This window comes from Pseudomonas parasichuanensis (genome assembly GCF_021601385.1).
Taxonomy (GTDB): Bacteria; Pseudomonadota; Gammaproteobacteria; order Pseudomonadales; family Pseudomonadaceae; genus Aquipseudomonas; species Aquipseudomonas parasichuanensis.
In genome coordinates this window covers 1-57,118 of record NZ_BQHO01000032.1, presented here as the reverse complement: position 1 = coordinate 57,118, position 57,118 = coordinate 1, and the positions used below count along the sequence as shown (strand labels likewise).

Sequence of the window (57,118 nt, the reverse complement as noted above, 5' to 3'; positions counted from 1 at the left end):
AAACAAGGGGCGCTTCGACTTCTGGGAAGGTCAGGTAACTCACTGGCAACCGCTCCCACCACCTCCGAGCATCGAGCCATGACCGACCTGATCGAAGTGAAGGATTCCACCTACTTCCTGCAGACAGCCATCGACGTGCAGGCTGAGCGCGGCAAGCAGTACGACGCCCCGGACGGCACGCGCAGCATGGTCAAGACCGTGCAGGCCTTCAACGCCATCACCGGCCACAACCTCACAGAGGCTGAAGGCTGGCTGCTGATGCAGATCGTGAAAGACGTGCGTCAGTGGCAGAACCCCGACAAGTTCCACGAGGACACGTGGTTGTCGAGGTTGATGACCGTGAGCACCTTCCCCGCCGCCTGACCTGGCGCGAACGCCTGACCGGCAGAATTCAGTAACCCCTCCCCCCTACAACTCAAGCCCGCCGACATGCGCGGGCATAGAGAGCTATTGCCATGACGAAAGAAGATCTGGCCCGCCTGCCGGAGAAAGTGCGGGTCGCCATCGAGGCTGGGAAGTCAGCGGCAGCCGCATGCGACAACGACGGAGGCAGCGCCAACCTAGACCGCGTCGTCATTCCCGTTCCGGGCATGCGTGCCAGCCAGCTGCCCGCCCTGCCAGGCTACGTGCAAAAGAAAAGCGGCTATCACCGGCAGGGCATCCATCTCGATACACCTTGGCCAGGCATCGGTAACCGGCACAGCGCGGGCGTGCAGGCAATGCATGCATCGCTTAAGGCCCAAGGCGTCGACTGCTACGTCTATTACCAGATCGATTGATAACCAACCTGCCGCCACCGGCGGCGTGGAGACCATCCCATGGAAACTGAAAGCACCGGTGGCGTCGACAAAGTCACCGAACAACGCATGGCCGAACTACTCGGCTGCACCAAGCGCGCCCTGGAAGGCCGGCGCCTGCGCGGGTCGATCCCCGAAGGCGTCTGGATGAAGCACGGTGGTCGCATTATTTACAGCAAGAAGAGGTATGACGAATGGCTGGAAAGCCAATGGATTTTCCCCCAGGGATTGATGTGCACCACGGATCGCTCCGGTTCCGGTTCATGTGGGAAGGCTCTCGCCGAAGTGAGACCCTTCCCTACCCCGCGACACCGAAAGGCCTCAAAGCTGCATCCCAGCTTCGCGATCAAGTAGCCGGCCTCATCAAGCTCGACCTCCTCGACCACGACAAATACGCGGAGCTGTTCCCAAGCTCCGCGGCTGTGGTTGGCGGGGTGCCGACATTCGGGGAGTATGCCCAGATATGGCTGGATAGCCGGGAGATCGTCCCGGGTACCCGGAACGGCTACAAAAGCGCCTTGAACCTCTATTGGGTGCCGTACCTCGCACTGGTTCGGATTGACCTGATCACCTCAACCAGGCTGCGGCAGATATTGAGCTCCGTGGAATGGACGTCGCCATCCGTCAAGCGAAACGCCTTGGTCAAGCTATCTACAATTTTGAGCTCAGCGGTGGCAGACGGCCTTATCAGCCGCAACCCAGCTAGCTCGCTGCAGCTCCCGAAGCGCACGAAGAAGGAGATAGACCCTTTTACCCTGGATGAAGCGAACAGGATCATCGCGAAGCTGTACGAGCACCCGCACTGGCCAAGCCGGATCTACGCGGCATTCTTCGAGTTCGCGTTCTTCAGCGGCGTCAGGCTCTCAGAGGGCCTGGCGATTATGAAAGACGTGCTCGATCTGGACAAAAGGACGGTTAGGATCTGCAGGACAATCGCGCTTGGTGAGGTTGCCGAGCGGACAAAGACGGGGCAAGAGCGGATCGTCTTGCTGAACGAGAGGGCATTGCATGCGCTCGAGTACGCGATGGAGTACGCGGAGCGCCGCAAGCAGGGAAAGGGGCGGGTCACGGAGACACCTTTCGTGTTCCCGCCCACCAAAAATGCGGAATACGTGAAGCAGACGTCGGATCTGCATCACCAGTGGCGGCCCATCCTGAAGGATTTGGGGATTCGCTACCGGCCACCGTACAACTGCCGTCACACCTATGCGACAATATGCTTAATGTTCGGCCTCAACCCCGCATTTATAGCCCAACAGCTTGGGCATAGCGTGCAGATGCTTCTGTCTACTTATGCACGCTGGATCAACTCGACCTCTGACTGGCAGGAGCTGGAAAAGCTCCAGATTGGTTCCAAATTGGTCCCAGGCTGAAAAAGCATCACCCAAGTTATTGATAGGTAAGCCCTTTGATCTCCACCGCCAACATCACCATGCAATTCGGCGCCAAGCCGCTGTTCGAAAACGTCTCGGTCAAATTCAACAACGGCAACCGCTACGGCCTGATCGGCGCCAACGGCTGCGGCAAGTCGACCTTCATGAAGATCCTCGGCGGTGACCTGGATCCGTCCGCCGGCCAGGTGATGCTCGAGCCGAACACCCGCCTGGGTAAGCTGCGCCAGGACCAGTTCGCCTACGAAGAATTCACCGTGATCGACACCGTGATCATGGGCCACGAGCAGCTGTGGAAGGTCAAGGCCGAGCGTGATCGCATCTACTCGCTGGCAGAAATGACCGAAGAAGACGGCATGGCCGTCGCCGAGCTGGAAACCGAATTCGCCGAGATGGACGGCTACACCGCCGAATCCCGCGCCGGTGAGCTGCTGCTGGGCCTGGGTATCCCGCTGGAACAGCACTTCGGCCCCATGAGCGAAGTGGCACCGGGCTGGAAGCTGCGCGTGCTGCTGGCCCAGGCGCTGTTCTCGGACCCGGACGTGCTGCTGCTCGACGAACCAACCAACCACCTGGACATCAACACCATCCGCTGGCTGGAAACGATCCTCACGGCGCGTAACAGCACCATGATCATCATTTCCCACGACCGTCACTTCCTCAACAGCGTCTGCACCCACATGGCCGACCTGGACTACGGTGAGCTGCGTCTGTTCCCGGGCAACTACGACGAGTACATGACCGCCGCCACCCAGTCGCGCGAGCAGCTGCTGTCGGACAACGCCAAGAAGAAAGCCCAGATCGCCGAGCTGCAGACCTTCGTCAGCCGCTTCTCGGCCAACGCCTCGAAAGCCAAGCAGGCCACTTCGCGGGCCAAGCAGATCGACAAGATCCAGCTGGCCGAAGTCAAGCCATCGAGCCGGGTCAGCCCGTTCATCCGCTTCGAACAAACGAAGAAACTGCACCGCCAGGCAGTGATCGTCGAGAAAATGGCCAAGGCCTTCGACGACAAGGTGCTGTTCAAGGACTTCAGCTTCACCATCGAAGCCGGCGAGCGCGTGGCGATCATCGGCCCCAACGGTATCGGCAAAACCACCCTGCTGCGCACCCTGGTCGGTGAAATGGTCCCGGACAAGGGCGAAGTGAAGTGGACCGACAGCGCCGAAGTGGGCTACTACGCCCAGGACCACGCCCACGACTTCGAAGACGACGTGAGCCTGTTCGACTGGATGGGCCAGTGGACCAGCGGTGAGCAGGTGATCCGCGGCACCCTCGGCCGCATGCTGTTCTCCAACGACGAAATCCTCAAGTCGGTGAAGGTGATTTCCGGTGGTGAACAGGGCCGTATGCTGTTCGGCAAGCTGATCCTGCAAAAGCCCAACGTACTGGTGATGGACGAGCCGACCAACCACCTGGACATGGAATCGATCGAGGCGCTGAACCTGGCGCTGGAAAACTACCCGGGCACCCTGCTGTTCGTCAGCCACGACCGTGAGTTCGTGTCGTCGCTGGCTACCCGCATCATCGAGCTGACGCCCGAGGGTACCGTGGACTTCAGCGGTACCTATGACGACTACCTGCGTAGCCAGGGTGTGGTGATCTGATAAATCGCCGCTGCGCCTGAGATTTTGGGGGCGCTTTGCGCCCCGTTCCGGCCGGTCCGACGCTTCGGCAAGGCCGCTCCTGCAGGAGGCCGCGATCCTCTGTAGGAGCGGCCTTGTGCCGCGAAGGGCGCAAACAGCGCCAGACGAATAATTCGTTAGCCTGCTTTCTTTTATCCCCTACAACGGCCATGATGCCGGTACGCCCAACCGCCTGCCCGCGAACGTGCCCATGACCGTGCAACAGCCCGCCTCCAGTATCACCCTGCAAATCCTCGCCATCGTCTTCTATACCTTCATCGCCTTCCTCTGCATCGGCCTGCCGATCGCGGTGCTGCCCAGCCATGTCCACGACCAGCTGGGCTACGGCGCTGTAGTCGCCGGCCTTACCATCGGCCTGCAGTACCTCGCCACCCTGCTCAGCCGGCCCTTTGCCGGGCGAGTCGCCGATACCCTGGGCGGCAAGCGGGCGATTCGCTATGGCTTGTACGGCATCGCCGGCTGCGGCGTGCTTACCCTGCTCTCGGCCTGGACCCTCACCCTGCCCTGGCTGAGCCTGCTGCTGTTGCTCGGCGGGCGCCTGCTGCTGGGCGTCGCCCAAGGCTTGATCGGGGTGGCCACGCTGAGCTGGGGGATCGGCCAGGTGGGGCCGGAGCATACCGCGCGGGTGATCTCGTGGAACGGCATCGCCTCCTACGGCGCCATCGCCATCGGTGCGCCGGTCGGCGTGCTGCTGGTGGATGCGCAAGGGTTCTGGGTGCTGGGGCCGGCGCTGCTGGTACTGGCACTGGGCGCCTTGCTGGCGCTGCGCAAGCGCCCGGACGTAGTGGTGGTGCGCGGCGAGCGCCTGCCCTTCTGGTCGGCCTTCGGCCGTGTGGCGCCCTGCGGTCTGGGGCTGACCCTGGCGTCGATCGGCTACGGCACCCTGACCACCTTCGTCACCCTTTATTACCTGGAACGCGGCTGGACCGGTGCGGCGTTGTGCCTAAGTGCGTTCGGCCTGTGCTTCATCGTCTCGCGGCTGCTGTTCGTCAATGCGGTCAACCGTTTCGGTGGCTACAACGTGGCGATTGCCTGCATGGCTACCGAAGTGCTGGGGCTGGCCTTGTTGTGGCTGGCGCCTTCGCCGTTGTGGGCGATGGTCGGCGCAGGGCTGACCGGCTTCGGCCTGTCGCTGGTGTACCCGGCGCTGGGCGTCGAGGCGATCAGGCAGGTGCCCAGCAACAGCCGGGGTGCCGGGCTGGGTGCCTATGCGGTGTTCTTCGACCTGGCCCTGGCCATCGCCGGCCCGCTGATGGGCGCGGTAGCGATTCAGCTGGGCTATGCCTCGATCTTCGCCGTCGCGGCCCTGCTCGCCTTGTCAGGGGTTGGCCTTACGCTGCTGCTGGCCCGACGCGCCCAGCGCGGCTGATCGCTCGGCAGGCTCAGGCGCACCCAGTGCCTGGCTGAAAAAAGCCGTGGTTTCGCTGCGCAGCGAGCGGTGGATATGCCGGCGGTCGACACCGTCGGCGTCCTTGCACAATACCGGCATGCGCTGGTGTTGCTCGTCATCGCACGGCGCCATGAACACGAAATGCCCGGCCCCGGCCAGTAACCGGTAGTCCGGCGTCTGCGGCAGCTTGCGCGCCAGGGCGTCGGCATTGTGCTCCAGGGCCAGCAACTGGTCCGAGTCGCCGCTATAGATCAGCGCCGGCACATGCACCCCGACCAGGGCGTGGCGGCCGAACATCAGGCTCAGCGGCGCCATCAGCATTACCGCCCCCACCCGCTTATCGGCCCGCGGCCCCAGTTCGCTGTGGTCAGCGATCAGCACGCCATGGGTCTTGCAGGCGTCGGCGTCGTTGGGGCGTTCCTGGCAATAACGGCGCAGGCGATCGAGGTCGGGTTGCGCGCCAGACAGGATCAACGCGGTCTCGCCACCGGCCGAATAGCCGATCACCCCGACTTTGCCGTCATTCAGATAAGGGCCGACCAACGCATCGGTGCGCGCGGCGGTGATCGCGGCGCTGACCTGCAGCGGCCGCCCATAGAGGTTACTGAGCGTCCCGAGGCGGCTGCGGTCGCGGCTGTTGTCGCCGGGGTGGATCACCGCCACCACCACGAAGCCCTGGCGTGCCAGGCCGTTGGCCAGGTCGTGCAGGGCCATGGGGCTCCCGGTATTGCCATGGGAGATAACTAATAGAGGGAAGCGGCCCATCGCCACGGGTGCGTCCTGGGCCACCCGGGTCTGATAGCCCTCGATGCGCACCGGGCGCGCTTCGCCGCTGGAGGGGTAGAACACCAAAGCCTGCATGGGCTTGCTGTCCACCGGGTCGGCCAGGGTGAGCCGATGCAGGCCGGCCACCCAGGATGCCGCGTTGGCCTGGGCCAGCAGGCCGCCAAACAGGGCAATGGCCAACAGGGTGCGAAACGGAGTCATGCAGGGGCGCTCCCGTGACCGGGCGGACGTATTTTGCCAGCATAGAACCCGGCCAAGCACAGCTACATGAAAACTGAATGAAAAAAGCCGACCGGCGCTCTGGGCGACGATCGGCTTTGTATTACCTGAAGGGATCAGGCGGCAGCGAACAGCTCGCCGGCGATCTGCGCCTGGGCCGCGTCGATGGCCTTGGCGCGGTGCTCTGGGCCGTAGGCCAGGCCGTGGGCGCGGACGGTTTCGACATCGGTGATGCCGATGAAGCCCAGGAAGACGTTGAGGAAGTCTTCATGGCCAACGCCGGTTGGCTGGCCCTGGTGCAGGCCGCCGGCGGTGGACACCAGGATCACTTTCTTGTCTCCGCAGAGGCCTTCAGGGCCGGCTTCGGTGTAGCGGAAGGTCTTGCCGGCCACGGCGATGCGGTCGATCCAGGCCTTGAGCTGGGTCGGCACGCTGAAGTTGTACATCGGCGCACCGATCACCACCGCGTCGGCGGCCAGGAACTCTTCCAGGGTCTCGGCGCTGAGCTGGGCTTCATGGGCCTGGGCGGCGTCACGCAGGTCCTGCGGGGTACCGGCAGCCACCAGGGTGGCGGCGGAGAAGTGGCTGATGGCGTCGGCCGCCAGGTCGCGGTAGACCACTTCGATGCTTGGGTCGGCGGCTTTCCAGGCGTCGACCACTTCGCGGCTCAGCTGACGGGAGGCGGAATTGTCGCCCAGAATGCTCGAATCGATGTGCAACAGTTTCATGGGACTCTCCTGTGAATGAAGACCGCGGCGGTGGGCGATCACGATGGGGAGAATCCTATCGACACTTCGAATGGCTGATAAGGCAGCAAAAATGCGTTAGTTTGTCCCACTGGTAGAACAATGAGACGGTTCCATGCAAGACCTCAACGACCTCTTCTATTTCGCCCAGGTGGTCGAAGCCGGTGGTTTCGCCGCCGCCGGCCGCCAGTTGGGCATCCCCAAGTCGCGCTTGTCCCGGCGTATTGCCGAACTGGAAGAGCGCCTGGGCACCCGCCTGCTGCAGCGCACCACCCGGCAATTGAAGCTGACCGCCGTGGGCGAACGCTACCTGCACCATTGCCAGGCAATGCTGCTGGAGGCGGAGATGGCCGATGAAGTGGTGGCCAGCATGTCCAGCGAACCCCGCGGGCGGCTGCGGGTGTCTTGCCCGGTGGCCCTGGCCCATGCCTTCCTGCCCGACGTGATCAGCCGTTTTCTGGCCCAATACCCGCTGGTGCAGCTGGACATGGTGCTGCTCAACCGCCGGGTCGACTTGATTTCCGAAGGCATCGACGTGGCCCTGCGCGTGCGCGACCTGGGCGACGAAGACCCGGCCCTGGTCACCCGGCGCCTGCGCCAGGCGCAGATGCAGCTGGTGGCCGCGCCGGGTTTTGCCGACCATATCCGCGAGCCCGCCGAGCTTGCCAGGCTGCCGGTGCTGGGCGCCGCCGAGGCGGACCGGCTGGTGCACCTGCGCCTGCATGGGCCGGACGGCCGCCAGGAGGACGTAGCGCTGGAGCCGCGCCTGGCCATTGATGACTTCGTTGTGCGCAACGCCGCCGTGCGTGCCGGCCTGGGCTTCACCGCGCTGCCGAGCATGTTCTGCGAGGAAGAGCTGGCTCGGGGCGAACTGGTGCGCCTGCTGCCGGACTGGTCGCTGCCCGGCGGCTACCTGCAGGCGGTATATCCGCACCGGCGCGGCTTGCTGCCAGCGGTGCGGGCGTGGATCGATCACCTGGCGATTTCGTTTGAAGCCTGTGGAGAGCGCTATGTCTGAGAAAAGGATGACCGAGGAACAGATCGCGCAGTTCTGCCTGGCGTTGCCGGGCGCGCGTGAGGATTACAAGTGGGGCGGGATCCGGGTGTTTTCGGTGGCCGGCAACAAGATGTTCGCGGTCGCCGACCTGGGCGGCGCCGGCCTGTCGTTCAAGGTGGCCGACGACCTGTTCCTGGGCTACTGCGACCGGCCGGGGATTCGCCCGGCGCCTTATCTGGCACGGGCGAAGTGGGTCAGCATGGTCGCGCCCTACCCCATGGGCCGGGACGAGCTGTGCGATCTGCTGCGTCGCTCACACCAACTGGTGGTGCGGCGCCTGCCGAAGCGGGCTCAGGTGGGATTGTTGATCGGCTGAGGGCTGGCCTCATCGCTGCCAGGCCAGTTGCCAACTTAATGGGTTTGCACATCCACTGTAGGAGCGGCCTTGTGCCGCGAAAGGGCTGCAAAGCAGCCCCGGCAATCTTGAGTCAACCCTAAAATCTGGGGCCGCTGCGCAGCCCTTTCGCGGCAAAAGGCCGCTCCTACAGAAATCATGCAGCCCTTGCAGGCGACTCGAAACCGGCTACAGCAACTGCCCCAACCCGCGGCCACCCAGCAACAGGTGATCGAACCAGAACACCTGGTGCAGCGCGACGATGCCCCAGAACACCAGTTGGTAGGACAGCTTGCGGGTCTTGTGCCGAAACAGCTGCTGGGCCAGCAGCGCCCCAGGCCAGCCGCCGAGCAGCTCGCTGGCATGCAGCACTTTCTCCGGCGTGCGCCAGGCCTGGCTGCGCGCCTGCTGCTTGTCCTGCCAGTACAACAGCAGGCTCACCAGGCTCACCAGCGGGTACAGCGCCAACGGCAGCCACGACTCCCCACTCAGCCCCATCTGCAGGCCGCCCATTACCGGCAACAGGCACAGCCCGGCCAGCGCCAGCAGCTTCAGGCGTGGATTGCGTACGCCCTGGGCCTCACCGCGGGCAGCGGTTTGCGGGCGCGCCATCAGCCGTGCGCCGTCGACCAGTCGACCCAGCCGAACTCCCAGGTGGCCAGAATCAACAGGCCAAAGACGATGCGGTACCAGGCGAACGCGGCGTAGCTGTGGTTGGCGATGAACTTGAGCAGCGCGCGCACGGCGATCATGGCGAAGATGAACGACACCACGAAGCCCAGGGCAAACACCGGCAGGTCGCCGGGCTGGAACAGCTCACGGTACTTGTAGCCCGAATACACCGCCGCACCGACCATGGTCGGCATGGCCAGGAAGAACGAGAACTCGGTGGCCGCCTTGCGCGACAGGCCGAACAGCAGGCCGCCGATGATGGTCGAGCCGGAGCGCGAAGTGCCCGGGATCATCGCCAGGCACTGGACGAGGCCGATCTTCAGTGCGTGGTGCCAGCTCATTTCGTCGACATGGTCCACCTCGATCCGGTGCTGACGACGTTCGGCCCAGAGCATGATCACCCCGCCGACCACCAGGGCCGCAGCCACGGTGATCGGGTTGAACAGGTACTCATGGATCAGGTCGGCGAACAGCACCCCCAGCACCACCGCCGGCATGAAGGCGATCAGCAGGTTGGCGGTGAAGCGCCGCGCCGGTGCTTGCGTGGGCAACCCCAGCACCACGTCGAAGATCTTGCGCCGGAACTCCCAGACCACCGCGAGGATCGCGCCCAGCTGGATGATGATGTTGAACGCCATGGCGCGCTCACCGCCAAAACCGATCAGGTCGGCGACGATGATCTGGTGCCCGGTGCTCGAAATCGGCAAGAACTCCGTCAGGCCCTCGACAACGCCCAAGATGATTGCCTGCAAGGCACTCCAAAAATCCATCATTCCCCCGATGCAGCACCGCTCCTGGCGGGCCGCTTGTAGTGATTTGCACGTAGTAGCCGCACGCGGCGCGGCTGTTTTACAGCGACAGCAGTGGCAACGCCAGCACAAATGCCCGGCGGCCTAAAGGTTTCATCTGGCACGGCCGAAATCCTAGCAGAGGCCTTGGTTCAAGGCTTGCGTTACCTGCAACACGGATCGCCCGCAGCACGCACTTAGCCGTTGGTCGTGTGTGGCTTGGCGGCAAAGCATGCTTGGATGCCCTCGATAAAAAGAACAAGACCGGAGTAACGCATCATGAAAACCCTGAGGTCGATGTCGATCAGCCGCCGCTTGTGGCTGATCCTGGTAGTGGCAGTGGCCATGTTGCTGGTGCTGGGGCTGTTGATGCTGCGCCAGATCCACGGTGACCTTTACCAGGCCAAGGCCGAGAAAACCCGCCATGTGGTGCAGACCGCCGCAGGCGTGCTGGCTTACTACCAAGGCCAGGAGGCTGCCGGCACCCTCAGCCGCCAAGCCGCCCAGCAACAGGCGCTGCAGGTGGTGCGCGGGCTGCGCTACGACCAGAGCGACTACTTCTGGATCAACGACCTGCAACCGAAGATGATCATGCACCCGGCCAACCCCAAGCTCGATGGCCAGGATCTCTCGGCCATCCGCGACCCTGACGGTTTTGCCGTGTTCAACGAAATGGTCAAGCTGGCCCGCGCCCAGGGCGCCGGCCCGGTCGACTACCGCTGGCCCAAGCCGGGCGCCAGCGAACCGGTGGCCAAGACTTCGTATATTCAGCTGTTCGAGCCATGGGGCTGGGTGATCGGCTCGGGTGTCTATATCGACGATGTGCAAGCCGAGTTCGCCCGCCAACTGCGTGATGCGTCGCTGGTGGGGCTGGGCATCGCCCTGCTGATGGCACTGGTGGTGATGCTGATTGCCCGCAGCATCGCCCGCCCGCTACAGGAGGCAGTGCAGGCCATGGGCAACATCGCCAGCGGCGAGAGCGACCTGACCCGGCGCCTGGACACCCACGGGCGCGACGAAATCACCCACCTGGGCGAACACTTCAACCGTTTCAACGGCAAGCTGCAGGGCGTGGTCGGCCAGCTGCAGGGCGCCGCCCACGCCCTTGCCGCGTCAGCGGGGCAGGTCGGCGACAGCGCAGGTTCCGCCCAGGCGCGCAGCACCCAGCAGTCGCTGCAGATGGACCAGGTGGCCACGGCCATCAACGAAGTCAGCTACGCCGTGCACGACGTGGCCAAGCATGCCGAACAGGCCGCCAGCGAAATGCGCGACGCGCAGCAGCAGGTCGGCCATGGCCAGCAGGCGATCCATGGCAGCCTGCAGCAGATCGACCGGCTCTCGGCGACCATCGAGCAGGCGGTGCAGGTGATCCGCGAACTGGCCAGCCACAGCACCAGGATCGGCGGCGTGCTGGAAGTGATCCGCGCCATCGCCGAACAGACCAACCTGCTCGCCCTCAACGCTGCCATCGAGGCGGCCCGTGCCGGCGAACAAGGGCGTGGATTCGCCGTGGTCGCCGACGAGGTGCGCCTGCTGGCCCAGCGCACCGCCCAGTCGACTGCCGAGATCCAGACCATGATCGAGCACCTGCAGGGGCAGTCCGAGGCAGCGGTCAAGGCCATCGACACCAGCAGCGAGGCCTCGCGCCAGACCGTCGAGCAGGCCCGCGAGGCCGGCACCAGCCTGGACGCCATCAGCCATGCCCTGAACAACCTGGGCGCACTCAACGCCTCGATCGCCAGCGCCACCCTGCAGCAGTCCCATGTGGTGGAAGAGATCAACCGCAACGTCACCGAAACCGCCGGGCTATCCCAGCAGACCGCCGAGGCCGCGCGTCAGTCCAGTGATGCGGGGACTGCGTTGGCGCGGTTGAGCGATGATTTGGAACAGCTGCTGCGCCAGTTCAGGGTGTAGCAGCTGCAAGTTTTAAGCTACAAGCCGCAAGCAAAGCGGGTCTCGCATGAGACTGCACTCAATGTGCACTGCGTCGAAGCTTGTAGCTTGTAGCTGGTTGCTTGTAGCATCGCGCCCTTCCCCGCCTTCAAGGATCGCCGATGTCCGGCCTCGAACTCTTCGCCGCCGCGCTCGGCGTCATCGCCGTCTGGCTCACCGTCCGGCAAAACCCCTGGTGCTGGCCGATCGGCCTGGTCATGGTGGTGCTGTACAGCTGGATCTTCTATGAGGTGAAGCTGTACTCGGACATGCTGCTGCAACTGGTCTACGCGGTGCTGCAACTGTACGGCTGGTGGCAGTGGACGCGCCCGGAGCGGGTCGAAGCAGCGCGGCACGTGTCGAGCCTGACGCTTGCGCCCCTGCTCAAGGGCCTCGCCGTCGGCCTGCTGGCCAGCGTGCTGCTGGGGGCAGGCATGGCCAACTTCACCGATGCCGCGCAACCCTGGCTGGATGCCGCACTCACCGGCTTCAGCCTGGTGGCGCAAGTGTGGATGGCCCAGAAGCGCCTGCAATGCTGGGCGCTGTGGGTGGTACTGGACGTAATTTTCGTCGGCCTGTTCCTGTACAAAGGCCTGTACCTCACCGCCGCACTGTACGCCCTGTTCACCCTGATCGCCGTGCGTGGCTGGCTTGAGTGGCGCCGCGACCCGGCGCTGGCCGTGGCATGAAGACCCTGGTGCTATGTGGTCCGGAATCCAGCGGCAAGAGCTGGCTTGGCGGCGAGATCCAGGCGCATTTCGGTGGCGTGCTGGTGGGTGAATACGTGCGCCATTTCATCGAGCAGGAACAGCGTGACACCTGTTATGCCGACATCCCCACCATCGCCCGTGGCCAATTGCAGTGGGAGGACCAGGCGCGCCAGCAAGCACCGCACCTGCTGATCCTGGACACCCACCTGCTGAGCAATATCCTCTGGAGCCGCGCGCTGTTCGCAGATTGCCCGCCCTGGATAGAGCAGGCGCTGAACGCACGCCACTATGACCTGCACCTACTGCTCAGGCCCGAGGGCGTGGCCTGGGTGGGCGATGGCATGCGCTGCCAGCCTGAGCTTGCCCAGCGCCAACAGTTCTTCGCCGACAGCCTGCATTGGCTACAGGCACACCAGCGGCCTCATCAAGTAATCGAGGGCGACTGGGCCCAGCGCAGCGCGGCCGCCCTCGCCGCAGTGGGTCGGCTACTCGACGGCCAGATGCCAGCCTGTGCCACCGAATGTTAACGCATTGATACACCCCATCCCCGCGCAGCTCCCGCAAATGGGGGCCGCCGCCCAGAAGTGAGGGAAGTGTCTCAGCGCTGAGACACTGCCCGACAATCTCTTCACATCCCCCGTAGTACGCGGCCTGCGGCACCTGCTGACTGGCCGCTGTTTCAGTGCTGAGACAGTTATCGCGGTGCTTTTCGAGCTAGCCGATACAAGCCTCTGATTGTCAAAGGAAAACAAAAAGCGGCACAGCTTCTGCTCTCTGTCCTCGCAACGCTGAACGACCAGCGCCCGAGTGAAGGAGTAGCCATCGTGAGGAAATTCGACAGAGGCGTGTCTTGCCTGCTGCTGGTCGGCTTAACCCTGGGGGCAAGCCTGAGCCTGACGGCCCAAGCCGATAACGGCATCATCGTCATCACCCGTGACGTCCAGGTGCGCAACGCAATACGCTACCCGCTCGTTCCGGACCCCTCCCCGACCACGGTCAATGTCAACCCTTCGGCGCAGGTCCTCAGGCAGACCAACGAACTGAGCGATGGTGATTTCGCCAGCATCAGCAGCGGCGCGGGCATCTCGTCCCTGATCACCCAGCAGACCAGCAACCTGGGCGGCCACATCAGTACTCAGACGCAATTGTCCAACCAGGCTGCCGGGCGTGGCACCGGCTCGGGCACCGGCATCGCCAACATGGTCAACTCCAGCGTGCAGCGCGGCCTTGCGCCCCTGCAAGTCCTGAGCGGAGGCAAATGACATGAGGCATTCACTGCTGCTTCTCGCCACGCTCTGCAGTGCACCGGTTTTCGCCCAGTCCCCCGTGATCGACAACGCGACCATCGACAGTTCCGCCGCCCAGTACCAGGGCAACGTGTCGGTCAACCAGGCCGCTGGCGACCTGCAGCAGCAGGCCAATGCCCGCGCCATCGCCAACGGCCACTCGGCCAACGCAACCACCGATATCCGCCAGCGCCTGCGCAGCCCGGTCAACCCGGCCAGGGACAGCCAGGCCAACATCAAGGGTGATGCCTTCAGCCATGGCAACGGCGCACTGGGCGTGAACCAGAGCGCAGGCGCAAACACCCAGCAAGCCAACGCACTGCGCATCAGCATCAGTGCACAACCGCAAAGTCTCGATGACAGCGTCCTGTTGCAACAGAACGTGGCGCTGCGCAACACCTCCGATGCAACTGACTCCGCACCCGGCTATCGCCAGGTCAGCACCAGTGACCAGGCATTCACCGGTAGCCGTGGGGTGATTCAGTTGAATCAGAGCGCCGGGGTGGGAAACCGCATGGCCAACACCTTCAGCGTCCGGGTCGCGGAATGACCCAACAAGGTAAGCACAACACTTAACCTAAAAAGACGGAGAAACACCATGAAACCCTCGATGGCAATCAAGCCTCTGGTTTTCGCAATTGCTGCGGTCATGGCTGTTGCTGCACAAGCGGATCAGAACGACCGGCGTGGCCATGGCCACAACAATCACCACACACCACCGGCAAAAGCGGTCTACACCAGCGCCACCGCCAAAGCTACCGATACGCAAAGAAGCACCGGCAACAAGATCCGCAACGAAGGCACTGTCAACAATGCCGAGATGAGCAGCTCCGCCGCTGGCGCCAGCGGCAACGTCGGCGTCAACGTGGCAGCCGGTAACGGCAACCAACAGGACAACGCAGCGGCCATTGCCAACACCGCATCCGACAATGCTGCCATCGACAACAGCTTCGTCTTCGGCTCCTCGACTGCAACCGCCAGCGTTAAACAGTACAGCAACAACAACACCGTCAATAACTGGTCGACCCAGAGCTCCGCAGTCATGAGTGGCTCGGCTGACGGCAGCAGCGGCAACGTGGGTATCAACATCGCTGGCGGCGACCTGAACCAGCAGAAAAACACCATGGCCATTGCCAACAACAGTGCGCCCATCGGCAACTCCACTGCCACCGCCTCGGCCGACCAGAATGGCCCCGGCCTGACTGTTAACAACAATGCCGACCGCACCTACCGTGTGGATACGCTGACCTTCACCACCACCCAAAGTGGTTCGGCTTCGCGTAGCGGTTCGTTCGATGCCAGCGTCGACAAGAGCTCCAGCTCCAGCTACAGCGCATCTGGCTCCAACAGCAGCAGCGCCAGCGGCTCGCACAGCAGCAGCTCCAGCGGTTCGACCAGCATGACCGCAAGCGGCTCCAACAGCAGCAGCTCCAGCGGCTCCAACAGCATGAATGCCAGCGGCTCCAACAGCTGGAATGCCAATGGCACCGCCAGCCGCGACCACAGCTCGTCGTCGAGCGCTTCGCTCAACGCCTCGCTGGATGCCAGCGCCTCGGGCAGTGCCTCGCAGTCGCAAACCAATGGCAACCGTACGCGCTCCAGCAGCTCCGACTTCGACGCCTCGCTCAACGCTTCGCTTAACGCGTCGATCGACAAGTCGCACGAGTCGTCCAGCAACTCTTCGTTCGACAAGTCCCTCAACTCGTCGTTCGAGAAGGCGTATGACTCTTCGTATGACCGTAACCATGACTCGTCTTATGACAAGTCGCGCGATACCTCGTACGAGAAGGCACACGAATCGGCATGGGAAAAAGCCAACGCTTCGGCCTACGAGAAATCCGGCGAGAAAGCTTCGCAATCGTCGGACAGCATCTCGAAGAGCTACAACGAAGCTAGTGAGTACGCGCTGAGCAACAGCGTGTCCTTCCAAGTGCTGACCCCGACCGGCTGGGCCAACCCTGTGACCAACACCGCTACCCTGAGTGGATCGGTGAACGGTGGCAGCGGCAACCTGGGCGTCAACGTGGCAGCCGGTGTGGGCAACCAGCAAAGCAACTCGCTGGCCATCTCCAACACCTCGTTCTGATAGCACCAGCCTGGAGGCCCCCTTCGGGGGGCCTTCTTCTAACAAGACCGATGGGGGCATCGAACATGCGTATTGTCGCCTTGGCGTTCCTGCTGTGCCTGGCCAGTGTGAGCGAAGCCGCCCAGATGCCGTTGTCCGTCCTGCCGGGCGGCGCGGTGATCTACAAACCGATCCAGAGCGTTCGCGAGCGCAAGTTCGCCGACCTGGTGCAACAGAAAACCGACTTCAGTTGCGGCGCCGCGGCGCTGGCGACCATCCTGCGCCAGGCCTACTGGCTGGACGTGGACGAACACCATGTGATCGAGGGCATGCTGGAAAATGCCGACCAGGACCTGGTCCGCACCCAGGGTTTCTCGATGCTCGACATGAAACGCTACGTGGAAAGCCTGGGCATGCGCGCCCGCGGCTACCGGGTAGCCCCCGAATCCCTGCATGACGTCCGCATCCCCGTCGTGGTGCTGATGGACATCCGTGGCTACAAGCATTTCGTGGTCATGCAGCGGGTCGACAGAGGCTGGGTCTACATCGGTGACCCGGTACTGGGCCACAAGCGCTTCAAAATCGATGATTTCGTCAAGGGCTGGAACGGCATCATCTTCGCCGTCATCGGCCAGGGCTACGACAAGGGCAATGTGCTGCTCGCCCCGCCACTGCCGCTCAGCGCCAAGAACCGCATCGACCACTTCACCCCGGTGAAGGACGCCGAGCTGCTGGACTTCGGCTTCATCCCAAGCGACTTCTTCTAACGATTCTGGGCATGACGCCCTGGGGAGCATCCCATGAAGACTCCATTCTGGCTGATCGCGGCGTGCCTGGCCGCCAGCCTGCCTACCCAGGCACAGTCGTTCAAACCCATCGAACTGAAGGACCAGGAGCTGGCCAACCTGCGCGGTCGCTACGTAATGCCGGGGCGGATCGTCAGTTTCGGCATCGTCATGACCAGCACCTGGCAGAACGCCAACGGTGAAGTGATCGGCGCCACCTCCTCGATGCAGATCCAGCAGTCGACCATCAAGCCACAGTTCTATGTGTCGATGATCAATGAAAAAGGCAACGGCTCGTCGCAGGCGCAAAGTACCGGCACCGGTAGCGTCACCGGCGGCGGCGGTCTCAATACCACCGAGGGCGTCACCCAGGTGGTGCGCGCGGCGGGCGACTACAACAGTGCCTATAACAATGTCGATATCAACGTCGCCAAGGGCAGCGAAGCACCGGCCGGCCAACCGCAAGGCCAGGCGCTGGCTGCGGGGTCGACGCTGACCGGCGCCAATGGCGCAGGCTCGCTGAGCGTTTCCTCGAACGGCAACGGTGTGCAAATGAACATCGTCGCCAACAACAACCAGGGCAATACCCTGCAGCGCCTGGGCCAGGGCGGCTTGATGCAGAACACGACCTTGCTGGGTAGCAGCAACCAGGTACGCAACCTCACTTCGCTCAATGTGGTGCTGCGCGACAACCCTGCCGCAACCGGCCCGATGAACGTAAACCTGGACCAACTCAAAGGCCTTCGCAATCTCGGATACTGATCTACGCTCAGTCTCATCGTATGCAGTCAGAAGGGACGGCTTATCCATGCATCGTTTGTTGACGTTCAGAACCATCGTCTGTTTGAGTACCTTGGCCCCGGCCACGTTGCTTGCAGCATCGGACCCGCAGGTCGAAGCGCTGAAACAAGAGCTAATCCAGCTGAAACAACGTTATGAAACGCAACAAAATGCCTTGATGGTGCTGGAGCAACGCCTGCGGCAGGTGGAGGAAGCCCCGCCTGCACCTGCGCCAAAACGCCTGGTCAAGTCGCCTGCCGAAGGGGTCAAGGGGGCGCAAACCGTGGCCGCCGGTGCACCAGGCACCTCCGGAAGTTCCTATGGCCAGTCGCTTCAGGACGACTCCCAACCCGCGCAAAGCGTCTCCAACCTGTACGACGAAGCCAGCGGCTTCTTTGGTGGCGGCAAGTTCAGCGTCGAAACCGGCCTGACCTACACCCACTACGATACCCGCGCGCTGACCCTCAACGGCTTCCTGGCGCTGGACTCGATCTTCCTTGGCAACATCAACATCGACCGGATCAAGGCCGATAACTGGACCCTGGACCTGACAGCCCGCTACAACCTCGCTCAGCGCTGGCAGTTCGACGTCAACGTACCCATCGTGTACCGCGAGTCCACCTACTCCTCAGGCGGCGCAGGGGGGGCCGCCGGAGCGACGTCCGATGGCACAGTCACCCGCGATCCGACCATCGGCGACGTCAACGTCGGTGTGGCCTACAAGTTCATCGACGAATCGGAAAACTGGCCAGATGCAGTCGCCACGCTGCGCATCAAGGCGCCGACCGGCAAGGACCCCTATGGCATCAAGCTCATTCAGGATCCGGGTAACGACAACCTTGCGATCCCTGAGGACCTCCCGACCGGCAACGGTGTGTGGGCGATCACCCCGGGCATCTCGCTGGTCAAGACCTTCGACCCTGCCGTGCTGTTCGGCAGCTTGTCCTATACCTACAACATGCAGGACTCGTTCAGCGACATCAGCCCGCAGGTCAACAGCAAGGTCAAAGGCGACGTGAAACTCGGCGACTCCTGGCAGATTGGCGGCGGTATCGCCTTCGCCCTGAACGAACGGATGAGCATGTCGTTCTCGGTAACCGACCAGTTCGCTCGCAAAAGCAAAATCAGACCGGACGGTGGCGATTGGCAGTCGATCACCAACAGCGACTACAACGCGGCCAACTTCAACGTCGGCCTGACCTTCGCCGCCACCGACAACCTGACCATCGTGCCGAACCTGGCCATTGGCCTGACCGACGACGCACCGGACTTTTCCTTCAGTCTTAAATTCCCCTACTACTTCTGAGGTTACCCGCACAACTGGGCTCGCATGGCGAGCCCGCGTTTTGGTTACCAACCTTGTCCTACAGCAACTTCCTACCTCCGGCCTGATATCATTCAGCACTTTTGTGTGACGATTTGATGGCAAGAGGACTGCTTACGTGAGAAACATGCTTGGCCACCCGGGCGCCCGGCTGCTCGCCCTGATTACGCTGGTACTGGTCATCCCCCTGGTGGTACGTGCCCTGCTTGGCTGGTCCGCCCCCCTGGGCTACCTCTCCGACCTGGCCATCGGCAGCCTGCTGGTGTTGCTGTTGCGGCGCTGGCCTACCTGGCTGGCGCTGCCCGTGCTGCTGGCATGGGGCGCGTTGCTGATCGCCTCGGCCGAGCTGGTCAGCGCCGTCGGCCGCTTGCCCAACCAGACCGACCTGCATTACCTGTTCGATCCGCAGTTCATGGAGAACTCCACCGGCGGCGCCCTCGCCCACCCCTGGCTGCCCTGGCTACTGGCCAGCGCCTTGCTGGTGCTGCTGGCCAGCAGCTGGTACAGCCGGGGCCAGCGCAGCACGCCCTTGCCGCGCACTGCCTGGGCACTGCCTGTGCTACTGCTGACAGCGCACTGGGGCAGCGAGCAGCTGTTCCCCTCCGATGCCGATCAGTGGCGCCAATACAACCTCCCCCACCAACTGCTGTCGGCCGCCACCGGCGACCTGCAGCATCGTGCGCGGGTACTCGCCGTCGGCGAAACCCCTGTGACACCGCTGCCCAGCACCGGACTGACCCAGGCCGACCTCAACGGCCAGAAACTGCTGGCCGGCCCTGGCAGCGCCCGCAACCTGCTGGTCATCACCCTCGAAGGCATCCCCGGCGCCTATATCCGCGCCAACCGCGAGGCCATCGGCAGCCACTACAGCGAAGACCTGATGCCCAACCTCAGCCGCTGGGCCGAGCGCGGCATGAACACCCCGGACTACGTGCTGCACACCCACCAGACCATACGCGGCCTGTACGCCATGCTCTGCGGCGACTACGACAAGTTGGCCAACGGCACGCCCAAGGGCGTCGAGCTGCTGACCCAGGACCTGCGCAACCAGGCCTGCCTGCCGGCCCAGTTGCGCCAGGCCGGCTTCGCCACCCATTACCTGCAAGGCGCCGGGCTGCGCTTCATGGCCAAGGACCGGATCATGCCGCACATCGGCTTCGACGCCGTGCATGGCCTGGAATGGTTCAACAACGACAACTACCTGGAGTTCCCCTGGGGCAAGGACGACCGCGCCTTCTTCGAGGGCGCCCTGGGCTATGTCGGCGAGCTGCGCAAGCAGCGCCAACCCTGGATGCTCACCCTGCTCACGGTCGGTACCCACCAGCCCTACTCGGCGCCCGAGGACTACCTGCAACGCTACGACACCGCCAAGCAGGCCGCCGTCGCCTACCTCGACGATGCCCTGGGCAGCTTCCTCGACAACCTGGAGCGCCAGGGGGTGCTCAAGGACACCCTGGTGGTGATCACCTCGGACGAGTCCCACGGCATCGATGGCGTGCGCCTGGCGTCATCCTGGGGCTTCAACCTGACCCTCGCCCCCGAGCAGGCACAGCTGCCACGGCTCAAGCGCGGCACCTACGGCCACGTCGACCTGGCCACCTCGCTGCTCGATTATTTTGCCCTGCCGATTCCGGCAGCCCTGGCCGGGCGCTCGTTGTACCGCGACTACGACACCGGCCGCGAGATCATCGCCTACACCAACGGTGTGCTGCGCTACCACGACGGCCTGGGCACCCTCAGCGAGTGCGACTTCCAGCAACGCTGCCGACGCTACGCCAGCGAAGGCTTCATCGCCGAGCAGGCCATGTTCCTTGGCCGTGGTGAGGACAACCTCGGGCCACAGATCAATCTGCTGGCCACAACCCTCGACCAGTCGCTGCTGCAAACCCCGCTCAACCTGCGCTACCAGTTTGGCGGGCCGGCGCCCATTGCCCTGCATGAACGTATCCGCGACGATTGGGCCGACAACCTGATCGGCGCCCAGTACCTGGAAATGCCCGAAGGTTCGCGCACCAAGGTGCGCATCAAGGTCCGCGCGCTCGACCCGCAGCACGACGCCTACATCCGTCTCAAGGCCAAGGAAAGCGAGCAGGACGTGCAGCTGGGCCTGCCCGAAGAGGTGCTGGTCACCGCCAACCAGCCATTGGAGATGGAGTTCGACTTCGACAACCCGACGCAACGCAAGGCGTTTTCCTTCCACTTGCTGGGGTACGGCGGCGGTGAAGTCGAAGTCAGCGACTTCAGTGTCATCACCGCCCTGCCGGGCGAAGAAGCACCTGCGGACGACCTGGTCGAAGGGCATATCGCCCATTCCAGCTGAGTGCACCTTCGCACTGACTGACAATGCTGGCGCCGCGCCTACAGATATCGCGATCACCTGTAGGAGCGGCCTCGTGTCGCGAAAGGGCTGCGCAGCAGCCCCGGCGGTATCAGCCTGAACACAAATTCAAAATACCTTCTCACCCCAGGAACAGGCGGTATGCCGGGTTGTCGGTTTCGTCCCAGTAGCGGTAGCCCATCGCGTCGAGCGCCGCCGGCAGCCCTTGCAGCTCGTCATCCGGCACCTCCAGCGCGGCGAACACCCGCGCTTCTGCCGCGCCATGGTTGCGATAGTGGAACAGGCTGATGTTCCAGCGCTTGCCCAGGCGTTCGAGGAAGCCCAGCAACGCCCCGGGCCGCTCGGGGAATTCGAAACGCAGCACCTTCTCGTTCGCCCCCGGCGCGGCGTGCCCGCCAACGGTGTGGCGCACGTGCAGCTTGGCCAGTTCGTTGTCGGTCAGGTCCAGCACCTGGTAACCCTGCCCGACCAGGCTCGCCAGCAACTGCTCGCGCGGGTCATGCTGCGGGTGGGTCTGCACGCCGACGAACAGCCGTGCCTCCTTGCCGGGGTAATAGCGATAGTTGAACTCGGTGATCTGGCGCTTGCCCAGGGCCTGGCAGAACGCCCGGAAACTGCCCGGCTGCTCGGGGATGGTTACGGCGATCACAGCCTCGCGCTGCTCACCCAGCTCGGCACGCTCGGCCACATGGCGCAGGCGGTCGAAGTTGACGTTGGCACCGGAGTCGATGGCCACCAGCACTTGCCCCTGCAGCCCCTCGCGGGCCACGTACTTCTTGATCCCGGCGACGGCCAGGGCACCCGAGGGTTCGGTGATCGAGCGGGTGTCGTCGTAGATGTCCTTGATCGCCGCGCACAGCTCGTCGTTGCCCACCGTTACCACCTCGTCGACGAAATGCCGGCACAGTTCGAAGCAGTGGGCACCGATTTGCGCCACCGCCACGCCGTCGGCAAAGGTCCCCACCTGAGGCAGGATCACCCGCTCACCGGCTGCCAGCGCGGCTTGCAGGCAGTTGGAGTCGGCCGGTTCCACTCCGATCACCTTCACCTCCGGGCGCAGGTACTTCACATAGGCGGCAATGCCGGCGATCAGCCCGCCGCCGCCCACCGGCACGAAGATCGCGTGCAACGGGCCAGGGTGCTGGCGCAGGATCTCCATGGCCACGGTACCTTGGCCGGCGATCACGTCCGGGTCATCGAACGGTGGCACGAAGGTGGCGCCGTCCTGGTCGGCCAGGGCCAGCGCATGGGCCAGTGCATGGGGGAAGCTCTCGCCATGCAGCACCACATGGCCGCCACGCGAGCGCACGCCTTCAACCTTGAGCGAGGGCGTGGTGGTGGGCATGACGATGGTGGCCTTGATGCCCAGGTGCGAGGCCGCCATGGCTACGCCCTGGGCGTGGTTGCCCGCCGATGCGGTGATCACCCCACGCTCGCGCTGGGCGTCGGTCAGGCGTGACAGGCGGGTGTAGGCGCCACGGATCTTGAACGAGAACGTCGGTTGCAGGTCTTCACGCTTGAGCAGCACCGCGTTGCCGAGGGTGGCTGACAGCGCCTGGGCCGGTTGCAATGGGGTCTCGATGGCCAGGTCGTACACCGGTGCGCCAAGAATACGGCGCACCTGCTCGGACAGCAGTTGCTGGGGCGTGGTACGGGGGCTGGTGCTCAGATTGGTCATCGATGACTCCTGGTTTTCTTGATGTTGCCCAGGAGTCAGAGAGAAGAAACCCGCCTCCAGGGCGGGTTCGGTGCACGTACGCGCTAGCCCGCCAATCCGATAATGGAGGTAATAATAATGTTGCCGGTGCGCAGGTGCGGGAATGTGTTCATGGGTCGGGAACTTATCCTGCACGGTTATCGGAAGTCAACACCTCGACGGGTAAATCGACTTCGCTCGTAAGGGGTCGATACCAGTCGGAGGCTTTTCACTGCGGGCATGACTGAGGCTCCGGCAGCTCTAGTGGGGTCTTGATCGGATATTCGGGGCTGCCATAGGCGTAGCAGGAGGTGGTGACCTGGATGTCGTCGCAGGGCAGGAAGTGCACGGTGATGCCGCAGGTGCCTTGGCCGGTGTAGTCGGGGACGGGGACAGTTTTGCTGTGCAGGCGCTTCTGGGCTCTTCCAGCATCGCGCCACGCCAGATATTTATCTCGGTCAGCGTAACCTGGGAACCCCGCCGAACTGCCAACACCGCTCTCCCAATCCACACGCACCATCATCCCCGGCACCCACCGCTCTGGCGCGCTATAACAGCACCCTCCTCCACCCCCTTGATAAGGACCGATGATGTCGATCCCCGAACGCCCCTCCACGCTGAAGCGATTGATCGCCCAGTGGGTGTGGTTGATGCCTTCAATGGTGCTGGCCCGGCTTTCATGAACACCCAGCATGCCGGTCAGCGCGCCAATAAGGACTGCGACGAAGCTGGCTCTCATGCTTTTGCTCATGTCATTGCTCCCTGTGCTGTATTGGCCCGATTCATCACGCATCACGCAGTCGCTCCAGGGTGTAGGCCTGGCGCTCGTCATCACGCCAGACGCCCGCCTGGCTGGCGGCGAGCATGGCGCTGTAGCTGGCCTGGAAACGGCGCTCCGCCCCCCAATCGGCAGGGCACGCTGCTGTGAACGCGTCCATGCCCAGGGTGACATCGCTGGCACACCCCAGGATGTCCACCTGGTGGTCGCTCAGCTCAATGGGTTCGAAGCGTTCCAGGGGGCCGGGTATGTCATCCGTTCCGGCAAGGCGCTGGCCCTGACCATCCCGGTCCAGCCAGCTCCAGAACACCGCCGGCCTTAGCCAGTGCTGCTGTTGCTCGGGGTGCAGCACATGGCTGAACAGCAGTGGGAACAGCCGTGGGTCGTAGTAGCGCAGCAGCCCGGTAACGCCACCCAGGCGTGCCTCCAGGCAACGGCCAAGGTGCCTGGCCAGCGCCTCGAACGGCCAGTGCGAGCGCAGCGCCAGCAGCTGCGCCTGGCCATCGGTGGCCTGCAGCACGCCCTGCAGCCAATGCCGCTGCAGCGGCTGCGCCAGGTCGACGCGTACCAGCAACGGCGCCAGGTCGCGGGCGGCCGCTTCGGGCAGGCCGTCGAACAGCGAACACCAGGCCAGCGGCGGTTCCACGCTCATCACGCTGGGCCGCCACGGGCGATGGCTGGCGGCCTGGTCGAGAAGGATGTGCAGGTAACGGTCGTCGCCGCTTGCGCAGCCGTGTTCGAGCAGCGCCAGCCACTGGGCGATGTGCGGGGCGATCATGGGCGCGGCTCCCTTGGTACGAAGCCTTGGGCGCTGGCTTGCGCTCTCTTAAGGCATCGCACGCAGGGATAGTCGTCGTTCAATGCGAACAAATCGCTGCACGGGGCAACAGCTGTGTACGAGTGGTGCATTGATAGCTCCTTGCCGGTTAATGCGGGGCCGTTCTGAGTTCGTCAGAGGGCCGAACACACGTTCAAGGAGGGTGAAACTGGAGCATCGGCTGTAGGGCATCAAGCCAAAGTTGAGGCCTCAAACAAGTTTCAGAAAGATCCTACAAGCCACCAACAGGGGCTGCTTGATTGCTCAGCAGCGCTCAACGCCAAGCGCTTTTCAAACCGCATTGGCATTGAAGCCCTGAGGCCAAGGGATTGGCGCAAAGAAGGCCTGAGCGGTGCCACTTTGAAACAGGGAGGTGAAGTTCCATCATTCGACACAAATGGCCAGCTCGTGGACCACGCGTCTCAACACCCTTTCTGGACTTCCTGTGCCGATACAGGCACATCGAACACTTTGTCGAAGCCCCACTGGAAGACAAAGGCATACACAAAGAAGAACACGAACAACGCCAGGTTGGTGACCAGCGCCGCCCACAGGCTGATACCCAGCCAGTACGCCACCAGCGGCAGCAGGATCAGCACCAGCCCACCCTCGAAACCCAGGGCATGCAACAGTCGGCGCAGGAAGGTGCGGCTGCGTTGCGGCTGGCGCGCTTCCCAGCGTTCGAAGGCCCAGTTGAAGGCCATGTTCCAGCTCATGGCGATGGCCGACATGAGCATCGACAGCACCGCCGATTCAGCCATGCCGGCGCCGAACGCCAGCTCCAGCGCCGGGGCCACGCACGCCACGGCGATGGCCTCGTAGAGGATGGCCTGGACGATCTTGCGGGCCTTGCCTTGCATGTGCAGCTCCGAACGTGAAAGAGCTACAACATAACAAAATATGGGCCATTGGAAATAGCCTGTAATAAGTTGTGAAACCTCACCGACCGTCGGCGCCCGCCCATTGGACAATCACGCCTGCGGCTGCTTGTATCAATCATTCGCAAGAAGCGCTTTGTCCTACAACTTCGTCCAGGGAATCGAACGAGGAGTTAGACGATGGCCTACACCGTCATGATGGTATTCGGTACCCGCCCTGAGGCGATCAAGATGGCCCCGCTGGCCCGGGTGCTGCGCACCTGGCCCGAGGTCGACCTGCACATCTGCTCCACCGGCCAGCACCGCGAGATGCTCGAACAAGTGCTCACCGCCTTTGGCCTGCAGGTCGACCAGGACCTCAAGGTGATGACCCAGAACCAGACCCTCAACGGCCTGGCCCGCGACCTGCTGGACAAGCTCGACCGCGCCTATGAGCAGACCAGGCCCGATATCGTGCTGGTGCATGGCGACACCACCACCAGTTTCATCGCCTCCCTGGCCGCCTTCCACCGGCACATCCCCATCGGCCACGTCGAAGCCGGCCTGCGCACCGGCAACCTGCAGCAACCCTGGCCCGAGGAAGCCAACCGGCGCCTGACCGGGGTGCTCGCCGACCTGCACTTCACCCCCACCCGCGACTCCGACGCCAACCTGATCCGCGAAGGCGTGCCGCCGGAGCACATCGAAGTCACCGGCAACACGGTGATCGACGCCTTGTTGTGGATGCGCGACAAACTGCAGCGGGAAAACTGGCGCCCTGCTGCCGAATCACCGCTGAACGTCTTGCGCGATGACCAGCGCATGGTGCTGATCACCGGCCATCGTCGGGAGAACTTCGGCAGCGGCTTCGAACGCATCTGCCTGGCCCTGGCAGAACTCGCCCTGCGCTACCCGGATGTGCAGTTTCTGTATCCGGTGCACCTCAACCCGCAGGTGCAGCATGCGGTGTACAGCGTGCTGTCCGGCCGCGAAAACATCCACCTGGTCGCCCCCCAGGATTACCCGCACTTTGTCTGGCTGATGAACCGTGCCCATGTGATCCTCACCGACTCCGGGGGCGTGCAGGAAGAAGCCCCCGCCCTGGGCAAGCCGGTGCTGGTCCTGCGCAAGGTCACCGAGCGCCCCGCCGTACTCAAGGGCGGTACGGTGAAGCTGGTCGGCACCCTGACCGAACGTATCGTCCACGAAACCAGCCAACTGCTCGACGACCCCGACGCCTATGCGCGCATGGCCCAGGTGTTCACCCCGTTCGGTGACGGCCACGCCAGCGAGCGCATTGCCCAGCGCCTGAGCCGCTGGTTCGCAGAACAAAGCACCCAGCGAGCCAACGCATGAGCCTGGCCTTCATCGATTTCCTCACCTATGTGCTGTTCGGCCTGAAGATCATTGCCATCATCCTGGCCTCGCTGATGTTCCTGCTCGGCCTGGACGACTTGTTCATCGACCTGTGCTATTGGGGCCGCAAGCTGATCCGGCGCTTTCGTATCTACGACAAATATGAGAAGGCCGACGAAAAGCGCCTGTTCGAGGTGCCGGAAAAGCCCCTGGCAATCATGGTCCCGGCCTGGAACGAAGTCGGCGTGGTTGGCGAAATGGCCCGCCTGGCGGCCTCGACCATCGACTACGAGAACTACCAGATCTTCGTCGGCACCTACCCCAACGATCCGCAAACCCAGGCCGACGTCGATGCCGTGTGCCTGCACTACCCCAACGTGCACAAGGTGGTGTGCGCGCGCCCCGGCCCCACCAGCAAGGCCGACTGCCTGAACAACATCATCGACGCCATCCTGCGCTTCCAGCAGGACGCGCGCATCGAGTTCGCCGGTTTCATCCTGCATGACGCCGAAGACGTCATCTCGCCCATGGAACTGCGGCTGTTCAACTACCTGTTGCCCAACAAAGACATGATCCAGATCCCGGTGTACCCCTACGCCCCGGAATGGAAAGGTTTCACCGCCGGGCACTACGTCGACGAGTTCGCCGAAAACCACGGCAAGGACGTGATCGTGCGCGAGGCGCTCACCGGCCAGGTACCCAGCGCCGGCGTAGGCACCTGCTTCAGCCGGCGGGCGATCAGTGCCCTGCTCGAAGACGGCGACGGCATCGCCTTCGACGTACAGTCGCTGACCGAAGACTACGACATCGGTTTCAGGCTCAAGCAAAAGGGCATGAAGTGCATCTTCGCCCGCTACTCCATCACTGACCCGGCCCTGGCGCTCAAGCAGGAGTGGCGCCCCGGCATGAGCCGCGCGTTCGCCCAGGTGATCTGCGTGCGCGAGCACTTCCCCCGTGACTGGCAGCATGCCATCCGCCAGAAGTCGCGATGGATCGTCGGCATCGTCTTCCAGGGCACCAGCAACCTCGGCTGGAGCCGTACCGGCGCGCTCAACTATTTCCTCTGGCGTGATCGCCGCGGGCTGTTCGCCTACCTGCTGAGTTTCTTGGTCAACCTGTTACTGCTGGTGCTGCTGGCCATGTGGCTGGTCACCGTGATCGCCCCGGACTCGTGGCGCTTCATGTCGATTCTTAGCGACAGCCGCCTGCTCAGCGTACTGCTCTGGCTCAACGGCTTGCTGCTGGTCAACCGCCTGTTCCAGCGCGGCTGGTTCGTCACCCGCTACTACGGCATCTTCGAGGGGCTTTTGTCGGCGCCGCGGATGATGTGGAGCAACTTCGTCAATTTCTTCGCCAACCTGCGTGCCCTGCGCCAAGTGATGGAGATGGGTGACTCGCGGCGGGTGGCCTGGGACAAGACCACCCACGAGTTCCCCGCCCTTGCCGCGCCCGCGCGCACGCCGCTGGGCCAGCGCCTGGTGGAAAAAGGGCTGCTCAGCGAGGAGCAACTGCACCAGGCCATCACTAGCCCGGTGCGCCGGCGCCTGGGCCGCGAACTGTTGCTGCGCGGCTGGCTGACCAGCGAGCAGCTGGTCGAGACCCTGGCCGAGCAGCTCGACCTGCCGTGGGCCCCTCTCAACCCGTTCAAGCTCAGCCCGCAGCTGATCGAGAAGCTGCCACGCAAGCTGGCCACCCACTACGGCGTGTTGCCGGTCGACGAAGACGGCGACACCCTGGTACTGGCCAGCGAAAGCCCGGTCAGCCAGGTTTCGCTGGGGGTAATCAGCCGGCAACTCAAGCGCCCGGTGCGTGCCCGCCTGGCCCCTCAGGGCCGGGTCACCCTGGGCCTGCGCTACCACTACCCCAGCCCCTGGCAGAAGCCCGAGACCCGCCAGATGCTCAAGGTACTGGAGCGCCACCAGGATGATGCCGAACTGCTGGAGAAAGTCAGCACCCACCAGGTCATGCTCGGCACCCTGCTGCAGGTGCGCGGCATGGTGCCGGCGACCCTGTTCAACCAGGCGCTGATCGACTTCGACCCCGAGACCCAGAGCCTGGGCGAACACCTGATCGCCCGCGGCATCATCACTGGCGACGTGCTGCAGCAGGCCCTCGCCGAACAGGCCAGCGAGCAGCAGGCCGCCTACGACCTGACCCGGGAGGTGGCATGAAGCCCCGTGTTTCCCTGACCGTCGCCAGCCTGCTGCTGTGCGCCGCGGCCCAGGCCGCCCCCACCCCACCGATGACCGACTTCCAGCGTTTCACCAGCTATCCATTCATGGAGCGCGGCTACCGCGAGGCGCAGCGCGACAACTGGGCCGAGGTGGAGCGCCTGACCCGCCACGTGCTCAAGCGGGTGCCGAACAACAACGAAGCCCGCGCCCTGTTGGCCGAGGCCCTGGCCCACCAGCGCCGCTACAAGGACGCCCAGGCCATCGCCGAGGAGCTCGACGACAACCCCGAGCACGCTGACGCCCTGCTGGAGCTGCGCCTGACCTGGATCGAGCAGGACCCACCGCCGGCCAGCCAGGTCGAGGACTGGCTGGCCAATAGCGACGCCAACCAGCGCATCCGCCTGTGGCAGGCCTACAGCCTGAGCCTGGCCAAGTTCGGCGGCGCACGCCGCGCCCTGGACTGGCTCAACCAGTTGCCACCCCGCGACGACGGCATGGTCCTGCGCTTGGCCCGGGCCAACTTCGCCGAACAACTGCGCAACTGGGGGGAAACCGTCGACCAACTGCAACCCTTGGCCGCCAAGGGGCAATTGCCGGCGCAGGACTGGCAACGCCTGGCCAATGCCTACATCCAGCAGGTCGACGAAAAAGGCCTGAACGCCCTTCTGGCCAGCGCGCCCTCGCCGCAAGCGGCGACCCAGGCACGCCTGGCCATGGCCGAGCGCACTATCGCCGTGGGCCAGCACCAGCAAGCCGAACGCTGGTTGCGCAGTCTGCCGGCCGAACAGTTGCAACATCCCGAACAGCGCCAACAGTTGTGGGAACTGGCCCGCCAGGGCGACGACGCGGCCCTGGTGCGGCGCCTGAGCAACGAACTGGGCCGCCCGTGCCTGGAGACCGTCGACTGGCTGTCACGCAAGGACCTGACCCTGGCCCGCGAGCAACTGGGCCAATGCCAGGCCAGCGACAACTCCCGCGCCTATGCCATCCTCAGGCAACGCCTGTACGGCGACCCGCCGCAGCCACCGCAACCCCGTACCGCGGCGCAGTGGGAACAGCGCTACCGGCAGAGCGGCGACCTCGCCGCACTGGAACAGGCGAGCTTCATGTGGCTGCAACAGGGGCAAGCCAATCACGCCCGGCAGTTGATCGAGCAAGCCTACGACCGGCGCCAGGGCCGCTTGCCCGCCTCGCTGCTGCAACGCCTGGGCAGTCTCTACGCCCGCAATGACGAGCCGCTGAACACACCGCGCTTAGTCGCGCTGGTGCCACGCGTGGATGCCGCCACCCGCGCTCAGTTGCTTGGCCGCCTGGCCGAAAGCGGCCAGTGCGACGCGGTGCGCCGGGTAATCCCGGCCAACCCCACCGAGGCCGGCCAGTACCGCGCCCTGGGCCGCTGCGCCATGCCCGGCCGGCCCGGTGAAGCGGTGGTCTACTACCAGGCAGCCGAGCGCCTGGGTGACAACAGCAGCCGGCTGCCCCTGGCCTACGCCCTGGAGGCCTCGGGGGATTCCCACGCAGCCCTGGCGATCTGGAACAGCCTGCCGGCCAGCGCCTGGACCGATAACGCCCGACTGACCGCCGCCCGTGGCGCCTTGAATGCCGGCGATGCCAACGCCGCCCGCCGCCATTGGGACGCCGCAGCGCACCACAGCGCCGACGACTGGGCACTGGGGGCCGCCATCGCCCAGCGCCAGGGCGATACCGCGCAAGCGCTGGCGTTCCAGCGCGAAGCCCTGCGCCACGCACCGCGCGCCGATCACTACTATGCCGCCGCCGGCACCGCCCAGCAGGCCGGCGACAGCGCCCAGAGCACCGCCTGGCTCGCCGAAGCGGTGCGCCTGGCGCCGGACCAGCCCCGCTACCGCGCGGATTACGGCATGCGCCTGGCCGGCTCGCCCGACAAACAGCGGCGACGCCAGTCGATCCCTTACCTGGAGCAGGGCACCCGTGACTTCCCCGAGGACTACCGCCTCGGCGAAACCCTCGCCCTGCGCTACGACGAAGCCGAGAACAGCGCCGCCGCCCGCCGGGAGCTGCGCCGGGTGCTGGATGTGGAACAGAACCTGGTCGACGGCGACGACGAGTTCGGCAGCCTGGAAGCGCGCAAATACCGCCAGCGCCGCGCCCACGAGACCCTCTCCCGGCGCGACAGCATCACCCTGGCCAGCACCTGGTCGCCGGCCGGCACCTCGACCAACGACAAGTTTCTCGACACAGGCGAGCGCAGCGGCAGCTCGCGCCGCGCCCAATCACAGAACGTACAGCTGGCCATGTGGGACCACGCCCTGGGCGAGGAGCCCAGCCGCAACGGCAGCACCCGGGTGCTGTTCGGCGGCCAGAGCCGCACCGACTACGCACAGAGCATGGGCACCGGCGTGGGCCTGCGCTACAAGCCGCTGGGGCAGGCCAACCTCAACCTGTACGCCGAGCTCTACCACCAGCGCCAGATAGACAGCGACCACTACAGCGGCCTGAGCCTGGGCGAACTGCTCAGCCCGGCCAAGGTCGGCGGCAACTGGGGTGACCTGCGCCACCACGCCGAGTCGAGCAACGACCTGCTGCTGCGTGCCACCGCGTCGTTCCTCGACCAGGGCCGCTACCGCAATGACTGGCGTATCGACGAGGACGACTGGGACGAGCGCTTCCTCTACCTCGACGCCGCCTGGTGGACCCGCGCCGGCGACCACGCCTGGTTGTCGCGCTTCCAGCAAGGGCATGCCTGGAAGCTGCACAGTGACTCGCCGCAGACGATCATGCCTTACGGCTTCCTGGAATTTTCCAGCCAGGACCCGAGCAACGACTGGCGCCAGGATGCCCGCACCGGGGTGGGCGTGCGCTGGCAGTGGTGGTTCGACGACGACCGCTACAACGCCTATCGAGGCTCGTTGAAAGTGCGCGCCGAGTACCAGCAATCATTGGGTGGCAACCTCTATGAGCGGGCCAACGGCGTGCTGCTGGGTGTGGAGATGAACTTCTGATGCGCACTTTCCTGCTCGCCTGCCTGCTCGCCCTGTGCCTGCCCGTCCAGGCAGACCAGCGCCTGTTCTATCAGCCGCTAAACCGCGATGCCACGGTCACCCCGGCCCAGTGGCAGCAGCTGTGGCACACCACCGTGACCCAGGGTGGCAAGACCCTGATCGTACAGTGGAGCGCCTACGGCGACAGCGATTTCGGCGGCAGTGACGGCTGGCTCGCCGCCAGCCTGCGGCAAGCCCGCGCCCAAGGGCTGGAACTGGTGCTGGGCCTGTACATGGACCCAGCCTATTACCAGCGCCTGGAGCAGCTGGATGGCGAAGGCCTGAACAGCTATTTCAAGGCCCAGCTGGGCCGCTCTATCAGCCAATACCAGCACGTGCGCGACAGCTGGCAGCTGCCGGTAGCCGGCTGGTACCTGCCCATGGAACTGGACGACCTGCACTTTCGCGATGCCGAGCGCCGGCAAGCGCTGTACAGCCAGTTGCAGGCCTTCAACCGCCAGCTGGACAAGCCGCTGCATATCAGTGCGTTCAGCGCCGGGCAGTTGTCGCCGGGCGTCAATGGTGCCTGGCTGGATCAGTTGGCGGGCCTGGGGGTGCAGGTCTGGTGGCAGGACGGGGCCGGTACCGGGCGCCTGGCGCCGCTGGTACGCCAGGGGTATGAGCAGGCGCTGCCGTGCCGGGTGGGGATCGTGCGGGAAGCCTTTCGCCAGGTCAGCGCGCCGGGGCAAGCGTTCCGCGCCGAGCCCGCACAGCCAAAGCTGACTGGGGGATGCCATGCCGAAGCGGTGTTTGCCTTGCGTTACCGGCCGTGGGCCAACGGTGTACTGTCACCGAATTGATCGACACGCTCTTTGCGGCCTCATCGCTGGCAAGCCAGCTCCCACAGGGATCGCGCGTTAACCTGTGGGAGCTGGCTTGCCAGCGATGAGGCCCGGGAAACAACAACCAAGGGCCATCATGTACAAAACCCTCGAAGCCCACATCCGCCAGCAGGTCGCCCCGGCCGCCCTGCGCGCCGAGTTCCGCCAGCACGAATTCGAGGCCATGCGCCGCTTCTGCCTGCTGATCTTCTGCGTCGGCATTTCCATCTGGGTGGTGTTCGACCTGATCGTCAGCTACCTCGGCGACCAGGACCTCACCTGGCGCTCGGCGATCTTCCTGGCCTTGCTCGGCTGCCTCACCGTGGTACTCGGCTTCACCCGCCGCAGCCAGCACTTCGATGTACTCAACCTGCTGTTCGTGGCGGTGATCACCCTGGGGCTGCGCCTGGTCATCGAAGGCGTACCCATCACCGTGCGCCCGGTGTGGCTGGTGCTGACCGTCTCGACCGTGCTGTACACCGTGTCGGTGCTGCCGGTGCGGCGCTGGTCGTTCTTCTTCGCCATGGCCATCGCCTGGGTAGTGCTCAACCCCTTCCACCACACCCGGGTCGAGCCCTTCGAGCTCGAAGGCGCCCTGCTGCTCAGCTACGCGCTGTTCCTCAGCGGCCTGGTGATCTACAGCTACCTGCGTCTGCGCCAGGCCAAGCTGCACAACTTCTACCTGACCAAGGTGCTGCTGGAGCAGGCCTACATCGACGCCCTGACCGAAATCCCCAACCGCCGCTCGTTCATGGCCAAGGCCGAGCGCCAGCTGCAGCTGGCGGCTCCGGGGCAATACCTGGCGATGATCGATATCGACAACTTCAAGCAGGTCAATGACCGCTTCGGCCATGACATTGGTGACGAGGTGCTCAAGCGCGTGGCGGCGCACATCCGCGCCGCCATGACGGGCTACGAGATTGCCCGGCTGGGCGGCGAGGAGTTCGCGATTTTATTCCAGGGGCTGGATGAGCGAGGCGCCGAGCAGCAGGTCGGCGCGTTGTGCCAACGGGTGCGTGAAGATGTGGGCGAGCACGCCGTGACCATCAGCATCGGCCTGGCGCGGGTGGACAGCGGCGATACCCTGAGCCTGGCGTTGATCCGGGCGGACCAGGCGTTGTATGCGGCCAAGCACAGCGGCAAGGATCGGTTTGTGCTGTGGAGCGCGCCATTGGCAGGGCACTGACAACCAGGCTGCGTGGGCTGCACGATTGCTGTAGGAGCGGCCTTGCCGGGGCGCCGGACCGGCCGGAAAGGGCTGCGCGGCAGCCCCGGCCATCGTGCATACGGTGAAGATCGCCGGGGCCGCTTTGCGGCCTTTCGCGGCACAAGGCCGCTCCTACAGGGTCATGGCGCAATCTTCGTGAGGGCCGGCGAGGCAACCCATCACCCCGCCGGCAAGCGAATCCTGAACTGCGCCCCGCCCAACGGCGACTGCGCCACGGTCAAGGTCCCGCCCTGCCCTTCGATAGCCCGCCGGCTGATCGCCAGCCCCAGCCCGAAGCCACCGGTATTGCGATCACGGCTGCGGTCCAGGCGGTAGAACGGCTGGAAGATCCGCTCACGCTCTTCGGCCGGAATGCCGATCCCATCATCCTCGACGGTCAGCAGGCAGGCACCGTCGTCTTCCAGGCGCAGGCGCAGCAGCAGGCTCTCGTCGCAATAGCGCATGGCATTGCGCACCAGGTTCTGCACGGCGCGGGCGGTCAGCCGTGGGTCGAGGACGAAGCGCGGCAGCTCGCCCTCGCTGCGCACCTCCCACTGGATACCACGGCTATCGAGCTCTTCGGCAAAACTGCCAAGCACGCTGTCGACCAGTTCCAGCAGCGACACCTCGACCCGCTCGCGGGCCTGGTTGGCATTCTCCAGGCGGCTGTACGACAACAGCTCCAGCACCAGTTCGTCCAGCTCACGCACGTGGCCGACCAGCTCCAGCAAGCGCTTGCGGCAGGCGGGTGGCACTTCGTCGAACAGCAGCACCAGGCCGAAGTCCAGCCGGGTCAGCGGTGTGCGCAATTCATGGGACACGGCATTGAGCAGCTCGCGCTGCTGGTTGACGTGGCGCTCCAGCTCGCCGGCCATGGTGTCGAACACCCCGGCCAGCTCGCCGATGTTCGAACGCGACGGGATCTGCGTGCGCTCGGCCAGGTCGCCCTGGCCCAGGCGCCTCGCGGTTTCCTTGAGCCGCTCCAGGTCGCGCCAGTGCGGCCATACCCACAGCAACAGGCAACCCAGCATGGCGGCACCGATCAGCACGGTCACACCCCACGACAGTACGTTGATGTCCAGCGGGTCGGGCGGTGAATGCAGGCGCACCAGCCACTGCTTGTCCAGCGGTGCCAGTACCGTTTCGTAATAGCCCCAGTCGGCGATCCGCACCGCGTGCTGACCGTGCTCCAGGCGGGCCCGCTCTTCCTGGTCGAGGTCGGCCTGGTCCATGGTCAGCAACTGTATTTCCAGCGGCGCGAAAGCCTTGGCCAGTTCCTGCTCCACGGCCGGCCACTGCTCGCGCGGCGCCTGCTGGAACTGGCGCACGATCAACGACTGCACGCCCTTGGTCTGGTCCAGGTTGTAGGCCATGAAGCGTCCGTGGAAGGCGCCGACAATCGCATCGGGGATCAGCAGCAAGGCCCCGGCATAGGCGACGATGATCACCAGGTACAGGCGCACCAGGATCTTCAGCATGGTGTATCAGTACTCCCACTCGATGCGGCTGAACAGGTAGCCCTTGCCCCACACGGTCTTGATCTTGCGCGCTTCGCCTGCGCTGTCGTCGAACTTGCGGCGCAGCTTGGAGATGGCCACGTCCACCGAACGGTCGGTGCCGTTGAACTCGATACCGCGCAATTGCTGGAGGATGCGGTCGCGGCTGAGCACCTCGCCGGCGTTGCGCGCCAGCACCACCAGCAGGTTGTATTCGCCGCTGGACAGCTCCACCTCTTCGCCGCGCCAGCTCACCGTGCGCTCGGCCAGGTCGATGTGCAGGCCGCCGATGAGGATCTGCTCGCTGTCCAGCCGTGGCTCGTGGATGCTGCTGCGACGCAGCAGGGTGCGCACGCGGGCCAGCAGCACGCGGGGCTCGCAGGGTTTGGTCACATAGTCGTCGGCGCCCATCTCCAGGCCCAGCACCTGGTCGTGGCTGTCGTCGCGGGCGGTCAGCATGAGGATCGGCAGGCTCTGCGACTCCTGGCGCAGCAGGCGGCACACCTGCAGGCCGTCGAGGCCCGGGAGCATCAGGTCGAGGATCACCAGGTCCGGCTTGTGCTGGCGGAACGCATCCAGCACATGGTCGCCACGGGCGATCACCCGGACATGGAAGTCGTTGCGTTGCAGGTAGCTGGCGATCAGCTCGGACAGCGCGCTGTCGTCTTCGACCAGGAGAAGGTTCGGCATAAAGGGCTTTGACGAATGAGTGAAGGGAGGCAGGATATCGAATCCTGCGTCGGGTGCCGCCGCTGCTTCACACTTTTTCACACACAGCCAACAGAGCTTAACAGCGCCCCCGCGAACGCATGCCTTAGCATAGGCTCGATCAACCCTGGAAGATCCGTATGTCCATCTTGAGCACTTCGCGCCTGCGCCCCGTGGCGCTGTTGGCGTTGTTAACCCTTTCGCTTGCCGGTTGCGATGACGCGGCCGAGCAAGCAGAACAGACACCCGTGTCGCAGGTGCGGGTCGAAACCCTGCAGTTGCAGGCGCTGGCCATCAGCAGCGAGCTCAGCGGGCGCATCCTCGCCCCGCGCACCGCCGAGGTCCGCGCGCGGGTAGCCGGGGTGGTGCTCAAGCGTGTGTACCGCGAAGGCAGTGACGTCAAGCAGGGCGATGTGCTGTTCCTGATCGACCCGGCGCCGTTCAAGGCCGACTTCGACAGCGCCCGCGCGACCCTGGCCAAGGCCGAGGCCACGGTTTACCAGGCACGCCTGCAAGAGCAGCGCTACCGCCAGTTGGTCGACGACAAGGCGGTCAGCCGCCAGGAGTACGACAATGCCCGCGCCGCCTTCCTTCAGGCCGATGCCGCGGTGGCCGAAGCCAAGGCTGCCCTCGAGCGCGCCCGCCTGAACCTCGGCTACGCCACCGTCACCGCACCGATCTCCGGGCGCATCGGCCGGGCGCTGGTGACCGAAGGCGCGCTGGTTGGCCAGAACGAGACCACACCACTTGCAACCATCCAGCAGCTGAACCCGATCCACGCCGACGTCACCCAGTCGACCCGCGAGCTCACTGCCCTGCGCCGCGCACTGCGGGCCGGCGAGCTGCAACAGGTCGGCCAGGGCCAGGTCAAGGCCACCTTGCTCCAGGAGGATGGCACCGCTTACCCGCTGCCCGGCAAGTTGCTGTTCTCCGACCTCAGCGTTGACCCGAGCACCAACCAGATCACCCTGCGCAGCGAATTCCCCAACCCCGACCTCGACCTGTTGCCCGGCAGCTACGTGCGCGTGCGCCTGGAACAGGCCGTGCAACCCCAGGGCATCAGCGTGCCGCAACGGGCAATCCTGCGGGACAGCGCCGGTGTACCCAAGGTGCTGGTGGTCGACCACCAGGACCGCATCAGCGAGCGCCAGGTACAGCTGGGCAGTGCCCAGGGCGACCGCTGGATCGTCAACGACGGCCTCAAACCGGGCGAACGTGTCGTGGTCGAAGGCCTGCAGCACGTCAAGGCCGGTGACCAGGTGCAGGTCGACGAACAACCGGACGCACTCCCCATCGTCCAGCACAACGGCCAGTGAGGGCCTGATCCATGCCGCAGTTCTTCATTGACCGCCCGGTCTTCGCCTGGGTGGTCGCGCTGTTCATCCTGCTGGTCGGCGGCCTGGCCCTGCCGCAGCTGCCGGTGGCCCAGTACCCCGATGTGGCGCCGCCGCAGGTGGAAATCTACGCCGTATACCCGGGCGCCTCGGCGGCGACCATGGACGAAAGCGTGGTCAGCATCATCGAGCAGGAGCTCAATGGCGCCGACAACCTGCTGTACTTTGCTTCGCAAAGCAGCCTGGGCAGCGCCACCATCACTGCCAGCTTCCAGCCCGGCACCAATCCGGACCTGGCCCAGGTGGACGTGCAGAACCGCCTCAAGGTGATCGAGTCGCGCCTGCCACGCCCGGTCACCCAACAGGGCCTGCAGGTGGAAAAGGTGTCCACCGGCTTCCTGCTGCTGGCCACCCTCACCTCCGAGGATGGCAGCCTCGACGAGATCGCCCTGTCGGATATCCTCGCGCGCAACGTGATGAACGAGATTCGCCGCGTCAAGGGCGTGGGCAAGGCCCAGCTGTATGGCTCGGAACGGGCCATGCGGATCTGGATCGACCCGGCCAAGCTGGTCGGTTTCAGCCTTACGCCCAACGATGTGGCCGAGGCCATTGCCGCACAGAACGCCCAGGTGGCGCCGGGCAGCATCGGCGACCTGCCCACCCGGCCGACCCAGGAAATCACCGCAAACGTGCTGGTCAAGGGCCAGCTGAGCACGCCCGAAGAGTTCGCCGCCATCGTGCTGCGGGCCAATCGCGATGGCTCGACGGTCACCGTCGGCGATGTCGCCCGGGTCGAGATCGGCGCCCAGGAATACCAGTACGGCACCCGCCTCAATGGCAAGGCCACCAGCGCCTTCAGCGTCAAGCTGGCGCCTGGCGCCAACGCCATGGAAACCGCCACCCTGGTCAAGCAGAAGCTCGAAGAGCTGTCGCGCTACTTCCCGGCTGGCGTCAAATACGACATCCCCTACGACACCTCGCCCTTCGTCAAGGTGTCGATCAAGCAGGTGATCAACACCCTGGTCGAAGCCATGGTGCTGGTGTTCGCGGTGATGTTCCTGTTCCTGCAGAACTTCCGTTACACCCTGATCCCGACATTGGTGGTGCCGGTGGCGCTGATGGGCACCTTCGCGGTGATGAACGCGCTGGGCTTCTCGGTCAACGTGCTGACCCTGTTCGGCATGGTGCTGGCCATCGGTATCCTGGTGGACGACGCCATCGTGGTGGTGGAGAACGTCGAGCGGATCATGGCCGAGGAAGGCCTGCCGCCCAGGGAGGCCACGCGCAAGGCCATGGGCCAGATCAGCGGCGCCATCGTCGGCATCACTCTGGTGCTGGTGGCGGTGTTCCTGCCGATGGCCTTCATGAAAGGCTCGGTGGGGGTCATCTACCAGCAGTTCTCGGTGTCGATGGCGGTGTCGATCCTGTTCTCGGCGTTCCTCGCCCTGAGCCTCACCCCGGCGCTGTGCGCCACCCTGCTCAAGCCGATTGCCAAGGGCGAGCACCACGAGCGCAAAGGCTTCTTCGGCTGGTTCAACCGCCGTTTCGACGGCATGAGCAACGGCTACCAGCGCTGGGTCACCCACGCCCTGGCGCGCAGCGGCCGCTACCTGCTGGTGTATGCCGCGCTGGTGGGGGTGCTGGTGTATGGCTTCAGCCAGTTGCCCAGTGCGTTCCTGCCAACGGAAGACCAGGGCTACACCATCACCGATATCCAGCTGCCGCCGGGCGCCAGCCAGGCACGCACCATCGAGGTGGCGCGGCAGATCGAGGCGCACAACGCCGAAGAGCCGGGCGTGGCCAACACCACGCTGATCCTCGGCTTCAGCTTCTCCGGCAGCGGGCAGAATGCGGCGCTGGCCTTCACCACGCTCAAGGACTGGTCCGAGCGCGGCAGCGACGACAGCGCCCAGTCCATCGCCGACCGCGCGACCATGGCCTTCTCCCAGCTCAAGGACGCCATCGCCTACTCGGTGCTGCCGCCGCCGGTCGACGGCCTGGGTGAGTCGAGTGGCTTCGAATTCCGCCTGCAGGACCGTGGCGGCATGGGCTACAGCGAACTGATGCAGGCCCGCGACCAGCTGCTGGAACAGGCGCGCAACAGCAAGCTGCTGGTCAACGTGCGTGAAGCCTCGCTGGCCGAAAGCCCGCAGGTGGCGCTGGAAGTGGACCGCCGCCAGGCCAACGCGCTGGGCGTGTCGTTCGCCGCCATCGGCGAGGTGCTCAACACGGCGGTGGGCTCCAACTACGTCAACGACTTCCCCAACCAGGGCCGCATGCAGCGGGTGGTGGTGCAGGCCGAAGGCGACCAGCGCAGCCAGGTCGAGGACCTGCTCAAGATCCATGTGCGCAACAACAGCGGCAAGATGGTGCCCCTGGGCGCCTTCGTCACCGCCCACTGGCAAAGCGGCCCGGTGCAGCTGACCCGCTATAACGGCTACCCGGCGGTGTCGATCTCCGGCGAGCCGGCGGCTGGCTACAGCTCGGGCGAAGCCATGGCCGAGATCGAGCGCCTGGTCGCGCAGCTACCTGCCGGCGCCGGCCTTGAATGGACCGGTCTGTCGCTGCAGGAGCGGCTGTCCGGCAGCCAGGCACCGCTGCTGATGGCGCTGTCGCTGCTGGTGGTGTTCCTGTGCCTGGCGGCGCTGTACGAAAGCTGGTCGATCCCCACCGCGGTGCTGCTGGTGGTGCCACTGGGCGTGCTCGGCGCGGTGCTGGCGGTGACCTTGCGCGGCCTGCCCAACGACGTGTTCTTCAAGGTCGGCCTGATCACCCTGATCGGCCTGTCGGCCAAGAACGCCATCCTGATCATCGAGTTCGCCAAGGATCTGGTCGACCAGGGCGTCGATGCCACCCAGGCCGCGATCCAGGCCGCGCGCCTGCGCCTGCGGCCGATCGTGATGACCTCGTTGGCATTCATCCTCGGAGTGGTGCCATTGGCCATCGCCAGCGGCGCCAGCTCAGCCAGTCAGCAGGCGATCGGCACCGGGGTGATCGGCGGCATGCTCAGCGCGACATTCGCCATTGTGTTCGTGCCGGTGTTCTTCGTCGTGGTGATGCGCCTGGCCGGGCGTGACCGGGCCAGGGAGGGCGAGCCAGTCACCAGCGAAAGCTGACTGGACAAGCCCCTGGGTTGAATGAGAGGGTTCCCGGCATTGACTGCCCGGAACCCTTTTTCATGCCCGCTGCCCTGCCCCCCTGTTCAATCCTGATACTCGCCGGCGGCCGCGGCCAGCGCATGGGCGGCCGTGACAAGGGCCTGGTGCCATGGCGCGGCGAGCCGCTGGTGGCCCATGTGCAGCGGGTGGTGCGTGGGTTGTCCGATGATGTGGTGATTTCCTGCAACCGTAATCAGGACCTGTATCTGCCTTATGCCGACCAACTGGTTGGTGATGCCGAGGCTGATTTCCCTGGCCCGCTGGCCGGGGTGATTGCGGGGCTGACGGTAGCCAGGCACGACTGGGTGGTCCTGCTGGCATGCGACGCGCCGCAGGTTGACCAGGGGCTGATCGAAAGCCTGCTGAAGCTGGCCGTCGAACACGACAGTGCGGCAATGGTCCGTCAGGGTGGCTATTGGCAGCCAATGTTCAGTGTGCTGCCGCGGCGGATACTGCCGGTGCTGGAGCAGGCCTGGGCGGCGGGTGAGCGGAGTTTGCAGAAGGCGCTGTTGGTGGTGCCCGTCCAAGCGCTGAAATGCGCGGAACATGACCCGCGCCTGGACAATTTCAACAGCCCGGATCTGCTGCAAGGCTGATCGCTCGGCTGATTGTGCCGGCCTCTTCGCGGGTAAACCCGCTCCCACAGGCCACCCACAGGCCTGTGGGAGCGGGTTTACCCGCGAAGAGGCCAGTAATGGCAATGCCTCAGTTGGCCGACAGCTCCCCGATACTGATCTCGCGCATCCGAAACTTCTGCACCTTGCCAGTCACCGTCATCGGAAATTCATCGACGAAACGGAAGTGCCGGGGCACCTTGAAGTGCGCAATCCGCGCCCTCGCCCATTCGCGCAGTTCATCCTCGCCGGCACTGTGCCCTGGGTGAAACCGAATCCAGGCCACAATCTCCTCCCCATACTTGCTGCACGGAATGCCGATCACCTGTACATCAGCCACCGCCGGATGGGTGAAGAAGAACTCCTCCAGCTCGCGCGGGTAGATGTTCTCGCCACCCCGGATGATCATGTCCTTGCTGCGCCCGACGATGCGCACATAGCCCTGCTCGTCCATCACCGCCAGGTCGCCGGTGTGCATCCAGCCCTCGCCATCGATGCTTTCGGCGCTGGCCTTGGGGTTGTTCCAGTAGCCGAGCATCACGCTGTAGCCACGGGTACACAGCTCGCCGATCTCGCCGCGCGGCAGCGTGCTGCCCTCACCGTCGACGATCTTGTTCTCCAGCCGCGGCTGGGTGCGCCCGACGCTGGTCACCCGGCGCTCCAGGTCATCATCGGCGCCGGTTTGCAGCGACACCGGGCTGGTCTCGGTCATGCCGTAGGCAATCTGCACTTCACCCATGTGCATCTCGCCGATCACCCGGCGCATCACCTCGATCGGGCAGGTGGCGCCGGCCATGATCCCGGTGCGCAGGCTGGACAGGTCGAACTCGCCCCGGCGCGGGTGATCCAGCTCGGCGATGAACATGGTCGGCACGCCGTACAGCGCGGTGGCGCGCTCCTCGGCCACGGCCTGCAGGGTCAGCAGCGGGTCGAAGGCGTCATTGGGGTAGATCAGCGTGCTGCCGTGGGTCACGCAGCCGAGGTTGGCCATGACCATGCCGAAGCAGTGGTACAGCGGCACCGGCACCACCAGGCGGTCGTGCTCGGTGAGGCCGAGGCTTTCGCCGACCATGTAGCCGTTGTTGAGGATGTTGTGGTGGCTGAGGGTGGCGCCCTTGGGGAAACCGGTGGTGCCGGAGGTGTACTGGATGTTGATGGGGTCGTCCGGCTGCAGGCTGGCCTGGCGGGCGGCCAGCTGCTCGGTGCTGACTTCTCCGGCCCTGGCCTGCAACGCCGGCCAAGCCAGGAAACCTGCCGGCGGCGAGGCGGCAAGGCTGATCACGCCCCGCAGTTCGGGCAAGCGCTCGCAAACCAGTGCGCCGGGGTGGCTGCCGGCCAGCTCAGGCACCAGCCCCAGCAGCATCGCGTGGTAATCGGAGGTCTTGAAGGCATCGGCGCAGATCACCCATCGGCAGCCGGACTGGCCCAGGGCGTAGTCCAGCTCGCTGCTGCGGTAGGCCGGGTTGATGTTGACCAGGATCGCACCGACCTTGGCGCTGGCGAACTGGGTGATGCACCACTCGGCGCAGTTGGGGGCCCAGATGCCCAACCGGTCGCCCGCCTGCACGCCAAGGGCCATCAGGGCCCGGGCGTGCTGGTCGATCGCTTCGGCCAGTTGCCGCCAGGTGTAGCGCAACTGCTGATGGCGGACGACCAACGCCTCGCGGTCGGGGAAGCGGGCGACGGTGGCGTCGAAGGCGTCGCCGATGCACTGGGTCAGCAGGGGTTTGGCCGGGTCGCCCTGGGAGTAACTTGGCTGGGTCATGGGGTATCTCTTGTTGTTCTTGTGTTGGTTTATCCGGCCCCATCGCCGGCAAGCCGGCTCCCACAGGTACGGTGCAGGCCTCGAGCACGGCGCAATCCTGTGGGAGCCGGCTTGCCGGCGATGGGGCCAACAGCGACTACCTGACGAACACCTGCGGCGTGGTGGTCGACATGTCACCGCCGGGCAGCTTGATGTTCTTCACCTTCTCCAGGGTATTGGGGTCGAACACCGCCAGGTCATTGAAGGTGCCCCCCAGGTACAGCTTGTCGCCCGCCTTGTCGAAGGTCACGCAGTAGTAGGTATGTTCCAGATTCGCCGCCTTGACCAGCTTCTTCTGCTTGATGTCGTAACGCGCCAGACGGTTGAGCACGCCGTACATCTGGTTGCCGTCCTTTGGCGAGCGCAGGCCGGTGAAATACAGCTCGGTCAACTCGGCAAACTCCTCGGTGTGGGCCTTGCCGGTCTTCAGGTCGATGCTCAGGTAGCCGTACAGCGGCTCGGCGGTGGCCGGGTCCTGCTTGGCATCCTTGAACTTGGCAATGGTGTAGAGCATCGAGAACTCATGCCGCGCGCTCTGGTGCGGCCAGAAGTACAGCACGTCCGGGGCGCTGTAACCGGGGCGGTTCCAGTTGCGCAGCGGCAGGGCGACGCTGTACTTGCCGGTCTTCACGTCCATCTTGTAGATGTCCGGCCCGGCCACGTACAGGCTGCCGTCATCGGCGGCGCGCATCAGGTACACCTGGCGCGGCATCGGGAAGGTGCGCACCGGCTTGGCGTCGAGCCCGTCGCCAGTGCGGAACACCTCCAGGCGCGGCGGCTTGACCACGTAGTGATCGTTCAGGCGCTGGCTAGGGTTGACCGTGGCATAGACTTCCTTGCCGTCGGGGCTGATGGCGAAGGAGTACATGGCCTTGCCCACCTCGCCCGGCACGCTGGACAGGTTGGCGTGGAAGGTGGTCTTGCAGCTGTCCAGGTCGATGCCGTAGATATCGGCAAAGTGGTTGTTGAGCACATAGGCGGTGCGGTTGTCCGGCGCCATCATCGCCGTGCCCGGGCCAAACGAATCGGGCATGCGGCAGGTCTTGTACAGGGTGTCGCTGGCCACCTCGACCACATGCAGGTTGTTCGGGTAGTTGGTGGCGATCAGGTATTCGTGGCCGGCCAGCAGGGCTTTGCCTGCGTCGTCGGCCTGGGCCGCCCAGGCGCAGGCCGTGGCGGCGACGGTAAGCGCGAGTTGCGCGCAGAATCCAGGTTTCATGCGGTTTCCCCTTGTCGTTCTATTTGTCTTTCGGGAATACGGTGCCGAGGTTGCGCCAGTCTTCGGCGGAGTTGGTCGCCTGGGCGTTCCAGTCCTGGTAGGTGCTCATCATGTCCGGCACCTGGGCCGGCCACCAGCAAGGGTCGGAACAGCCATACAGGTCGGCCTCCATCGGCTGGCACAGCGAGCTGACGCCACCAAAGGCGTCCACCTCCCAGCCCGGGTCGGTGGTGGCGGTGCAGCCGGCCACGGCGCTCATCGCCAGCACTTCTTCGACGCGGTCCTCAGCGGCGGCCTGCTCAAGGATGCGCGCCTTGTTGTTCAGCGGTTTGAGGTGCTTCATGTCAGTGCGCCTTCCTGGGGGTGATGTAGCGATCGATGAAGGCCGGGTTGGCGGCCATGATGCGGCTGTAGACTTCGATGCCGAAGTCGACCCAGTCGCGCATCAACTCGCAATAGTGGTAGGTCGGGTGCTGCGGGTCGCCATAGCGGGCGTAGCTTTCGTGGTAGCAGCCGCCGGAGCACAGGTTGCGGATGCGGCAGCTGTCGCAGCCGGTGCCGCTGCGGTCCAGGCGCTGCGACAGGAAGTCGTTGAGCTGCGCCTGCTTGACGCCCTGGTGCACGTTGCCGAAGGTCGGCAGGCTGGAGCCGGTGAAGCGGTGGCACAGGTTCAGCTCGCCCTGGTGGTCCACCGCCAGCATCTTCAGCCCGGCACCGCACGGCAGGGCCTTCTTGTGGCCTTCGTGGATATCGGTGATCAACTGGTGCAGGTTGGAGAAGCCAATGTTGCGGTGCTCCAGTGCCGCTTCCAGGTAGCGCCGGCCGAGGGCCTTCATGTTGGCGAACACCTGCACCAGTTCTTCGCCGGTGAGGTTGAAGTCGGCCATGTCGCCAGAGGTCACCGGGGCGAAGCCCACCTCGGCAAAGCCCATCTCGTTGAACAGGTGGTTCCAGATGGTCTCGACATCGGTGATGCCGCGGGTAAGGGTCACACGGGCCCCCACCGGCCGGCTGTCGTAGCGCGACAGCAGCATGTCGGCCTTGCGCCGTACCACGTCGTAGGTGCCCTGCCCGCCCACGGTGATGCGGTTGCGATCGTGTACGGTCTTGGGCCCGTCGATGCTGATGGACAGCCCGAAACGGTGGGCGTTGAGCCAGTCGACGATCTCTTCGGTGAGCAGCGTGGCGTTGGTGGTCATGATGAACTCCACCTGCTTGCCCGCCTCGGCGAAGCGCCGCTCGCAGTAGGCCACCATGTGCTCGATCAGCGGCCGGTTGGACAACGGCTCGCCGCCGAAGAACACCACGCTGTAGCGGGTCTCGTCGGGCGATTCCTTGAGCAGCATCTCCACCGACGCCTCGGCGGTGGCGGCGCTCATCTTCTTGCCGGCCGAAGGTTTGTCGAGGTCTTCCTTGTAGCAGTAGGTGCAGCTGAGGTTGCAACCGGTGTTGACGTTGAGCACCACGGTGTTGAGCGCCGTGCGCTCGACCTGCTTGAGGGCGATCTCCGGGGTCAGCGGCGAGCCGTCGCTGACCACTTCCAGGGCGATCAGCTCGCGCAGGGTTTCCTGGATGTCCTGCCCGTCGAACTGCTGGCCGAGCTGCTGCATCAGCTCCTCGGCGGAGCAGCCCTGGCGGCGCAGGGTGTCGATGATGCCGCCGGTCACCGCATCGGTGGCGAACAGCGAACTGCTGGGGATATGGAACAGCATGCGGTCGGCATCCACCTGCACTTCGTGCAGGTTGCGTTCGACCAGGTTCAGTAGTGCGCCCATGGCGACCTCCCGATAATCGATTCGTCAGGTGTTTACGCGCTCATCCCCTGCCCTCAAGGCAGCGGCGGGTTGTTCCAGCGCTGCACGGTGACGATCATGTGGCCCTCGCCGGTTTGTCCGCCGTCCGCCAGGGTGGCGATCACCTTCAGGTTGCCGGCGTTGTTGGTCATCATCTTGCGTTCAGGGTTGGGCCCTGCGCCGCCCGGTATGAACACACCGTCGGCCTGCATCTGCCCGGCGAACTTGACGTCTTCGTCCTCGACCGCCCGCTCGTTGAACGGCTCGACTTTCCAGGTGGCCGGCAGGTAGCCGATGCGCAGCGGCTGGCCGCTGGCGTCCTTGCCCCAGGCCTCGGCCTCGAAACGGCCCTGGACCTTGGGCACCGAGGCACCGTTTTCGCCAATGCGGGCGATGGAGAACGCCGGTACCACCTTGACCTCGTCGACCTTGTCGTACACCGCAAGTGTCACGCCCTTGAGCGTCCCCACCGCGACTTCGCGCTGGCCGGTGGCGGCATCCTTGGCGGCACGTGCCTTGACGCGAACCAGCGTCGGCGTCGACTCCAGCACTTCGGTCACCTCCACCCCCGCCCCCAGGTCCGGCTTGCCGGAGAGGTCGCTGCCCACCAGGGTGATCTCGCTGTCGCTACCGGCCTTGATAAAGGCCGGCTGCACTGCCAGCAAACGGCCCTGGCCAGCCTTGGAGGCGTTGAAGTCCAGGCCGCGTTCATCATGCTCGGCCTCGAACATGCGGCCTTTCATCTGCCCGTCGATGGCGGCGAACACCTGGCGCAGGTTGGCCTCGCCGACCTTGACGTTGCCGCGCCACTCATAGCCGTTGTAGAGGATCGCCGAACCGCTGCCGTTGAACGGCGTGCCGTCGGCGTACGCGCCCTTGACCTCGACCTTGAAGGTATCGCCCTCGCCTGGGCTGACGCTCATTACCCCGCGCACGTCGCCCTTGGCGAGCATATGCCCGCTGAACGCCCACTGCCCCGCCAGGGCTTCGGCCTTGGGCCGGGCCTTCAGCCATTCGGCCCAGGCCGGGTTGTCGAGGGGGAAGCGCTTGGCCAGGTCCGGCACCATCTGCTTGAGGGCGATGTCCAGCCAGTCGCGGTCGCGGGCCTGGGCCTGGTATTCGAGGGACGGCCATTGGCTAAGGTGGAAGTTGACCAGGTGCTCCCATTCCTGGGCCGGGCGCCGCTGCAGGGCGACCCGGGCGCCGGAGTGGCAACGCCCGCACATCTGGCTGAGTTGATCGTCGAAGTGCTCGACGGTATTGAGACGGCGCTCCATCGCGTAGCGCACGCCATCGGTCTCGCTGGGTGCCAGGCCCTGCTTGTCGGCCAGGTACTTGACCAGGGTGCGGCGGTCGTCGTCGCTGATCTGCAAACCGTGCATCACCTGCATGCGGGCGATGCTCATCAACCAGCCCTCGGGGGTCTTGCGCTGGTGGCTGATGCGGCTGTAGCTGTCGTTGCCCTCGGGGATATGGCACCCCATGCACTTGTTCTGCAACAGGCTCGGGCCCTGCTCGGCCGCCATGGCCTGGACGGACAGCAGTGCGGTGGCGACCAGCGCCAGTGTGCCCGCCTGCCGCCGGAGTCGAGTCTTCTTCAAGGTCAGACCTCCACGGTGTTGTTCTTATCGTTATTGCACGCTTGGGTACTGCGGTGTGCATGTGACAGTTGCGATACAGGAAGTGTGCCAGTTGCAGCAAAAATGTTATGGATCAAAGGTTTGAGCGTAGCGTAAGGATAAATAACCTGCACAAGGGCTGTAGTCGACCGTGCCATTTCGCGACTGGCTGTTTCACCTTGAGACACTGGGCCTGCTGCGCAGGCCATCGCTGGCAAGCCAGCTCCCACAGGGATCGAGCCACCTTCAAGGCCAACGCCGTACCTGTGGGAGCCGGCTTGCCGGCGATTGGGCCGCGCAGCGGCCCGTGTCACATCCGTCTCATTCAGTCTCAATGTGCAACAGCCCAAGCCCTCCAACGTGCATGCCATGTAACAGGAAGATCAGGCATATCAAGGGTTGTACATGCGTTAACCAGCTTGGCACGCCCATTGCCCCTGCCCTGGTCACAACCAATGACAAGAGGCACCGCCCCATGCATTCCGAACTGCCCATCCTCCCCGCCACCCGCGACTTCCTCGCACGCAAGCTCAGGATGCGCATCGGCGCCGACTGGCAGGACGCCGCCAGCGGCCGCACCTTGAGCTTTCGCAACCCGGCCACCGGCGAAGTCCTTGGCGAGGTGCCCGCGGCGGACCCTGCGGATGTCGACCGCGCGGTGCGCGCCGCGCGCCAGGCCTTCGACGATTCGGCCTGGAGCCGCACCCGCCCGCGTGAACGGCAGAACCTGCTGTGGCGCCTGGCCGACCTGATGCAGCGCGATGCCCAGCAACTGGCCGAACTGGAATGCCTGAACAACGGCAAGAGCGCCGCCGTGGCGCAGGTGATGGACGTGCAACTGGCCATCGATTTTCTGCGCTACATGGCCGGCTGGGCCACCAAGGTCGAAGGCAGCACGGTCGAGCCTTCGCTGCCGTTGATGCCCAACGACCAGTTCCATGGCTTCGTGCGCCGTGAAGCCGTTGGCGTGGTCGGTGCCATCGTCGCCTGGAACTTCCCGCTGCTGCTGGCCTGCTGGAAGCTTGGCCCGGCCCTGGCCACCGGCTGCACGATGGTGCTCAAGCCCGCCGACGAAACCCCGCTGACTGCGCTCAAGCTCGCCGAACTGGTGGACGAAGCCGGCTACCCGGCCGGGGTGTTCAACGTGGTCACCGGCACCGGCCTGAACGCTGGCGCGGCCCTGAGCCGTCACCCCGGTGTAGACAAGTTGACCTTCACCGGCTCCACCGAGGTCGGCAAGCTGATCGGCAAGGCGGCCATGGACAACATGACCCGCGTCACCCTGGAACTGGGCGGCAAGTCGCCGACCATCGTACTGCCCGACGCCAACCTGCAGGAGGCCGCTGCCGGCGCCGCCACGGCGATCTTCTTCAACCAGGGCCAGGTGTGCTGCGCCGGCTCCCGGTTGTACGTGCACCGCAAGCATTTCGACAACGTGGTGGCCGACATCGCCGGCATCGCCAATGGCATGAAGCTCGGCAACGGCCTGGATCCGTCGGTGCAGATGGGCCCGCTGATCTCGGCCAAGCAACAGGACCGGGTCACCGGCTATATCGATCTGGGGCGTGAGCTGGGCGCCACCATCGCCTGCGGCGGCGAAGGCTTCGGCCCGGGCTACTTCGTCAAGCCGACGGTGATCGTCGACGTCGACCAGCGCCACCGCCTGGTGCAGGAGGAAATCTTCGGCCCGGTGCTGGTGGCCATGCCGTTCGACGACCTCGACGAGGTGGTACGCATGGCCAACGACAACCCCTACGGGCTGGGCGCGAGCATCTGGTCCAACGATTTGGCTGCGGTGCATCGGATGATCCCGCGGATCAAGTCCGGCTCGGTGTGGGTCAACTGCCACAGCGCCCTGGACCCGGCGCTGCCGTTCGGTGGCTACAAGCTGTCGGGCGTCGGCCGCGAAATGGGCGCGGCGGCGATCGAGCACTACACCGAGCTCAAGTCGGTGCTGATCAAGCTCTGATTCTCCTGCTACGGCCTCTTCGCGGGTAAACCCGCTCCCACAGGGACAGCGCAGCCTGTCAGCGAGCAATGAACCTGTGGGAGCGGGTTTACCCGCGAAGAGGCCGCTACAGGCAATCCCAAAAACCACAATAAAAACATGGAGCACACCATGAAGCACACGCTCGCCTGCAGTTTGGCCCTCTTGCTGGCCGTACCGCTCGCTCAAGCCCACAACCTCTACAACGAGGGCGGCACCACCCTTGACGCCAACCTAGAAGCCCTGTTCGGTATCTTCCACAGCGACGAAAGCTTCAACCAGTTCGGCAACCGCCAGCCCGGCAGCAGCAACTGGCGCGAGGGCTACGTCAAGTACGGCCTCAGCGCCAGCCAGGCCATCGCCGACAGCGGCGCGCTCTACGGCGCCTTCAGCCTGCTCAGCTCCGCCACCTGGGGCGATGGCGATGCCGCCGGTTTCACCCTGGGCGACGAACGCCGCACCGCCGTCGAAGACCTCTACCTGGGCTGGCGCTCCGGCACCCTGTTCCCGGCCCTGGGCGAAGACGGCATCGACATTTCCGGCGGCCGCCAGCTGGTCACCCTGGGCGATGGCTTCCTGATCCAGGGCGACCCGGTCAACGCCGGCAACGTCGACCTGGGCGCCAACTTTGACCGTGGCGGCGCCTACTACCTGGCCGCGCGCAAGGCCTTCGACCGCACCGCCGTGCTGCGCCTGGGCGGCAAGCAAGGGTGGCGCGGCGACCTGATGTGGCTCAAGTCCGACAACCATTTCCAGGCCGACAGCTCGATGGCCGTGGCCAACCTGGAGCATGTGGCCGACGCCGGCACCGTCGGCCTGAGCTGGATCCACGGCCTGGACGTGGACCGGCGCTACGCCGAGATCCTCGGCCTCGAGCACCGCGACGGCATGGACACGGTGAGCCTGCGTGGGCGCGGCAACCTGGGGGTGAAGGACCTGGAGCTGGCGGGCGAATACGTCACCCAGGACCGCAGCGGCGGACGCGAGAACGCCTGGTACCTGGAAGGCAACTGGACCTTCTCGGCCCTGCCCTGGTCACCCACCGCCACCTACCGCTACAGCCGCTTCTCGGAGCGCTTCGACCCGCTGTTCTATGGCCTGAGCCGCGGTTACGGCACCTGGTTCCAGGGCGAGGTGGCGGCCAACTATGCCGGGCCGTTCAACAGCAACAGCCAGGTCCACCATGTGGCGCTCAAGGCCACGCCGCGTGAGGGGCTGACCGTGGGGGCGCTGTATTTCGACTTTGACCCGCTGAGCACCGACAGGGGCAACCTTGGTGGACGCGAGCTGGACCTGTACCTGGAATGGATGGTCAACGAGCACTGGCTGATCAGCCCGCTGGTGGGGTTCTACAAACCTGAGCGCAATGCCGACAACGGCGGCGTGCAACTGGGTAGCCGGGATACCGGGACCTATCTGCAACTGGTGGTCGGGACCTTCTTCTGATTCTCGACCTTTCGCGGCACAAGGCCGCTCCTACAGGTGTTCGCGGTCTCCTGTAGGAGCGGCCTTGCGCCGCGAAAAAGGCCGCAAAGCGGCCTCACGATTTCAAAGACACCCCTGTTCCAGCAACCACCGCCGCACCATCACCTGCTGCTGCGCAGACCGCCCCCGCAACAACGCCTGCAACGACAGCCCCGCCTGCACCCCGCGTACCACAGGCGCCAACTCAACCCCTTGCAGGTGCCACACCCCCAACGGCTGGTCTGGCGTGACCACCACCTCGGCCTCCTCCACGAAGCCATCGCGCAACACCGGCCGACGCGCCACCGTTACCGCGCCCCAGGCAGCCTGGGCATGGATCGGTTGCGCATCCGGCCATTCGCGGCGCGCAGCCCAGAACGCGCCCGTCGCCCGTGCCTGCTCCTGGGCGTAGAAATCCCGGCCAATGCGGGCAAAGCGCAGGAACAGCTGCTCGATACGTTCCTGATGAAAGCGTTGCGCCAGAGCGGCGCTCTCTGGCCGCTGCAACAAGGTGTTGATCACCACCGGCGCCTGCAACGCCGATGACAACGACTGGAAAATCCCGCTGCCCGACAGCGGGTCGACCGCCATCGCCGCATCCCCCACCCGCAGCCAATCATCGCCTGCACAGGCGCCGGCCAGGATCGCCGTGCTGCTGCGGGCATGCACCTGCGCGGGGGTGAAGGCCTGTTCATCGAACAGTGCCTGTACCTGCGCCGAAGCACGCCGGCGTTCGGCGCAATACGCCGCCAGCTGCGCCTTGCCCGGCAGGCTGGCCGTGCCGGCATCCAGCGTGACTTGCCAGTAGCAGCGGCCATCGGCCAGCCGTGCCATCCACGCCCAGCCATCGTCCAGACTCTCCACTGCCGAGGCCGCAGGCCCCGGTGAGCCCTGCCAGAGATTGAGCAGGCTGACCGTCTCGGGCCCGCGTAAACGCCCTTCGGCCAGCGGTGCCTGGCGGCCACGGGCCTCGACCAGAAAGTCGCCGTGCAGCACCTGGCCTTCCTCCAGCCGCACCCGATGGCCTCCTTCGCGCAGCACCTCACGCACCCGGCCTTCGATCAGCTCGACCCCCGCCCGGCGCAAGTCATCGCGCAGCGCCCGGTCGAAGTGCTGGCGGTCGAGCAAACACTCCTGGTTCAAACGCAACTGTTCGCCGTTCCAGTACACCTGCCGCTCGGCGGGCGTGGTGGCTTGCGCAAGTGCAGCGCCCAGCCCGGCATGCTGAAGCCCGTCGAGCACGCGCTGGGAAACCCCTTCGATGGCCGCGAAGCGGCGCCAGTCGCTGACCACGGTCACGGCGTAACCCAGGCGTCGCAGCCCCAGGGCCGTGGCGGCGCCAGCAGGGCCCGCCCCCAGCACAACGATGCGTGCGTCAGCCATCAACCTGCCCCTTGCGCTCCGGGCCGGTGAACGCCGCGTGGTGCTTAAGCCAGTGGATCAAGGCCATGTGTTCCAGCCCGGGCCGGTTGCGCAACACCGCAGCAACGCGGCCACTGAACGCGCCACAGGCAAGGCTGGCACCCGCGCCACCGGTGGTGCCGACATGCGCGCCGAAATCGGCCTGGGCGGTGCCCAGCCACGACCATTCACCCGGCGCGCAGCGGGCATCACCCGTGACCCGGATCACCCCTGGGTAGCTCGCCGGGTACACCGCTTCGCCCCGCGCGGGGCTTGAGGCACACAACAGCACCCCGGCGGCCTGGGCTTCGGCGCAGGCCTGGCGCAGCACCGGGCGGTCCTGGTGCAGGCCCAGGCTCAGGTTGATCACCGTGGCGCCCTCTTCCACCAGCCACAGCAGCGCAGCAGCCACTTGCAGGGCGCTGGTGCTCCACTGGCGGTCGAACACCTGGGCCAACAGCAGTGGCATGGCACCGGCCTCAGCGTGAATACGGTCGAGCACGGCGCTGCCATGGCCAAGGGCATCGGGCAGCGCTGCGCCTTCCTGCAGCACGCCGTCGGCCAGCCAGAAGCGCCGGGCATCGAGCAGCATGGCCGCCTGCCCGGGCGAGCAGCCGCTGTCGATCAGCCCCACGCGCAGTTCACTGGTCATGCCCGGCAGCCTCCTTGGTACGCAGCAGGCCGTCGCTCAAGTGCAGGTGCACATCGGCATCAGCCAGGGTCGAGGCACGGTGGCTGATCAGAATGCGCGTGCGCCCGGCAAACAGCTGGTCGATGGCGGCGATCACTTCGCGTTCGGTGGCTTCGTCCACTGCCGAGGTGGCCTCGTCGAGCACCAGTATCGCCGGTTGCTGCAGCAGCGCCCGGGCGATGGCGATGCGTTGCTTCTGGCCACCGGACAGCTGCTGGCCACGTTCGCCGAGCAACCCGTCCAGGCCCAGCGGCAGGCTGTCGACCAGGGTGTCCAGGCGGGTCAGGCGCACCACTGCTTCGAGCTGTTCACGGGTCGCTTCGGGGGTGCTGTAGGCGAGGTTCTGCGCCAGGGTGCCCCGGAACAGCACGATGTCCTGGCTGACCACCGCGATACGCCGGCGCAAGGCCTGCAAATCGAGTTGGCGCAGGTCGATGCCATCGAGCAGGATGCGCCCGGCATCGGGGTCGTAGAACCGCTGCAGCAGGTCGATCAGGGTCGATTTGCCGACGCCCGAGGCGCCACTGATGGCAACCTTGAGCCCGCCAGGCAGGCGGGCATCGACGCCGCGCAACACCCCGCCCTGACGCTCATCGTGGGCAAAGTGCACCGCCTCCAGGCGCAATTCACCGGGCCCGTCGGCAATGGGCAGCGGCATTTCGGCTGGCTGAACGGCGACAGGCTCGCGCTTGAGCTCCATCACCCGCCCCAGGCTCACGGCCATGCGCTGCACCGCCACATACAGCCCCAGCAGGCTCTGCACTGGCCCCACTGCCATGCCCAGGTACGTGGAAAATGCGATCAGCGCGCCGAGCTGCCAGGTGCCCTGGATCACCCACCAGCCGCCGACCAGGAAGGCGCAGGCGCGGCACCACGAGGTCAGGGTGCCGGGCACCGCCTGGGTGAAGAACTCGGTGAGCTGCACCTTCAGCAACTGGCTCATGTAGCCCTGCCCCAGGCCCTCCAGGCGCTCGGCCTCGCGGCGCTGCTGGCCGGCGGCCTGGATGAACTTCATCGCCGGCAGGGTTTCGACCAGGAACGACGACACGTCCGCCGAGCGTTCGCGCAGGCTGCACACCTCGCGCTCGACCTTGCGCCGCATCCAGCGCAGCCACAGCACTTCCAGCGGGATCAGCAGCGCCAGCAGCAACGACAGTTGCCACGACAGCAGCAACATCAGGGCCAACGCGCCGACCAGGCCGATCACCGCCGATACCGCCGAGAACAGCGAGTCCACGGCAAAGCGCTGGATCTCGGCGACGTCACCGTCCAGCCGCGAGAGGATATCGCCAGTGCGCCGCCGCCCGTAGAAGGTCGGCGACAGTTGCTGCAGGTGCCGGTATAAATCATCGCGCAGGGCGAACAGGATGCGCCCGGACAGCCGCGTGTGCAGGTAGCGGTTGACCCCGGCCAGTACGGTGCCGAGCAGGCCGGCGCCAATCATGATCGCGGCCATGTGCCAGAGGGTCTGGTAGTCCTTGGCCAGCAGGCCCTCGTCGATCAGGGTCTTGACCAGCCAGGGTTGCGCCAGGGCCAGCAACGAGGCGCCCAGCGACAGCCCCAGCAAGATGCCGATGGCGCGCCGCTGCGGGCGCACGAAGCCGTACAGCCAGGCCAGGGCCTGGCGCATCAGCACCGGGTCGCTCGATTCGATCAGGCGCGAGAACAGTCCGCCCATGGTTCAGCCGCGCAACTGTTTGAGTTTGCGGTACAGGGTGGCGCGGCTGATGCCCAGCGCCTCGGCCGCCGCCGAGACATTGCCCTGGTGGCGCGCCAGGGCGCCGCGGATCAGCTCCAGTTCGTTGTCGCGCAGGCTGCCGGAGGGCGCCGTGCCGCTGGCCAGTTCGTCCAGCAGGCAGTCGGTGAGGTGGTCCAGGGTCAGCACCAGCTCGCCGTCCTCGCGCATGGCCAGGGCGGTGCGCAGCACCATCTCCAGCTGGCGGATGTTGCCCGGCCAGTCGAAGCCTTCGAGCAGGCCGGCCAGCGCCGGGTCCAGGCTCACGCCACGGGCGCCGAACTTGCCCAGCAGCGTTTCGATGATGCTGGCCAGGTCGTCGCGCTCGCGCAGGGCCGGTAGGCGCAGCGACACGCCATTGACCCGGTAGTACAGGTCTTCGCGAAAGTGCTGCTCGCTGACCAGGCGCTTGAGGTCGCGGTGGGTGGCGCAGATCAGCGCCACGTCGATCTCCTGCTCGTCGCCCGCCCCCAGCGGCGCCACCCGGCGCTCCTGCAGCACGCGCAGCAGGCGGGCCTGCAGGGCCAGCGGCATGTCGCCGATCTCGTCGAGGAACAGCGTGCCGCCGTGGGCCTGCATCAGGCGGCCGACCATGCCACCACGGCGCGAGCCGGTGAAGGCGCCTTCGCGGTAGCCGAACAGCTCCGACTCGATCAGGCCTTCGGGGATCGCCGCGCAGTTGACGGCAATGAAGGGTTTATCGCCACGCGGGCTGGCCTGGTGCAGCGCCCGGGCGATGACTTCCTTGCCGGTGCCGGTTTCACCCAGCAACAGCACCGGCAAGCCATTGGCCAGGCCCTGGCGGGCCATGCGCAGGCCACGGGCCAGGCGCGCATCGCCGCCGGCCAGCGCTTCCAGGGCCTGGGCCCTGGCCGGCTCGGCGGGCCTGGCGTTCGCCGTGGCGCCGTTGAGCTTGGCGTGGCGCGGTAGCTGCACAGCGCGGAAGAAGAAATCGCCCTTGGCTGTCTGCACGCTGCTGACGCCGCCTTGCCACAGCCGGGAGATGAAGGCAGGCGAACGCTCGCCGAGCAAGTCGCTGCAACGCCTGCCGAGCAGGCTCTGTCGGCTCAGTTGCAGCAACTGGCAGGCGTTGTCGTTGGCGGCCAGCACTTCGCCATCCAGGCTCAGCGCCAGCAGCCCCTGCCAGGCGCTGGCCAGGTATTGCGGGCGGCTGTGGAAAGCCAGCACCAGGTGTTCGGGGTGGCACAGCCCGAACAAGCGGCTTTCGATGTTGCCGGCGGCGAGCATCAGCGCGGTGAGGCTGTCCTGGGGCTGGGCCATGACCCCTTCACGGGTCACGTCGAGCACGCCGATCACTTCACCATTCGGCGCACGCAGCGGTACCGAGGTGCAGGAAAACGGGCTGAGGCGGTCGAGGTAATGCTCACCGCAGTTGATCAGGGTGGGCTGGCCTTCGACCACGGCCGTGCCGATGGCGTTGGTGCCGCGCAGCGCCTCGCTCCAGCAACTGCCGGGGTGCAGGTCGCGCAGGCCCTCGCGTTCCAACGCGTGCTTTTGCCCTTCGATGGCCAGCACGTTGGCCTGGGCGTCGCCGAGGATGACGATGCCGTTCTGGCCCTGACGACGCACCAGGTAATCCAGCTCGGGGGTGACCGCGTCGATCAGCAGCCGGTTGTGTTCAAGCAGCGCGCGCAGGTCGAGGCCGTGGCGGATGCCCAGGCCTACCTGTTCGCCCTGCAGGCAGTCCAGGCCGTGGCTCAGGCTGCGCCGCCAGGAGGCGTCGATCTCGTCGCGCAGCATCCCCGAGGGCAGCTCGCCCTCGTTGGCCAGTATCAGGCGGACCTGGCGGGATTGCTGCAGGGGGTCATGGGCGTTTGTTGTGAGTGTTTGTCGCGCCATTGCGTGCTCCAGCTGTGCCCCGGCAAAACGGGGCATCGGGCATCGGAATTTTCGGCAGTGTGCGTCAGAATTCTTCGGCCGTCATCAGGGGGGCAGGCAAAAAAGGCTGTATGGCGAGAGGTTTGCGGCGCTCTCAAGATCGAGCGCCGCCCGCGCGGCGCATCGCTGGCAAGCCAGCTCCCACATCTGTTTCGGGCCAGTCACTCCTGCAAGTTCTTCACTGTCCGCCTTGTTGGTCCGACTCGATTTCGAGGTGCGCGCTGATGGCGCTGCACCAGACCCAAGACATGCACCAAGGCGGGTAGCGGTACCTTCACAGGAGTAATTGGCCCGAAACAGATAATGAAATGGCTACCCCCGCCCCGCTCTGTGTCAGCCCTCTAAGCTTTCACAGGGTGCCTATCGGAGTGTAACGCCATGAACACTGTCGCCATCGTCGCCATCGATCTGGGAAAGCTGAGCTTTC

Annotated in this window: 48 protein-coding genes and 1 pseudogene (1 of these 49 cut by a window edge); 30 read left to right on the top strand and 19 right to left on the bottom strand. The window is 65.3% G+C overall.

Going from position 1 to position 57,118, the window contains the following annotated elements; genetic code table 11:
• The 7 genes from L6D77_RS27595 to L6D77_RS21850 all read left to right on the top strand — a co-directional run.
• Positions 1-82, top strand: partial view of a DUF551 domain-containing protein gene (locus tag L6D77_RS27595; protein ID WP_373870617.1) — the final stretch only. 155 nt of this gene lie to the left of the window's left edge; 82 of the gene's 237 nt are visible here — the last part of the coding sequence; its start codon lies beyond the left edge, outside the window; it ends in the stop codon at positions 80-82.
• The gene (locus tag L6D77_RS21875) at positions 79-363 is read left to right on the top strand and encodes a hypothetical protein (RefSeq protein ID WP_236170152.1); all 285 of its coding nucleotides are present in this window, start codon (positions 79-81) and stop codon (positions 361-363) included. The genes L6D77_RS27595 and L6D77_RS21875 overlap by 4 nt, the downstream gene beginning before the upstream one ends.
• Before the next feature lie 92 nt (positions 364-455).
• Positions 456-779: a hypothetical protein gene (locus L6D77_RS21870; protein WP_236170151.1), complete on the top strand. Its 324-nt coding sequence runs from the start codon at positions 456-458 to the stop codon at positions 777-779.
• 39 nt (positions 780-818) lie between these two features.
• Complete coding sequence (locus L6D77_RS21865; RefSeq protein WP_236170150.1) at positions 819-1,151, top strand: helix-turn-helix domain-containing protein; 333 nt, start codon at positions 819-821, stop codon at positions 1,149-1,151.
• Entirely contained in the window at positions 1,061-2,170 is a 1,110-nt protein-coding gene (locus tag L6D77_RS21860; protein ID WP_236170149.1) for a tyrosine-type recombinase/integrase, read from the top strand. Before L6D77_RS21865 ends, L6D77_RS21860 begins: the two co-directional genes overlap by 91 nt.
• A gap of 35 nt (positions 2,171-2,205) precedes the next feature.
• Positions 2,206-3,792, top strand: coding sequence for an ABC-F family ATPase (locus tag L6D77_RS21855; RefSeq protein ID WP_232884720.1), 1,587 nt, complete (start codon positions 2,206-2,208; stop codon positions 3,790-3,792).
• A 229-nt stretch (positions 3,793-4,021) separates the two neighbouring features.
• Positions 4,022-5,200, top strand: coding sequence for an MFS transporter (locus L6D77_RS21850; RefSeq protein WP_232884721.1), 1,179 nt, complete (start codon positions 4,022-4,024; stop codon positions 5,198-5,200).
• Here the strand turns inward: L6D77_RS21850 and L6D77_RS21845 are convergent.
• Positions 5,150-6,208, bottom strand: a complete 1,059-nt coding sequence (locus L6D77_RS21845) for an alpha/beta hydrolase family protein (RefSeq protein ID WP_232884722.1) — start codon at positions 6,206-6,208, stop codon at positions 5,150-5,152. The two genes, L6D77_RS21850 and L6D77_RS21845, sit on opposite strands and share 51 nt — an antisense overlap.
• A 134-nt stretch (positions 6,209-6,342) precedes the next feature.
• Complete coding sequence (locus tag L6D77_RS21840) at positions 6,343-6,954, bottom strand: FMN-dependent NADH-azoreductase (RefSeq protein WP_110994519.1); 612 nt, start codon at positions 6,952-6,954, stop codon at positions 6,343-6,345.
• A 133-nt stretch (positions 6,955-7,087) separates the two neighbouring features.
• Between L6D77_RS21840 and L6D77_RS21835 the strand changes: the two genes are divergently transcribed.
• The gene (locus L6D77_RS21835) at positions 7,088-7,990 is read left to right on the top strand and encodes a LysR substrate-binding domain-containing protein (RefSeq protein ID WP_232884723.1); all 903 of its coding nucleotides are present in this window, start codon (positions 7,088-7,090) and stop codon (positions 7,988-7,990) included.
• Positions 7,983-8,345 (top strand): MmcQ/YjbR family DNA-binding protein, encoded by a 363-nt coding sequence (locus L6D77_RS21830; protein ID WP_232884724.1) that lies wholly within the window; start codon positions 7,983-7,985, stop codon positions 8,343-8,345. Before L6D77_RS21835 ends, L6D77_RS21830 begins: the two co-directional genes overlap by 8 nt.
• 207 nt (positions 8,346-8,552) lie before the next feature.
• Here L6D77_RS21830 and L6D77_RS21825 read toward each other — a convergent pair whose 3' ends face one another.
• Entirely contained in the window at positions 8,553-8,975 is a 423-nt protein-coding gene (locus tag L6D77_RS21825) for a DUF1294 domain-containing protein (protein WP_232884725.1), read from the bottom strand.
• Positions 8,975-9,805, bottom strand: coding sequence for an undecaprenyl-diphosphate phosphatase (locus L6D77_RS21820; protein ID WP_232884726.1), 831 nt, complete (start codon positions 9,803-9,805; stop codon positions 8,975-8,977). The genes L6D77_RS21825 and L6D77_RS21820 overlap by 1 nt, the downstream gene beginning before the upstream one ends.
• Before the next feature lie 297 nt (positions 9,806-10,102).
• On the opposite strand from L6D77_RS21820, the pseudogene L6D77_RS27590 reads away from it, so the two are divergent.
• The 11 genes and pseudogenes from L6D77_RS27590 to L6D77_RS21770 all read left to right on the top strand — a co-directional run.
• Positions 10,103-10,864 (top strand): annotated as a pseudogene (locus L6D77_RS27590) (cache domain-containing protein); the annotation flags it as partial.
• Positions 10,865-11,002: 138 nt separating this feature from the next.
• The gene (locus L6D77_RS27585; protein ID WP_373870621.1) at positions 11,003-11,737 is read left to right on the top strand and encodes a methyl-accepting chemotaxis protein; all 735 of its coding nucleotides are present in this window, start codon (positions 11,003-11,005) and stop codon (positions 11,735-11,737) included.
• Positions 11,738-11,877: 140 nt separating this feature from the next.
• Positions 11,878-12,444, top strand: coding sequence for a nicotinamide riboside transporter PnuC (gene pnuC, locus L6D77_RS21810; RefSeq protein WP_232884728.1), 567 nt, complete (start codon positions 11,878-11,880; stop codon positions 12,442-12,444).
• On the top strand, positions 12,441-12,992 hold the full coding sequence (locus L6D77_RS21805) for an AAA family ATPase (RefSeq protein WP_232884729.1): 552 nt from the start codon (positions 12,441-12,443) through the stop codon (positions 12,990-12,992). Before pnuC ends, L6D77_RS21805 begins: the two co-directional genes overlap by 4 nt.
• 297 nt (positions 12,993-13,289) lie before the next feature.
• Complete coding sequence (locus L6D77_RS21800; RefSeq protein WP_232884730.1) at positions 13,290-13,727, top strand: hypothetical protein; 438 nt, start codon at positions 13,290-13,292, stop codon at positions 13,725-13,727.
• Position 13,728: 1 nt separating this feature from the next.
• Positions 13,729-14,301 carry an adhesin gene (locus L6D77_RS21795; protein WP_236170148.1) on the top strand — a complete coding sequence of 191 codons (573 nt, stop codon included), beginning with the start codon at positions 13,729-13,731 and terminating at the stop codon, positions 14,299-14,301.
• A gap of 48 nt (positions 14,302-14,349) precedes the next feature.
• Positions 14,350-15,837 carry an autotransporter outer membrane beta-barrel domain-containing protein gene (locus tag L6D77_RS21790; protein ID WP_232884732.1) on the top strand — a complete coding sequence of 496 codons (1,488 nt, stop codon included), beginning with the start codon at positions 14,350-14,352 and terminating at the stop codon, positions 15,835-15,837.
• A 65-nt stretch (positions 15,838-15,902) separates the two neighbouring features.
• Positions 15,903-16,583: a C39 family peptidase gene (locus L6D77_RS21785; protein ID WP_232884733.1), complete on the top strand. Its 681-nt coding sequence runs from the start codon at positions 15,903-15,905 to the stop codon at positions 16,581-16,583.
• A 33-nt stretch (positions 16,584-16,616) separates the two neighbouring features.
• Positions 16,617-17,363, top strand: coding sequence for a hypothetical protein (locus L6D77_RS21780; protein ID WP_232884734.1), 747 nt, complete (start codon positions 16,617-16,619; stop codon positions 17,361-17,363).
• 46 nt (positions 17,364-17,409) lie between these two features.
• Positions 17,410-18,687, top strand: coding sequence for a coiled-coil domain-containing protein (locus L6D77_RS21775; RefSeq protein ID WP_232884735.1), 1,278 nt, complete (start codon positions 17,410-17,412; stop codon positions 18,685-18,687).
• Between the two features lie 145 nt (positions 18,688-18,832).
• Complete coding sequence (locus L6D77_RS21770) at positions 18,833-21,025, top strand: LTA synthase family protein (RefSeq protein WP_269807653.1); 2,193 nt, start codon at positions 18,833-18,835, stop codon at positions 21,023-21,025.
• A 139-nt stretch (positions 21,026-21,164) separates the two neighbouring features.
• On the opposite strand, the gene ilvA is transcribed toward L6D77_RS21770, so the two are convergent.
• From ilvA to L6D77_RS21750, 4 genes are all read right to left on the bottom strand, one after another.
• The gene (gene ilvA, locus L6D77_RS21765) at positions 21,165-22,721 is read right to left on the bottom strand and encodes a threonine ammonia-lyase, biosynthetic (RefSeq protein ID WP_232884737.1); all 1,557 of its coding nucleotides are present in this window, start codon (positions 22,719-22,721) and stop codon (positions 21,165-21,167) included.
• 247 nt (positions 22,722-22,968) lie between these two features.
• Positions 22,969-23,433: a Tli1a family immunity protein gene (locus L6D77_RS21760; protein ID WP_232884760.1), complete on the bottom strand. Its 465-nt coding sequence runs from the start codon at positions 23,431-23,433 to the stop codon at positions 22,969-22,971.
• Between the two features lie 91 nt (positions 23,434-23,524).
• Positions 23,525-24,295: a toxin Tle1 chaperone Tla1 gene (locus L6D77_RS21755; protein ID WP_232884738.1), complete on the bottom strand. Its 771-nt coding sequence runs from the start codon at positions 24,293-24,295 to the stop codon at positions 23,525-23,527.
• A gap of 461 nt (positions 24,296-24,756) precedes the next feature.
• The gene (locus tag L6D77_RS21750; RefSeq protein WP_232884739.1) at positions 24,757-25,194 is read right to left on the bottom strand and encodes a PACE efflux transporter; all 438 of its coding nucleotides are present in this window, start codon (positions 25,192-25,194) and stop codon (positions 24,757-24,759) included.
• Positions 25,195-25,392: 198 nt separating this feature from the next.
• On the opposite strand from L6D77_RS21750, the gene wecB reads away from it, so the two are divergent.
• The 5 genes from wecB to L6D77_RS21725 all read left to right on the top strand — a co-directional run bounded on the left by wecB (position 25,393) and on the right by L6D77_RS21725 (position 33,748).
• Positions 25,393-26,547 (top strand): non-hydrolyzing UDP-N-acetylglucosamine 2-epimerase, encoded by a 1,155-nt coding sequence (wecB, locus tag L6D77_RS21745; RefSeq protein ID WP_232884740.1) that lies wholly within the window; start codon positions 25,393-25,395, stop codon positions 26,545-26,547.
• Positions 26,544-28,718, top strand: coding sequence for a cyclic di-3',5'-guanylate-activated glycosyltransferase NfrB (gene nfrB / locus L6D77_RS21740; RefSeq protein ID WP_232884741.1), 2,175 nt, complete (start codon positions 26,544-26,546; stop codon positions 28,716-28,718). Before wecB ends, nfrB begins: the two co-directional genes overlap by 4 nt.
• Positions 28,715-31,702, top strand: a complete 2,988-nt coding sequence (locus L6D77_RS21735; protein ID WP_232884742.1) for a phage receptor — start codon at positions 28,715-28,717, stop codon at positions 31,700-31,702. Before nfrB ends, L6D77_RS21735 begins: the two co-directional genes overlap by 4 nt.
• A complete protein-coding gene (locus L6D77_RS21730; protein WP_232884743.1) occupies positions 31,702-32,541 on the top strand; it encodes a DUF4434 family protein in 840 nt (279 codons plus the stop codon). Before L6D77_RS21735 ends, L6D77_RS21730 begins: the two co-directional genes overlap by 1 nt.
• A 118-nt stretch (positions 32,542-32,659) precedes the next feature.
• Positions 32,660-33,748 carry a GGDEF domain-containing protein gene (locus L6D77_RS21725; RefSeq protein ID WP_232884744.1) on the top strand — a complete coding sequence of 363 codons (1,089 nt, stop codon included), beginning with the start codon at positions 32,660-32,662 and terminating at the stop codon, positions 33,746-33,748.
• Positions 33,749-33,948: 200 nt separating this feature from the next.
• Here L6D77_RS21725 and L6D77_RS21720 read toward each other — a convergent pair whose 3' ends face one another.
• Complete coding sequence (locus tag L6D77_RS21720; protein WP_236170147.1) at positions 33,949-35,247, bottom strand: ATP-binding protein; 1,299 nt, start codon at positions 35,245-35,247, stop codon at positions 33,949-33,951.
• A 6-nt stretch (positions 35,248-35,253) separates the two neighbouring features.
• Positions 35,254-35,955, bottom strand: a complete 702-nt coding sequence (locus L6D77_RS21715; RefSeq protein ID WP_232884746.1) for a response regulator — start codon at positions 35,953-35,955, stop codon at positions 35,254-35,256.
• A 158-nt stretch (positions 35,956-36,113) separates the two neighbouring features.
• Between L6D77_RS21715 and L6D77_RS21710 the strand changes: the two genes are divergently transcribed.
• The 3 genes from L6D77_RS21710 (at position 36,114) to mobA (ending at position 41,061) form a co-directional block, all read left to right on the top strand.
• The gene (locus L6D77_RS21710) at positions 36,114-37,289 is read left to right on the top strand and encodes an efflux RND transporter periplasmic adaptor subunit (protein ID WP_232884747.1); all 1,176 of its coding nucleotides are present in this window, start codon (positions 36,114-36,116) and stop codon (positions 37,287-37,289) included.
• A gap of 11 nt (positions 37,290-37,300) precedes the next feature.
• Complete coding sequence (locus L6D77_RS21705) at positions 37,301-40,423, top strand: efflux RND transporter permease subunit (RefSeq protein WP_236170146.1); 3,123 nt, start codon at positions 37,301-37,303, stop codon at positions 40,421-40,423.
• A gap of 62 nt (positions 40,424-40,485) precedes the next feature.
• The gene (mobA, locus tag L6D77_RS21700) at positions 40,486-41,061 is read left to right on the top strand and encodes a molybdenum cofactor guanylyltransferase MobA (RefSeq protein WP_232884749.1); all 576 of its coding nucleotides are present in this window, start codon (positions 40,486-40,488) and stop codon (positions 41,059-41,061) included.
• A gap of 109 nt (positions 41,062-41,170) precedes the next feature.
• Here the strand turns inward: mobA and L6D77_RS21695 are convergent, their stop codons facing one another.
• The 5 genes from L6D77_RS21695 to peaA all read right to left on the bottom strand — a co-directional run bounded on the left by L6D77_RS21695 (position 41,171) and on the right by peaA (position 47,496).
• The gene (locus L6D77_RS21695; protein WP_232884750.1) at positions 41,171-42,844 is read right to left on the bottom strand and encodes a fatty acid CoA ligase family protein; all 1,674 of its coding nucleotides are present in this window, start codon (positions 42,842-42,844) and stop codon (positions 41,171-41,173) included.
• A 136-nt stretch (positions 42,845-42,980) separates the two neighbouring features.
• Positions 42,981-44,102, bottom strand: coding sequence for a quinohemoprotein amine dehydrogenase subunit beta (peaD, locus tag L6D77_RS21690; protein WP_232884751.1), 1,122 nt, complete (start codon positions 44,100-44,102; stop codon positions 42,981-42,983).
• Between the two features lie 19 nt (positions 44,103-44,121).
• On the bottom strand, positions 44,122-44,445 hold the full coding sequence (qhpC, locus tag L6D77_RS21685) for a quinohemoprotein amine dehydrogenase subunit gamma (RefSeq protein ID WP_046855356.1): 324 nt from the start codon (positions 44,443-44,445) through the stop codon (positions 44,122-44,124).
• A 1-nt stretch (position 44,446) separates the two neighbouring features.
• The gene (gene peaB, locus L6D77_RS21680; protein ID WP_232884752.1) at positions 44,447-45,877 is read right to left on the bottom strand and encodes a quinohemoprotein amine dehydrogenase maturation protein; all 1,431 of its coding nucleotides are present in this window, start codon (positions 45,875-45,877) and stop codon (positions 44,447-44,449) included.
• A gap of 53 nt (positions 45,878-45,930) precedes the next feature.
• Positions 45,931-47,496, bottom strand: a complete 1,566-nt coding sequence (gene peaA / locus L6D77_RS21675) for a quinohemoprotein amine dehydrogenase subunit alpha (protein ID WP_232884753.1) — start codon at positions 47,494-47,496, stop codon at positions 45,931-45,933.
• Positions 47,497-47,989: 493 nt separating this feature from the next.
• On the opposite strand from peaA, the gene L6D77_RS21670 reads away from it, so the two are divergent.
• Positions 47,990-49,483 carry an aldehyde dehydrogenase family protein gene (locus L6D77_RS21670; protein WP_232884754.1) on the top strand — a complete coding sequence of 498 codons (1,494 nt, stop codon included), beginning with the start codon at positions 47,990-47,992 and terminating at the stop codon, positions 49,481-49,483.
• Positions 49,484-49,633: 150 nt separating this feature from the next.
• The gene (locus L6D77_RS21665) at positions 49,634-50,947 is read left to right on the top strand and encodes an alginate export family protein (RefSeq protein WP_232884755.1); all 1,314 of its coding nucleotides are present in this window, start codon (positions 49,634-49,636) and stop codon (positions 50,945-50,947) included.
• A 102-nt stretch (positions 50,948-51,049) separates the two neighbouring features.
• On the opposite strand, the gene qhpG is transcribed toward L6D77_RS21665, so the two are convergent.
• From qhpG to L6D77_RS21645, 4 genes are read right to left on the bottom strand one after another with little or no spacing between them, the layout of a single operon-like run.
• Entirely contained in the window at positions 51,050-52,348 is a 1,299-nt protein-coding gene (gene qhpG / locus L6D77_RS21660) for a flavin-dependent monooxygenase QhpG (protein ID WP_232884756.1), read from the bottom strand.
• The gene (gene qhpE, locus L6D77_RS21655) at positions 52,341-53,018 is read right to left on the bottom strand and encodes a subtilisin-like serine protease QhpE (RefSeq protein ID WP_232884757.1); all 678 of its coding nucleotides are present in this window, start codon (positions 53,016-53,018) and stop codon (positions 52,341-52,343) included. The genes qhpG and qhpE overlap by 8 nt, the downstream gene beginning before the upstream one ends.
• Positions 53,008-54,735, bottom strand: a complete 1,728-nt coding sequence (locus tag L6D77_RS21650) for an ABC transporter ATP-binding protein (RefSeq protein WP_232884758.1) — start codon at positions 54,733-54,735, stop codon at positions 53,008-53,010. Before L6D77_RS21650 ends, qhpE begins: the two co-directional genes overlap by 11 nt.
• 3 nt (positions 54,736-54,738) lie before the next feature.
• Positions 54,739-56,652, bottom strand: a complete 1,914-nt coding sequence (locus L6D77_RS21645) for a sigma-54-dependent Fis family transcriptional regulator (protein WP_232884759.1) — start codon at positions 56,650-56,652, stop codon at positions 54,739-54,741.
• Between the last annotated feature and the right edge of the window lie 466 nt (positions 56,653-57,118).

What these genes read in the sequence shown, in the direction of transcription:
- L6D77_RS21850 (WP_232884721.1), top strand. Translation starts at nt 4,022, where the DNA reads ATGACCGTGCAACAGCCCGCCTCCAGTATCACCCTGCAAATCCTCGCC.
- L6D77_RS21825 (WP_232884725.1), bottom strand. Translation starts at nt 8,975, where the DNA reads ATGGCGCGCCCGCAAACCGCTGCCCGCGGTGAGGCCCAGGGCGTACGC.
- L6D77_RS21865 (WP_236170150.1), top strand. Translation starts at nt 819, where the DNA reads ATGGAAACTGAAAGCACCGGTGGCGTCGACAAAGTCACCGAACAACGC.
- L6D77_RS21830 (WP_232884724.1), top strand. Translation starts at nt 7,983, where the DNA reads ATGTCTGAGAAAAGGATGACCGAGGAACAGATCGCGCAGTTCTGCCTG.
- wecB (WP_232884740.1), top strand. Translation starts at nt 25,393, where the DNA reads ATGGCCTACACCGTCATGATGGTATTCGGTACCCGCCCTGAGGCGATC.
- L6D77_RS21710 (WP_232884747.1), top strand. Translation starts at nt 36,114, where the DNA reads ATGTCCATCTTGAGCACTTCGCGCCTGCGCCCCGTGGCGCTGTTGGCG.
- ilvA (WP_232884737.1), bottom strand. Translation starts at nt 22,721, where the DNA reads ATGACCAATCTGAGCACCAGCCCCCGTACCACGCCCCAGCAACTGCTG.
- L6D77_RS21845 (WP_232884722.1), bottom strand. Translation starts at nt 6,208, where the DNA reads ATGACTCCGTTTCGCACCCTGTTGGCCATTGCCCTGTTTGGCGGCCTG.
- L6D77_RS21795 (WP_236170148.1), top strand. Translation starts at nt 13,729, where the DNA reads ATGAGGCATTCACTGCTGCTTCTCGCCACGCTCTGCAGTGCACCGGTT.
- L6D77_RS21840 (WP_110994519.1), bottom strand. Translation starts at nt 6,954, where the DNA reads ATGAAACTGTTGCACATCGATTCGAGCATTCTGGGCGACAATTCCGCC.
- L6D77_RS21705 (WP_236170146.1), top strand. Translation starts at nt 37,301, where the DNA reads ATGCCGCAGTTCTTCATTGACCGCCCGGTCTTCGCCTGGGTGGTCGCG.
- L6D77_RS21645 (WP_232884759.1), bottom strand. Translation starts at nt 56,652, where the DNA reads ATGGCGCGACAAACACTCACAACAAACGCCCATGACCCCCTGCAGCAA.
- L6D77_RS21870 (WP_236170151.1), top strand. Translation starts at nt 456, where the DNA reads ATGACGAAAGAAGATCTGGCCCGCCTGCCGGAGAAAGTGCGGGTCGCC.
- qhpE (WP_232884757.1), bottom strand. Translation starts at nt 53,018, where the DNA reads ATGACCAGTGAACTGCGCGTGGGGCTGATCGACAGCGGCTGCTCGCCC.
- L6D77_RS21860 (WP_236170149.1), top strand. Translation starts at nt 1,061, where the DNA reads ATGTGGGAAGGCTCTCGCCGAAGTGAGACCCTTCCCTACCCCGCGACA.
- L6D77_RS21665 (WP_232884755.1), top strand. Translation starts at nt 49,634, where the DNA reads ATGAAGCACACGCTCGCCTGCAGTTTGGCCCTCTTGCTGGCCGTACCG.
- L6D77_RS21805 (WP_232884729.1), top strand. Translation starts at nt 12,441, where the DNA reads ATGAAGACCCTGGTGCTATGTGGTCCGGAATCCAGCGGCAAGAGCTGG.
- L6D77_RS21715 (WP_232884746.1), bottom strand. Translation starts at nt 35,955, where the DNA reads ATGCCGAACCTTCTCCTGGTCGAAGACGACAGCGCGCTGTCCGAGCTG.
- L6D77_RS21725 (WP_232884744.1), top strand. Translation starts at nt 32,660, where the DNA reads ATGTACAAAACCCTCGAAGCCCACATCCGCCAGCAGGTCGCCCCGGCC.
- qhpC (WP_046855356.1), bottom strand. Translation starts at nt 44,445, where the DNA reads ATGAAGCACCTCAAACCGCTGAACAACAAGGCGCGCATCCTTGAGCAG.
- L6D77_RS21820 (WP_232884726.1), bottom strand. Translation starts at nt 9,805, where the DNA reads ATGGATTTTTGGAGTGCCTTGCAGGCAATCATCTTGGGCGTTGTCGAG.
- mobA (WP_232884749.1), top strand. Translation starts at nt 40,486, where the DNA reads ATGCCCGCTGCCCTGCCCCCCTGTTCAATCCTGATACTCGCCGGCGGC.
- L6D77_RS21835 (WP_232884723.1), top strand. Translation starts at nt 7,088, where the DNA reads ATGCAAGACCTCAACGACCTCTTCTATTTCGCCCAGGTGGTCGAAGCC.
- L6D77_RS21695 (WP_232884750.1), bottom strand. Translation starts at nt 42,844, where the DNA reads ATGACCCAGCCAAGTTACTCCCAGGGCGACCCGGCCAAACCCCTGCTG.
- peaB (WP_232884752.1), bottom strand. Translation starts at nt 45,877, where the DNA reads ATGGGCGCACTACTGAACCTGGTCGAACGCAACCTGCACGAAGTGCAG.
- L6D77_RS27585 (WP_373870621.1), top strand. Translation starts at nt 11,003, where the DNA reads ATGGACCAGGTGGCCACGGCCATCAACGAAGTCAGCTACGCCGTGCAC.
- pnuC (WP_232884728.1), top strand. Translation starts at nt 11,878, where the DNA reads ATGTCCGGCCTCGAACTCTTCGCCGCCGCGCTCGGCGTCATCGCCGTC.
- L6D77_RS21670 (WP_232884754.1), top strand. Translation starts at nt 47,990, where the DNA reads ATGCATTCCGAACTGCCCATCCTCCCCGCCACCCGCGACTTCCTCGCA.
- L6D77_RS21755 (WP_232884738.1), bottom strand. Translation starts at nt 24,295, where the DNA reads ATGATCGCCCCGCACATCGCCCAGTGGCTGGCGCTGCTCGAACACGGC.
- qhpG (WP_232884756.1), bottom strand. Translation starts at nt 52,348, where the DNA reads ATGGCTGACGCACGCATCGTTGTGCTGGGGGCGGGCCCTGCTGGCGCC.
- L6D77_RS21735 (WP_232884742.1), top strand. Translation starts at nt 28,715, where the DNA reads ATGAAGCCCCGTGTTTCCCTGACCGTCGCCAGCCTGCTGCTGTGCGCC.
- L6D77_RS21750 (WP_232884739.1), bottom strand. Translation starts at nt 25,194, where the DNA reads ATGCAAGGCAAGGCCCGCAAGATCGTCCAGGCCATCCTCTACGAGGCC.
- L6D77_RS21775 (WP_232884735.1), top strand. Translation starts at nt 17,410, where the DNA reads ATGCATCGTTTGTTGACGTTCAGAACCATCGTCTGTTTGAGTACCTTG.
- L6D77_RS21730 (WP_232884743.1), top strand. Translation starts at nt 31,702, where the DNA reads ATGCGCACTTTCCTGCTCGCCTGCCTGCTCGCCCTGTGCCTGCCCGTC.
- L6D77_RS21770 (WP_269807653.1), top strand. Translation starts at nt 18,833, where the DNA reads ATGCTTGGCCACCCGGGCGCCCGGCTGCTCGCCCTGATTACGCTGGTA.
- L6D77_RS21650 (WP_232884758.1), bottom strand. Translation starts at nt 54,735, where the DNA reads ATGGGCGGACTGTTCTCGCGCCTGATCGAATCGAGCGACCCGGTGCTG.
- L6D77_RS21875 (WP_236170152.1), top strand. Translation starts at nt 79, where the DNA reads ATGACCGACCTGATCGAAGTGAAGGATTCCACCTACTTCCTGCAGACA.
- L6D77_RS21720 (WP_236170147.1), bottom strand. Translation starts at nt 35,247, where the DNA reads ATGCTGAAGATCCTGGTGCGCCTGTACCTGGTGATCATCGTCGCCTAT.
- L6D77_RS21780 (WP_232884734.1), top strand. Translation starts at nt 16,617, where the DNA reads ATGAAGACTCCATTCTGGCTGATCGCGGCGTGCCTGGCCGCCAGCCTG.
- L6D77_RS21760 (WP_232884760.1), bottom strand. Translation starts at nt 23,433, where the DNA reads ATGCTGGGTGTTCATGAAAGCCGGGCCAGCACCATTGAAGGCATCAAC.
- peaD (WP_232884751.1), bottom strand. Translation starts at nt 44,102, where the DNA reads ATGAAACCTGGATTCTGCGCGCAACTCGCGCTTACCGTCGCCGCCACG.
- L6D77_RS21785 (WP_232884733.1), top strand. Translation starts at nt 15,903, where the DNA reads ATGCGTATTGTCGCCTTGGCGTTCCTGCTGTGCCTGGCCAGTGTGAGC.
- nfrB (WP_232884741.1), top strand. Translation starts at nt 26,544, where the DNA reads ATGAGCCTGGCCTTCATCGATTTCCTCACCTATGTGCTGTTCGGCCTG.
- L6D77_RS21790 (WP_232884732.1), top strand. Translation starts at nt 14,350, where the DNA reads ATGAAACCCTCGATGGCAATCAAGCCTCTGGTTTTCGCAATTGCTGCG.